General features: G+C 52.5%; 59 protein-coding genes (2 of these 59 cut by a window edge). 32 read left to right on the top strand and 27 right to left on the bottom strand.

What is annotated here, in order from left to right:
- Positions 1–279, top strand: the 3' portion of a protein-coding gene (locus tag EK22_RS22605) for a hypothetical protein (RefSeq protein WP_020159852.1). 24 nt of this gene lie to the left of the window's left edge; the window shows 279 of its 303 coding nt (coding positions 25–303); its start codon lies beyond the left edge, outside the window; its stop codon occupies positions 277–279.
- 10 nt (positions 280–289) lie between these two features.
- Positions 290–565, top strand: a complete 276-nt coding sequence (locus EK22_RS22600) for a DUF6156 family protein (protein ID WP_020159853.1) — start codon at positions 290–292, stop codon at positions 563–565.
- 143 nt (positions 566–708) lie between these two features.
- Here EK22_RS22600 and EK22_RS22595 read toward each other — a convergent pair whose 3' ends face one another.
- Together EK22_RS22595 and EK22_RS22590 are read right to left on the bottom strand one after the other, a co-directional pair.
- A complete protein-coding gene (locus EK22_RS22595) occupies positions 709–1,599 on the bottom strand; it encodes a dihydrodipicolinate synthase family protein (protein ID WP_020159854.1) in 891 nt (296 codons plus the stop codon).
- A gap of 64 nt (positions 1,600–1,663) precedes the next feature.
- Positions 1,664–2,446 (bottom strand): aldolase, encoded by a 783-nt coding sequence (locus tag EK22_RS22590; protein WP_020159855.1) that lies wholly within the window; start codon positions 2,444–2,446, stop codon positions 1,664–1,666.
- A 202-nt stretch (positions 2,447–2,648) separates the two neighbouring features.
- Here EK22_RS22590 and EK22_RS22585 point away from each other — a divergent pair, with 202 nt between their 5' ends.
- The 4 genes from EK22_RS22585 (at position 2,649) to EK22_RS25070 (ending at position 8,497) form a co-directional block, all read left to right on the top strand.
- Complete coding sequence (locus EK22_RS22585) at positions 2,649–4,250, top strand: tetratricopeptide repeat protein (RefSeq protein WP_020159856.1); 1,602 nt, start codon at positions 2,649–2,651, stop codon at positions 4,248–4,250.
- A 642-nt stretch (positions 4,251–4,892) separates the two neighbouring features.
- The gene (locus EK22_RS22580; protein WP_020159857.1) at positions 4,893–5,255 is read left to right on the top strand and encodes an exosortase system-associated protein, TIGR04073 family; all 363 of its coding nucleotides are present in this window, start codon (positions 4,893–4,895) and stop codon (positions 5,253–5,255) included.
- A 547-nt stretch (positions 5,256–5,802) separates the two neighbouring features.
- Positions 5,803–6,816 (top strand): Gfo/Idh/MocA family protein, encoded by a 1,014-nt coding sequence (locus tag EK22_RS22575; protein WP_020159858.1) that lies wholly within the window; start codon positions 5,803–5,805, stop codon positions 6,814–6,816.
- A 124-nt stretch (positions 6,817–6,940) separates the two neighbouring features.
- Positions 6,941–8,497, top strand: coding sequence for a prolipoprotein diacylglyceryl transferase (locus EK22_RS25070; protein ID WP_020159859.1), 1,557 nt, complete (start codon positions 6,941–6,943; stop codon positions 8,495–8,497).
- A 204-nt stretch (positions 8,498–8,701) separates the two neighbouring features.
- Here EK22_RS25070 and EK22_RS22565 read toward each other — a convergent pair whose 3' ends face one another.
- Positions 8,702–9,136, bottom strand: a complete 435-nt coding sequence (locus tag EK22_RS22565) for a GlcG/HbpS family heme-binding protein (RefSeq protein WP_020159860.1) — start codon at positions 9,134–9,136, stop codon at positions 8,702–8,704.
- A gap of 777 nt (positions 9,137–9,913) precedes the next feature.
- Here EK22_RS22565 and EK22_RS22555 point away from each other — a divergent pair.
- The 3 genes from EK22_RS22555 to EK22_RS24535 all read left to right on the top strand — a co-directional run bounded on the left by EK22_RS22555 (position 9,914) and on the right by EK22_RS24535 (position 12,292).
- Positions 9,914–10,864 (top strand): LOG family protein, encoded by a 951-nt coding sequence (locus EK22_RS22555; protein ID WP_020159862.1) that lies wholly within the window; start codon positions 9,914–9,916, stop codon positions 10,862–10,864.
- A gap of 21 nt (positions 10,865–10,885) precedes the next feature.
- A complete protein-coding gene (locus EK22_RS22550; RefSeq protein WP_232216362.1) occupies positions 10,886–11,581 on the top strand; it encodes a TVP38/TMEM64 family protein in 696 nt (231 codons plus the stop codon).
- A gap of 144 nt (positions 11,582–11,725) precedes the next feature.
- Positions 11,726–12,292: a hypothetical protein gene (locus tag EK22_RS24535; RefSeq protein ID WP_152565202.1), complete on the top strand. Its 567-nt coding sequence runs from the start codon at positions 11,726–11,728 to the stop codon at positions 12,290–12,292.
- A gap of 271 nt (positions 12,293–12,563) precedes the next feature.
- On the opposite strand, the gene EK22_RS22540 is transcribed toward EK22_RS24535, so the two are convergent.
- The 4 genes from EK22_RS22540 to EK22_RS22525 all read right to left on the bottom strand — a co-directional run bounded on the left by EK22_RS22540 (position 12,564) and on the right by EK22_RS22525 (position 15,081).
- Complete coding sequence (locus tag EK22_RS22540) at positions 12,564–13,271, bottom strand: dinitrogenase iron-molybdenum cofactor biosynthesis protein (protein WP_020159866.1); 708 nt, start codon at positions 13,269–13,271, stop codon at positions 12,564–12,566.
- 1 nt (position 13,272) lies between these two features.
- Positions 13,273–13,743: an ankyrin repeat domain-containing protein gene (locus tag EK22_RS22535; RefSeq protein ID WP_020159867.1), complete on the bottom strand. Its 471-nt coding sequence runs from the start codon at positions 13,741–13,743 to the stop codon at positions 13,273–13,275.
- Positions 13,733–14,053: a rhodanese-like domain-containing protein gene (locus tag EK22_RS22530; protein WP_020159868.1), complete on the bottom strand. Its 321-nt coding sequence runs from the start codon at positions 14,051–14,053 to the stop codon at positions 13,733–13,735. Before EK22_RS22530 ends, EK22_RS22535 begins: the two co-directional genes overlap by 11 nt.
- A gap of 452 nt (positions 14,054–14,505) precedes the next feature.
- Positions 14,506–15,081: a hypothetical protein gene (locus EK22_RS22525; protein ID WP_020159869.1), complete on the bottom strand. Its 576-nt coding sequence runs from the start codon at positions 15,079–15,081 to the stop codon at positions 14,506–14,508.
- 402 nt (positions 15,082–15,483) lie between these two features.
- On the opposite strand from EK22_RS22525, the gene EK22_RS22520 reads away from it, so the two are divergent.
- From EK22_RS22520 to EK22_RS22475, 10 genes are all read left to right on the top strand, one after another.
- Positions 15,484–16,299 (top strand): sterol desaturase family protein, encoded by an 816-nt coding sequence (locus tag EK22_RS22520; RefSeq protein WP_020159871.1) that lies wholly within the window; start codon positions 15,484–15,486, stop codon positions 16,297–16,299.
- Between the two features lie 47 nt (positions 16,300–16,346).
- Positions 16,347–16,985, top strand: a complete 639-nt coding sequence (locus EK22_RS22515) for a protein-methionine-sulfoxide reductase heme-binding subunit MsrQ (protein ID WP_020159872.1) — start codon at positions 16,347–16,349, stop codon at positions 16,983–16,985.
- Between the two features lie 99 nt (positions 16,986–17,084).
- A complete protein-coding gene (locus tag EK22_RS22510) occupies positions 17,085–17,525 on the top strand; it encodes a GNAT family N-acetyltransferase (protein WP_020159873.1) in 441 nt (146 codons plus the stop codon).
- Between the two features lie 60 nt (positions 17,526–17,585).
- Positions 17,586–18,368, top strand: a complete 783-nt coding sequence (modA, locus tag EK22_RS22505) for a molybdate ABC transporter substrate-binding protein (protein WP_020159874.1) — start codon at positions 17,586–17,588, stop codon at positions 18,366–18,368.
- A 5-nt stretch (positions 18,369–18,373) separates the two neighbouring features.
- On the top strand, positions 18,374–19,042 hold the full coding sequence (modB, locus tag EK22_RS22500; RefSeq protein ID WP_020159875.1) for a molybdate ABC transporter permease subunit: 669 nt from the start codon (positions 18,374–18,376) through the stop codon (positions 19,040–19,042).
- The gene (locus EK22_RS22495) at positions 19,035–20,180 is read left to right on the top strand and encodes an ABC transporter ATP-binding protein (protein WP_020159876.1); all 1,146 of its coding nucleotides are present in this window, start codon (positions 19,035–19,037) and stop codon (positions 20,178–20,180) included. The genes modB and EK22_RS22495 overlap by 8 nt, the downstream gene beginning before the upstream one ends.
- A gap of 209 nt (positions 20,181–20,389) precedes the next feature.
- On the top strand, positions 20,390–21,439 hold the full coding sequence (locus EK22_RS22490; RefSeq protein WP_152565201.1) for an efflux transporter outer membrane subunit: 1,050 nt from the start codon (positions 20,390–20,392) through the stop codon (positions 21,437–21,439).
- A gap of 186 nt (positions 21,440–21,625) precedes the next feature.
- Positions 21,626–22,027 carry a hypothetical protein gene (locus EK22_RS22485; RefSeq protein ID WP_235209478.1) on the top strand — a complete coding sequence of 134 codons (402 nt, stop codon included), beginning with the start codon at positions 21,626–21,628 and terminating at the stop codon, positions 22,025–22,027.
- A gap of 15 nt (positions 22,028–22,042) precedes the next feature.
- Entirely contained in the window at positions 22,043–22,564 is a 522-nt protein-coding gene (locus EK22_RS22480; RefSeq protein WP_036254634.1) for a YMGG-like glycine zipper-containing protein, read from the top strand.
- Positions 22,565–22,789: 225 nt separating this feature from the next.
- Positions 22,790–24,154 (top strand): mechanosensitive ion channel family protein, encoded by a 1,365-nt coding sequence (locus EK22_RS22475; protein ID WP_036254691.1) that lies wholly within the window; start codon positions 22,790–22,792, stop codon positions 24,152–24,154.
- 98 nt (positions 24,155–24,252) lie between these two features.
- Here EK22_RS22475 and EK22_RS22470 read toward each other — a convergent pair whose 3' ends face one another.
- The 12 genes from EK22_RS22470 to nifE form a co-directional block, all read right to left on the bottom strand.
- The gene (locus EK22_RS22470; RefSeq protein ID WP_036254629.1) at positions 24,253–25,557 is read right to left on the bottom strand and encodes a (Fe-S)-binding protein; all 1,305 of its coding nucleotides are present in this window, start codon (positions 25,555–25,557) and stop codon (positions 24,253–24,255) included.
- Between the two features lie 2 nt (positions 25,558–25,559).
- The gene (locus EK22_RS22465) at positions 25,560–25,997 is read right to left on the bottom strand and encodes a hypothetical protein (protein WP_036254627.1); all 438 of its coding nucleotides are present in this window, start codon (positions 25,995–25,997) and stop codon (positions 25,560–25,562) included.
- Positions 25,994–26,968 (bottom strand): DUF364 domain-containing protein, encoded by a 975-nt coding sequence (locus EK22_RS22460; protein ID WP_036254626.1) that lies wholly within the window; start codon positions 26,966–26,968, stop codon positions 25,994–25,996. The genes EK22_RS22465 and EK22_RS22460 overlap by 4 nt, the downstream gene beginning before the upstream one ends.
- Before the next feature lie 9 nt (positions 26,969–26,977).
- Positions 26,978–27,349: a hypothetical protein gene (locus tag EK22_RS22455; protein WP_036254623.1), complete on the bottom strand. Its 372-nt coding sequence runs from the start codon at positions 27,347–27,349 to the stop codon at positions 26,978–26,980.
- A 3-nt stretch (positions 27,350–27,352) separates the two neighbouring features.
- Positions 27,353–27,838, bottom strand: coding sequence for a hypothetical protein (locus EK22_RS22450; protein WP_036254621.1), 486 nt, complete (start codon positions 27,836–27,838; stop codon positions 27,353–27,355).
- 2 nt (positions 27,839–27,840) lie between these two features.
- A complete protein-coding gene (locus tag EK22_RS22445) occupies positions 27,841–28,164 on the bottom strand; it encodes a (2Fe-2S) ferredoxin domain-containing protein (protein ID WP_036254618.1) in 324 nt (107 codons plus the stop codon).
- 463 nt (positions 28,165–28,627) lie between these two features.
- Positions 28,628–28,942 carry a ferredoxin III, nif-specific gene (gene fdxB / locus EK22_RS22440; protein ID WP_020159889.1) on the bottom strand — a complete coding sequence of 105 codons (315 nt, stop codon included), beginning with the start codon at positions 28,940–28,942 and terminating at the stop codon, positions 28,628–28,630.
- A 16-nt stretch (positions 28,943–28,958) separates the two neighbouring features.
- Positions 28,959–29,174 carry a CCE_0567 family metalloprotein gene (locus tag EK22_RS22435; protein ID WP_020159890.1) on the bottom strand — a complete coding sequence of 72 codons (216 nt, stop codon included), beginning with the start codon at positions 29,172–29,174 and terminating at the stop codon, positions 28,959–28,961.
- A gap of 11 nt (positions 29,175–29,185) precedes the next feature.
- Positions 29,186–29,659, bottom strand: a complete 474-nt coding sequence (locus tag EK22_RS22430) for a NifX-associated nitrogen fixation protein (protein ID WP_020159891.1) — start codon at positions 29,657–29,659, stop codon at positions 29,186–29,188.
- A gap of 44 nt (positions 29,660–29,703) precedes the next feature.
- Positions 29,704–30,135, bottom strand: a complete 432-nt coding sequence (nifX, locus tag EK22_RS22425) for a nitrogen fixation protein NifX (RefSeq protein WP_020159892.1) — start codon at positions 30,133–30,135, stop codon at positions 29,704–29,706.
- A 44-nt stretch (positions 30,136–30,179) separates the two neighbouring features.
- A complete protein-coding gene (nifN, locus tag EK22_RS22420; protein WP_036254690.1) occupies positions 30,180–31,577 on the bottom strand; it encodes a nitrogenase iron-molybdenum cofactor biosynthesis protein NifN in 1,398 nt (465 codons plus the stop codon).
- Positions 31,574–32,968 (bottom strand): nitrogenase iron-molybdenum cofactor biosynthesis protein NifE, encoded by a 1,395-nt coding sequence (gene nifE / locus EK22_RS22415; protein ID WP_020159894.1) that lies wholly within the window; start codon positions 32,966–32,968, stop codon positions 31,574–31,576. The genes nifN and nifE overlap by 4 nt, the downstream gene beginning before the upstream one ends.
- Before the next feature lie 39 nt (positions 32,969–33,007).
- Here nifE and EK22_RS24805 point away from each other — a divergent pair, with 39 nt between their 5' ends.
- From EK22_RS24805 to EK22_RS22385, 7 genes are all read left to right on the top strand, one after another.
- Entirely contained in the window at positions 33,008–33,148 is a 141-nt protein-coding gene (locus tag EK22_RS24805; protein WP_156830506.1) for a hypothetical protein, read from the top strand.
- 201 nt (positions 33,149–33,349) lie between these two features.
- The gene (locus tag EK22_RS22410; protein WP_036254613.1) at positions 33,350–34,036 is read left to right on the top strand and encodes a hypothetical protein; all 687 of its coding nucleotides are present in this window, start codon (positions 33,350–33,352) and stop codon (positions 34,034–34,036) included.
- Positions 34,037–34,128: 92 nt separating this feature from the next.
- Entirely contained in the window at positions 34,129–35,280 is a 1,152-nt protein-coding gene (locus EK22_RS22405) for a RelA/SpoT domain-containing protein (RefSeq protein ID WP_020159896.1), read from the top strand.
- A 241-nt stretch (positions 35,281–35,521) separates the two neighbouring features.
- The gene (locus tag EK22_RS22400) at positions 35,522–36,670 is read left to right on the top strand and encodes a hypothetical protein (RefSeq protein ID WP_020159897.1); all 1,149 of its coding nucleotides are present in this window, start codon (positions 35,522–35,524) and stop codon (positions 36,668–36,670) included.
- A gap of 205 nt (positions 36,671–36,875) precedes the next feature.
- Complete coding sequence (locus EK22_RS22395; protein WP_020159898.1) at positions 36,876–37,637, top strand: hypothetical protein; 762 nt, start codon at positions 36,876–36,878, stop codon at positions 37,635–37,637.
- Between the two features lie 734 nt (positions 37,638–38,371).
- Positions 38,372–39,250 carry a hypothetical protein gene (locus tag EK22_RS22390; RefSeq protein WP_036254611.1) on the top strand — a complete coding sequence of 293 codons (879 nt, stop codon included), beginning with the start codon at positions 38,372–38,374 and terminating at the stop codon, positions 39,248–39,250.
- A 1-nt stretch (position 39,251) separates the two neighbouring features.
- Positions 39,252–39,734, top strand: coding sequence for a hypothetical protein (locus EK22_RS22385; protein ID WP_036254609.1), 483 nt, complete (start codon positions 39,252–39,254; stop codon positions 39,732–39,734).
- Positions 39,735–40,065: 331 nt separating this feature from the next.
- Here EK22_RS22385 and EK22_RS22380 read toward each other — a convergent pair whose 3' ends face one another.
- Positions 40,066–41,094, bottom strand: a complete 1,029-nt coding sequence (locus tag EK22_RS22380; RefSeq protein WP_051962036.1) for a metallophosphoesterase — start codon at positions 41,092–41,094, stop codon at positions 40,066–40,068.
- 386 nt (positions 41,095–41,480) lie between these two features.
- Here EK22_RS22380 and EK22_RS22375 point away from each other — a divergent pair, with 386 nt between their 5' ends.
- A complete protein-coding gene (locus EK22_RS22375; RefSeq protein WP_020159904.1) occupies positions 41,481–42,443 on the top strand; it encodes a hypothetical protein in 963 nt (320 codons plus the stop codon).
- A 451-nt stretch (positions 42,444–42,894) separates the two neighbouring features.
- Here the strand turns inward: EK22_RS22375 and EK22_RS22365 are convergent, their stop codons facing one another.
- The 3 genes from EK22_RS22365 to EK22_RS22355 form a co-directional block, all read right to left on the bottom strand.
- Positions 42,895–44,055 carry a YncE family protein gene (locus tag EK22_RS22365; protein ID WP_020159906.1) on the bottom strand — a complete coding sequence of 387 codons (1,161 nt, stop codon included), beginning with the start codon at positions 44,053–44,055 and terminating at the stop codon, positions 42,895–42,897.
- Positions 44,056–45,146: 1,091 nt separating this feature from the next.
- Positions 45,147–45,896: a hypothetical protein gene (locus EK22_RS22360; RefSeq protein ID WP_036254607.1), complete on the bottom strand. Its 750-nt coding sequence runs from the start codon at positions 45,894–45,896 to the stop codon at positions 45,147–45,149.
- Between the two features lie 259 nt (positions 45,897–46,155).
- Positions 46,156–46,593: a cupin domain-containing protein gene (locus EK22_RS22355; RefSeq protein WP_036254604.1), complete on the bottom strand. Its 438-nt coding sequence runs from the start codon at positions 46,591–46,593 to the stop codon at positions 46,156–46,158.
- A 350-nt stretch (positions 46,594–46,943) separates the two neighbouring features.
- On the opposite strand from EK22_RS22355, the gene EK22_RS22350 reads away from it, so the two are divergent.
- The gene (locus EK22_RS22350) at positions 46,944–47,366 is read left to right on the top strand and encodes a tetratricopeptide repeat protein (protein WP_036254601.1); all 423 of its coding nucleotides are present in this window, start codon (positions 46,944–46,946) and stop codon (positions 47,364–47,366) included.
- 312 nt (positions 47,367–47,678) lie between these two features.
- Positions 47,679–48,047, top strand: a complete 369-nt coding sequence (locus tag EK22_RS22345) for a hypothetical protein (protein WP_036254687.1) — start codon at positions 47,679–47,681, stop codon at positions 48,045–48,047.
- Between the two features lie 125 nt (positions 48,048–48,172).
- On the opposite strand, the gene EK22_RS22340 is transcribed toward EK22_RS22345, so the two are convergent.
- Positions 48,173–48,937, bottom strand: a complete 765-nt coding sequence (locus EK22_RS22340; protein ID WP_020159913.1) for a hypothetical protein — start codon at positions 48,935–48,937, stop codon at positions 48,173–48,175.
- Between the two features lie 383 nt (positions 48,938–49,320).
- Between EK22_RS22340 and EK22_RS22335 the strand changes: the two genes are divergently transcribed.
- On the top strand, positions 49,321–50,403 hold the full coding sequence (locus EK22_RS22335; protein ID WP_027147364.1) for a hypothetical protein: 1,083 nt from the start codon (positions 49,321–49,323) through the stop codon (positions 50,401–50,403).
- A 71-nt stretch (positions 50,404–50,474) separates the two neighbouring features.
- Here the strand turns inward: EK22_RS22335 and EK22_RS22330 are convergent, their stop codons facing one another.
- Positions 50,475–51,794, bottom strand: coding sequence for a hypothetical protein (locus EK22_RS22330; protein WP_036254598.1), 1,320 nt, complete (start codon positions 51,792–51,794; stop codon positions 50,475–50,477).
- Between the two features lie 13 nt (positions 51,795–51,807).
- Positions 51,808–52,467 (bottom strand): PspA/IM30 family protein, encoded by a 660-nt coding sequence (locus EK22_RS22325; protein WP_036254686.1) that lies wholly within the window; start codon positions 52,465–52,467, stop codon positions 51,808–51,810.
- 179 nt (positions 52,468–52,646) lie between these two features.
- Here EK22_RS22325 and EK22_RS22320 point away from each other — a divergent pair, with 179 nt between their 5' ends.
- Positions 52,647–54,107 carry a sigma-54-dependent transcriptional regulator gene (locus tag EK22_RS22320; RefSeq protein WP_051962035.1) on the top strand — a complete coding sequence of 487 codons (1,461 nt, stop codon included), beginning with the start codon at positions 52,647–52,649 and terminating at the stop codon, positions 54,105–54,107.
- An 86-nt stretch (positions 54,108–54,193) separates the two neighbouring features.
- On the opposite strand, the gene EK22_RS22315 is transcribed toward EK22_RS22320, so the two are convergent.
- The gene (locus EK22_RS22315; protein ID WP_036254597.1) at positions 54,194–54,766 is read right to left on the bottom strand and encodes a hypothetical protein; all 573 of its coding nucleotides are present in this window, start codon (positions 54,764–54,766) and stop codon (positions 54,194–54,196) included.
- Positions 54,767–55,120: 354 nt separating this feature from the next.
- Between EK22_RS22315 and EK22_RS22310 the strand changes: the two genes are divergently transcribed.
- On the top strand, positions 55,121–55,723 hold the 5' portion of the coding sequence (locus EK22_RS22310) for a phytanoyl-CoA dioxygenase family protein (RefSeq protein WP_036254595.1). It continues 66 nt past the right edge of the window; the window shows 603 of its 669 coding nt (coding positions 1–603); it begins with the start codon at positions 55,121–55,123; the stop codon falls past the right edge of the window.

The following is a 55,723-nucleotide window of genomic DNA, read 5'->3' as shown; positions in this document are numbered from 1 at the left end:
AAGGATATCACGCTGAAGCTGTTGCTTCTGGAGCTGGTGCGCCTATACGGCGAAAACACCCTGGCATTGAAAACCCGGGAGCAAAATCGTCAGGCGATCGAGCTATGCCTGCCCCATGATCCCGCCGTTTCGGCTTATGTCTATACGTTCGCGCAGAACCGCGGATGCTACGGCATCGATCTTAGATACCCCATCTCCGAGCACAATATCATCGGCGAAAATGAAAACCTGTCGCTGGATCAGGTATTGGAGATTATCACCACCCACTTATTTTCTTGACATCGAGCTCATGAACCAGGAACCGTCACTCATACGCCGCCATTTTGTCAGCTACAGCGGCATCAAACTGCCGTTAAAGCTGGTCAACGAACTGACCGAAGACGGCTTGCATAACCGCAACACCTTTTATCGCGGCTATTTCGATGACCAGGACCGCCTGCTGATATGCCAGAAGATCGTCTACGGCGAAGTCGAATCCGAGCACCGCTACCGGTATGATGACAGCGGTGCATTGCGACACGCGCTGATCATTGAAGATGACGAGGAGCGCGAGCTTGAGTTTTAATTAACGGTAGGGGCATTTATGCCCTGGCGGGTAGGCTGGGTTGGAGCCTTGCGGAAACCCAGCTTAAAGGGCTTCGAAATGCTGGGTTTATCAACCCAACCTGCCAGGCTGTGCTTAAACCATTGGCGGCCTCGGCATAACCATCAGCCATTCAGCTGCTTGAGCATTTCGGCCAGCTCGTTTTGGCCGGCGTTGTCCAGAGGCAGCAGGGGATGGCGCGGAATGCCCGCCTCAAAACCGCATATCTGCAAGCCGGCCTTGATCGTGGTGGGCAGGCCGCCTTTAAGGATGAACTGCAGCACAGGCAGCTGTTTGTAGAAGACCTCGCGCGCCTGTATCAGGTCACCGGCAACGCTAGCCTCGTAGAGCCGCAGCGTCCATTCGGGAATCAGGTTGGGCGCCGCGGTGCACCAGCCGGTTGCGCCGGCGGCAAATGCTTCCAGCGCCAAGGGGTTGCTGCCGTTATAGAACGGAATTTCCCCGTCGGAGAGGTGATAAAGCTTGTGCATGCGCTGAATATCTCCGGAGCTTTCCTTCACCATGGTGACGTTATCGAGTTCCTTGACCATGCGCACGATCAGTTCCGGCGCCATATCAATACCGCTGGTGGCAGGGTTGTTGTAAACCATGACCGGGATACTGATGGCCTCGCAGATGGTCTGGTAATGCTGAAAGATTTCCCGCTCGCTGAGTTTCCAGTAGGAAATAGGCAAGACCATGACCGCGTCGGCGCCCGCCTTCTCGGCGAATTTTGCCCGGCGCACGGCATTCATCGTCGTCAGGTCCGATATCCCGACCACAACCGGCACGCGGTTGGCGACCTGCGCCACCGAGGCTTCCGCCACTTCGTCCCATTCATTATCGTTCAGATAAGCGCTCTCGCCGGTGCTGCCCAGCGGCGCGATCGCATGGGAGCCGTCTTGAATGAGGCGGTCAATCAAGCGCCCCAGGGTTTCAAGATCGACGCCGCCGTCTTCCGCGCGAAACGGTGTAATCGGGTAAGAGATAATGCCTTTGAAAAGAGTGTTTGACATGATAAACGCCTTTCTGGTGAGTGAAATACAGGCCTGAATAAAAGCGCATGGCTTGTTAAAGTCGTCAATCCAGGCAATCGGGATGATTCCGCAATGCGCGGCGGGCGTAGTAGGCAAAGGACGCCTGGTTGCGTTTCGGGGTCGATATCCAGTCATGGGCTTCGCGGCCGAAGGCTTCCGGTATGGGCCTGATTTCCCCGGCGGCCATGGCGATCATCTGCATTTTCGCGGCCCGCTCGAGCAGCACGGCAAGCACGCAGGCTTCTTCAATGGTGCTGCCCGCCACCAGCTGGCCGTGATGGGACAACAAAACCGCCCGCTTGTCGCCTAGCGCTTTTGAGATAATCTCGCCTTCCTCATTGCCAACCGGTATGCCCGGCCAGTCTTTCAAAAAGGCGCAGTCGTCATACAGCGGGCACATATCCATATGCGACACCACTAACGGCGTCTCCAGCATGGACAGGGCGGCAATATACAGCGGATGGGTGTGAATGATGCAGTTGACGTCGGGGCGCGCACGGTACACCCAGGTATGGAAACGGTTGGCGGGATTAGGCATGCCCTCGCCCTCGAGGACATTCAGGTCCTCATCCACAAGCACCAAATTGGATGGGCTGATTTCATCGAAGCCGAAACCGAATTGCTGCGTGTAATAGGTGCCGGGTTTTTCAGCCCGTGCGGTGATTTGTCCCGCCAAACCGGAATCATGTCCGGCGTCGAACAGAATCCGGCACGTGAGCGCCAGTTTCTCGGTCATGCTCCACGGACTTTCGGCCAGTTCACGCTGCATTTGCTCATGCGCCTTGGCGACAAGTTCGGCTTTCGAGGTGGATAATGTTTCGGCCATATCGTGTAACCCTCCGCTTGCAAAGATTGAATTTAGGGGTCTGACTGCCGCAATACCGGGTAGTTCCTTTTCACGTACGGCGCCATGAAGCGCTTCCTTTGCGAGCCATGCGCCACGCATTGACTGCGCTTTGGAGAGCTGACAGTGTTTGCGCATTGCGTTAGAATCCGGTCATTTGTTACTACGATTGAGTTGATTTTCGATGAAAAAGCAACCGAAACAACTGAGCCAGCCGTCTCCCGCCGAATTGCAGACGCTGCATCAGTTCTTCCAGGGCGGGCGTTTGCAGCAGGCCGAAGTGATGGCGCAATCGATGCTCGGCAAGCACGCCAAGGCACCCATCCTGTACAACATACTCGGGCTCTGTCAGCAAGGGCAGGGCAAGCATCGTCAGGCCGTGGGCAGTTTCCGGAAACTGCTGGCGATCGATCCGCGTATTGCCGAAGTCCATTTCAATCTCGGGGTGCTTTACACCCAGCTCGATGAGGCCAAAGAGGCGATCATCAGTTACCGGAAAGCGCTTCAGCTCAAACCGAACCTGACGGTAGCGCACTTCAACCTGGGCACCTTGCTGCAAGCCCGGGGCATGTTGAAGGAAGCCGAGCAACATTATCAAAAAGCGCTGGCCATCGAGCCCGGTTTTTTCGCGGCGCTGGGCAATCTCGGCACGCTCCTGCAACAGCAGGGCCGGCTCGAGGAAGCCGAACAATGCTACCGCAAGGCCCTGGCGCTCAATGCCGATGCGCGCGGGCATTTCAATCTCGGAACAGTGTTGTACGGGCTGGGGCAGCACGAGGAGGCGGTCCGGCAGTTTCGGCAAACCGTCAGTCTGGAACCCCAATTTGCCGATGCCTGGAATTCGCTGGGCGAAACCTTGCGCGACCGCGGCGAGATGGATGAAGCGATCCGTTGTTATAAAAAGGCCATCGAGGTCCAGCCTGACCATGACCGGGCCAAATACAATCTGGGCGAGTACCTGTGTCTTGCCGGTCGGCTCGATGACGCCATTCCGTATTTCGAGGCATCCGACTTCGCCGACAGCAAGGAGCGGGCGCTGCAATGCCTGTACAAAACCGGACAGTTCGAGCTTTTCAAGCAGCGCTTTGAGGCGCTGACCGCCAAGGCCCGGAAGACCACCGTTCTGCTCGGGGCTTTATCGACCCACTACGCGACCAATTTCCGTCAGGAAAACCCCTACCGGTTTTGCGCGGCGCCGATGGACTACGTGCGGCATACGCACATCGATGAACTGACCCGTCCCGGAAATCCGCTGCTTCAGGACCTGCTGCACGACATCCAGCATCTGGCCATCGCCGAAAGAAAGCAGGGGCGACTGTATTACGGCATACAATCCGCCGGCAACTTGCTGCAGCGTTCCGAGCATTCCTTTCAGCAGCTTGCGGCGCTGATTCGCGGGAAGATTCTCGAATACCGGCGGCATTACGCGGGCGCAAGCGATCGACTGATCGTGGACTTTCCCAAGCACATCGAATTTACCAGTTCCTGGTATTTGCGCATGAAACAAGGCGGTTACCTGAGCTCGCACATTCATGAGGAAGGCTGGATCAGCGGTTGCGTCTACCTCAAACTGCCTGACCGGATCGCCGACCATGAGGGCAGTTTTGCCTACAGCACCGACGGCGACGATTATCCGAGGCTGCACGACGACTTTCCGAGCCGGATAGCCGATGTGCAGGTGGGCGATCTGGTGCTGTTTCCTTCCTCGCTGTTCCATCGCACCCTGCCTTTCCAGTCCGACCAGGAGCGGGTCTGCGTGGCGTTTGACGTTAAGCCTGCCGCGTAGCTTGTCGCTGGGCGGCTGCGAAATGCCGGGTTTATCAACCCATGTATGGACTCCTCGATCATTGCAAGCCAGGTATTCAATTTTGTAATGCCGGTAACAGAGATCAAGAGGGACGCCAACTCTTCGGCGTCTTATTTTATTTCCGTTCCTTAACAGAGGCTTTCATGCCTCAGGACGCCTGATGCAGCTATCCGCGTGCTCGCAGGGGTTGGCGCTCTGCGGAAACCCGGCCTGGAAGTAGGGTACGCATAGCGTACGAGAGTGTGAAAGAATTAGTGAAAAACGTCATAAAAAGCCTTATTCACCACGAAGATCACGAAGGACACGAAGAAAAATTAAGTTAATCAATAGCTTAAAACTTCGTGCTCTTCGTGTCCTTCGTGGTTAAATCCTTTAAATTGAATACTTTCACAGTCTCGTACCTTTTTCAAGGTTCAGCCAAATTGTCCACCAAATTAAAAGATGCGGTGTTTTTTCCTGCGGGGCTGTGAACCGTTCAATTTGAGCCCGGTTCGAGTTCTGAAACCCGGAATCCTGCGGCTTCAAATATCAACAGCGCCCAGGTTTTGACGGGCCAAATCCGTTGCTCTATACTGTAATAGCGATTCGATACAATATTAATAATAATTTTAGGAGTGATTTATGCACAAATTCAAATCGATCGGGTTGGCTTTGGTTTTGTCATGCGGCTTATACGCCCCGGCCAGCCAAGCCGATGAAAGTTATTTGCATCAAACGAGCGACAAGTTTTTAACAGGATTTGCCAATATTTTTACCGGGATTGGCGAAGTTCCTAAAAATATTGTCAACACCAGCAAGGATACCAATCCGATCGTCGGCGCAACCGGTGGACTGATAATGGGTACATTGCATACGTTAGGGAGAACCGCATCGGGCGTATTTGACGTAATCACCAGTCCGATCCCGACTAAAAGCATGGTCGAGCCTAAATATGCCTGGTCTGAATTCGATCAATCCACGACTTACGGCGGGACTTTCAAATAACAGCCATTTTCTCTCCCCGACTCGTTCGGGGAGATTTTTTTCTTCTTCCCTTCCCCGTCAGCCCGCGGATTGAGCGGGAGCTTTGCGGAAAGCCCGGTCTGCTCCGAAGCCAATTGCACCCGTGAAAACATTCATTTTTAGACCAAGTTAATAAATAGCCACAGGGGACACAGAGCTCATAGGTTGGGTTGATAAACCCGGCATGTCGAAGCCCTTATGCCGGGTTTTCTGAAAAGCTCCAAAGTAGCTTATACGCTCCGTGCCCTCTGTGTCTTCTGTGGTGCAATCAACTTCTGATATTCAGTGCCGCTGTCTTCTGGAAAGCCACAACAGACAATGCACGCCATAAAAAAGCTTCCGGAATGCACCAACCGGACGGCAAAAAATGCTTCAGTCATGGCTTCGCTTTCTTGCCTGTCCTGCCTGTATAACTAAAGCCCAGACTGAATTCGGGTCTTGACAAACTCTTTTATTCTTAACACCGATGTTGTGAACTGAGCCTGTCTGGATATAATGCATACACAATTGGTAAACAAAGGTGATTCTTATGGGCAACAATTCGAAATTACGTTGGGGCATTCTGGGGGCTGCGCGCGTCAATGAGCGTCTGTTGCCTGCCATCGCGGAGGCGGGGAACTCGGAACTGGTGGCGATTGCCAGCCGGCGTCCCGGCGCGGCCGCGCAGACATTGGCGAAGTATGCACCCGGGCTGCAGGGCATCCATGTGTATGATGACCTGGACGAGTTGCTTCAAGATCCCGATATTCAGGCCGTTTACCTGCCCATGGCGAATCACGAGCATGCGGAATGGGCGTTGCGCGCGATCGAGCAGGGTAAGCATGTGCTGTGCGAGAAACCGATGGCGTTGACGGTGGCCGATATCGAGGCGATCAAGGCGGCGGCGTATCGCCGTTACGTCACCGTCATGGAAGGATTCATGTACCGATTTCATCCCCAGCATGCGCGAGTGCTGGAACTGGTCCATTCGGGCCTTATCGGCGAGATCCGTTCGGTGCGTGCCAGCTATTCGTTCATGATGCGGCCCGCACGCATGTACCGGCTGGCGGAAAGTGTCGAGCGCGGCGGCGGAGCCATGTGGGATATCGGCTGCTATGCCATTCATTCCGCGCGCCTGTTTTTCGATCAGGCGCCGCTGGCGGTAACGGCCATGGCCAAGTATGTCGAAAGCGGCGCCGATATAACCACCAGCGGCATCATGGATTTCGGCGATGGCAAGTTCGCGCATTTCGATTTCAGTTTTGAGCGGGCGCGCCGGTGCGAATACGAGGTGACCGGTACAAAAGGCGGCATTAAATGCCATACGGTCTGGCAGTTGCCCGGCGATGTGCCGGTGATTTCCTGGTGGACCGAAGACGGGCGGCAATGCGAGGAACGCTTGCCGGTCGCCAACCATTTTCGGCTGGAAATCGAACACTTCGGCGACTGCGTGCTGAATGGCAAGCCGCCGCTGTTGTCGCTCGATGATGCCAAAATCAATTGCAAGACTATTGTCGCAGCCTTGCAGTCCGCCGCTCAGGGACAGCGGGTAACATTAACTTAAAGTACTTTTTGCTGAAGAACAAACGATATGGCCTGTCTGTAAATGAAGCAACCAACGGCCCTGATGGGCTGATTGGAAGTTGTCGGTCAGACGGGGTTCTATTAATCAGAGAGGGGAGGTTACTATGGAAGCGTTACTTATACTGGCCGCGTTGGCAATTATTCTTATGTTCTGGGTGGTCAAGCGCTACTTGATCAGACGGAAAGCGTTTAAAAACAGGACGGCAAAGCCAGGCCTGCGGAAAACCGAAAGCGCGCCCGCGGCCGCGGAAAACCGGTCTGGCGATTCCGGAACCGTCCGACCGGTCATTGACAGACGTCAGGCGGGTATCGAGGACCGGCGTCAGCATGCCGTCCAGGAACAAACGGCGGCACCGGCCTCTGTTGCGGTTAGAGAGGAGACGCCGGCGGCGCTGAAAGAAGAGGCTAAAATAGCCGAAGCCCCGATGCAAAAACCGGAGCCGGTTGCGGTTAAAGAGGAGGCGCCGGTGGCTGTCGAGAAAGCCAAAGCGCCGACACCGGAACCGGCTCCGTCGGTCGGGCGCGAGGAACTGCCGGCCGACTGGTTGCCGGAGGATTCCGTGCTTAGACGGCACTATCTGACACAGCTGCAGGCCGAGCGCGAAGCGCTGACCAATCCTTACCCCACCGATTCGACGCTGCGCCGGCATTATGATGCCATGGTGAAAATCCAGGTGGACGGGCCGTCGCTACAGGCCCGCGAGGCAGAGATGCCGACGCGGGAAGAGAGCCGGCGGCAGAATGCGGCCAGCGGCCAGGCGGCCATTCACAGTCTGGAAAATGAAATCGCATCCGAGCGTGAGTCATCTTCGGTAGCAACTTATGATGAGATTCAGGCCGAGGCCGAAACCGAAACAGTGAATGAAGCGTGGCTGCCCGAGGATTCCGTGCTCAGACGGCATTATCTGACACAGCTGCAGGCCGAGCGCGAAGCCCTGACCAACCCTTATCCCACTGATTCGACGCTACGCCGGCACTATGATGCCATGGTGAAAATCCAGGTGGACGAGCCATCGCTACAGGTCAGCGAGGCAGAGGTGCCGACGCGGGAAGAGAGCCGGCGGCAGAATGCGGCCAGCGGCCAGGCGGCCATTCACAGTCTGGAAAATGAAATCGCATCCGAGCGTGAGTCATCTTCGGTAGCAACTTATGATGAGATTCAGGCCGAGGCCGAAACCGAAACAGTGAATGAAGCGTGGCTGCCCGAGGATTCCGTGCTCAGGCGGCACTATCTGACACAGCTGCAGGCCGATCGCGAAGCCCTGACCAACCCTTATCCCACCGATTCCATGTTGCGCCGGCATTATGAAACCATGATAAGAATGCAACTGGATTGGCCATCGGCTCAGGAAAGTCGGGAACAGGCGCCTGTGCCGCAAGAACGCGCGGTCGAGGTGGCGGCCAGCAAGCCGTCCGTCGTTCAAAGCAGTCAACCTGAAGCCAAGGCAGAGCCCGCCATGCGTAATGAAGCCTTCGTTCGGGTGGAAAGCAAGACCGGCATACCGGAGGACTCGATTCTCAGGCGCCATTTCCTGTCTAATCTTCAGACCCAGATTGAGTCCGAGCTGCCGGATAGCCCGACTGATTCAGTGCTGAAACGCCATCACGATACCTTGGTCTGTACCAAATTGGCGGAACGGCTGGAGCGGATGCAAGGTTAGCTGAATAGGACGGTTATCTGTTTTATGCTGGCATCGCTCGCGAACGATACCCTAAAGGGCACAAGTGCGCCTCCTGTCGTCGGCACATCCTATGCTTAGACAGGGACATGATTGACGACTCAATCCTAAGCGGCAGGGTATGCGCTGCATACCTTGCCGCTTATACAATCAACCCTGCAATCCGCTTTACTGTTAATCCTGAACTCAAGTCCGCCAGGGATGTGCCGGCAGATCGGTAACGCCGATGACCTCAACACCGGCCTTGGCAACCTGATGGTCATTTTCCACCGTACTGCCGCTGACGCCGAGCGCGCCGATCAGATTGCCCTCTTCATCCACGATGGGAATGCCGCCGGGAAACGTGATCAGGCCATTGTTCGAATGCTCAATGCCGTAAAGCTTGCCGCCCGGTTGTGACAGCTCGCCGATCTGTCCGGTATTCATACCGAAGAAGCAAGCCGTCTTGGCTTTTTTGATAGCGATGTCCACGCTACCGACCCAGGCATTATTCATTCTCACGAACGCCTTGAGATCGGCGCCGGAGTCCACTACCGCGATACACATCTGCGTGTTGATTCTTTTGGCTTCTTCAATGGCTGCGGCGATCGCCTTTTCAGCCTGTTCATAGGTTACGTGCATGTTTTGATCCTCCGGTATTTTCCAGCAAAGTTAGCACGATAAAAGAAAGCAGGACAAGACGGGCAAATACTTACAGCGTTATTCATTAGTTGGAAACATTGCCTTCAGGCATGCGTCGCCATGAAAACAAGCCATTCACTGACCGGCAGGGCGCCAGAGGTATCCATAAATTCGGTAGGGTACGCAGTGCGTACCTTCTGGGATGGCATTCACCGGAACCGTTGGAAAAGGTACCCAATGCGTACGAGACTGTGAAAGTATTCAATTTAAAGGATTTAACCACGAAGGACACGAAGAGCACGAAGTTTTAAGTTTTTGATTAAGTTAATTTTTTCTTCGTGTCCTTCGTGATCTTCGTGGTGAATAAGGCTTTTTATGACGTTTTTTACTAATTCTTTCACAGCCTCGTACCCTACTGTATTTTTTCAGGCCTGAACAGGCGATGTAACGCTATATATTACAGTAGTCCCGCGCGTTTTATCCGGAATGAAACAGTCAGAAATGACACTAAGACTTAGTATTCAGGATCTGATGTTACGCACAGGCCGTGCGGTTTTAATAGCGGTAGGCCGGGTTGATAAAGCCAGCGTTCAAAGCCGCCTGGGCCGGGTTCCCGCTGAAGCGCCAACCCGTCCTGCACGTACTCATTAACCGAATGTACGCATAACATCGGTCAGGATTTTGTTCAGCTAACTAAATTGATTGTTATCCAGGCCGTGATGGGTTGAGAATGGCTTGAAACATTTAATCGTAATAAAAATGGAAGAGGCGAGTCCTATGGCTAATCACGTAAAATCCGAATCACCTGATTTAAAGCCGGGCACCAGCCCGAGACTGGAGCCTTTGCCCTGGGAGACGCCGAAACCCGCCGAGGAGGACCCGGAAGCTCCGCAACGGCTGAAGAAAATTCTCGCCAGTCCCAGTTATCGGCAAGCCGATCAGGATCTCGATTTTCTCTATCAGGACGATCTGCGTTTTTTCCGCTTGCAGGTCGATTTTTTAAAAGCCGAACGTCTGCTGGTGGAGAACCGGATCAAGCACAGCATCGTCGTGTTCGGCGGCACCCGGATCAAGGAACCGGGCGGTGCGAAGCGGAAAGTCGAAGCCTTGCAGGCGGTACTGGAAAATAGGCCGGACGATCCGGAGTTAAAAAGAAAACTGGCGATCGCCGAACGCATCTATGCCAAAAGCGGTTTTTATAATGTCGCCCGCGAGTTCGGCCGTTTAGTCGGCCAATCCGGCGAAGGCCCGACCGATTGCCAGTGCGTGATCATGACCGGCGGTGGCCCGGGCATGATGGAGGCCGCCAATCGCGGCGCTTACGACGTCGACGCCAAATCGGTGGGCCTGAACATTAATCTGCCCCACGAGCAATTTCCGAATCCCTATATCACGCCCGATCTTTGTTTCCGGTTTCATTATTTCGCCATGCGCAAATTGCATTTTTTATTGCGGGCCAAGGCATTGGTAGTGTTTCCGGGCGGCTATGGCACATTTGACGAATTGTTTGAAACGCTGACGTTGATGCAAACCCGCAAAATTCAGCAGGTGCCGGTGATTCTGGTCAGCGAGGCGTATTGGAAGCAGGCTTTCAATATCGATTTTTTAGTCGATGAAGGCGTGATCGATATCGAGGATCGGGACCTGTTCTGGTATGCGGAAACCGCCGAGGAAATCTGGCAGGGCATTCTCGATTGGCATAAGGTCAACGGCAAGCCGCTGTTTTGATAACTGCTTATGGGGAAAGATATGAACGAATTGACCCGAAAATTATTGCTTTTAGTGCCAATTGTCGGAATTTTACTGGTGATCGGACATCAACTGGAATTGCATCTTCCGGATCTCGAGCATTGGGTTAAAAATCTGGGGCCTTGGGCGCCGCTGGGCTTTATCGGTTTATTCGTAGTACTGACGCCTTTTTTTGTCTCTGTCGACGCACTTTGTTTTGCCGCGGGCCTGCTATTTTCCATCGGTGCCGGTACGTTTTACATTGTCATTGCCACTTATCTTGCGGCAGCACTCATATTTGTACTGGGGCGTTATTTATTCAGGCAGAAAGTGGTCAGTTTTATTGCCAGGCATAAAAAAATTGCCGCTCTGAATTCAGCCTTGGCCGATCAGCCTTTCAAATTAATGTTTCTATTGCGCTTGACGCCGCTGCCGTTTGCGTTGCTCAGTTATGCCTTTGCTATTGCCCCGGTCCGATTTTGGCCTTATCTGACGGCAACCAGCGGCATATTCATTTACAACCTGGCCTTGGTCTATATCGGTTACACAACCAAGCATCTGGCCGGGTGGGCCAGCGGCGCCTCGGCACAACCGACGGTGCCGTATCCGTTACTGGCGGCCGGGTTGTTGCTTACACTGGGAATCATGTTTTATATCTCGAAATTAGCCGGCAAAGCGCTTAAGGATTTGCATATCGATAACGATAGGGAAAAGTGACGCGATAAGCTTGCTTCGACCTGCATAGCGGAATTGACATGGATCGTCTAAAACGGCGCTATTTCCCCGGCAGGCGAACTTTTTCCCGGTGTGCTGGGTATAAACTCCAGGTCGAGTGAAAATTTCAATCATAAGGAGATAATCATGAAGATAAAGTCATCCAGTCCAGCCGGATTGACCCCATCGGTTATTTTGATTTTGGCCTGTGCGATTACGCTTCTTTCAACTTCATGTTCCGTTTCAAAGCCTAAACAAGAAGCCAAGTCGGAAGCCGTGCCGGAACAACAGATTTGTACTCAGCTGCAAGAATTGATAGACGCGCATCCTGATAAGTTTGCCAGGTACAGGAAAAACAAAAGCGTCACTCGAAGAATGATCCTTTGGGATGCAACGATATTGTTTCCTGGCGCTAATAACTGTCAGGTCTGGGAATGGGCTGCCGGTTTAAGCAATTATTATTGCGAATGGAAATCACATAACGGCATGAAGGGAGCGCAAGCCGATTTTCATAAAGGGGAAGGCATCCTGGAACGGTGCTTGGGAACGCAATGGACAGCCCAGACCAATACGACCGCTTCCGGGGGAGAACATACCCGATTCAGCAAAGAGGGGTCCAAGACGATTGTCTCAATTCGTTATTTCAAAGATCAAAACTGGCAGACCATCTTGTATATCGGCGATAAAAGCAATCTGAATACTCCGGTTCAATGAACTGTTGCAATGGGCTATCTGGCTTCGACCATAATCATCAGTACTCTGACAATTTTGTTTTGATGAGTCACTGATGTTACGCGGGCAATTGATTTAGGAACACGCACAAAAATAACTTCCTCAAGTGCGCGGATGAATTTCTGGTGTAGGTGCGAATTCATTCGGACTGTGCGAATAAATTCGCACCTACACCGCGATTCAGGTACCGCAATGTTCGCAGTAAAACAAAACATAAAACGATTCGTGCGTAACAGCAGTAAATCATTACCTCCTAGCTCGCATGGCTAAACCGTACCCGCTCTTCGGCGGAGCGCCCGAGCACTTTGGCAAACCAGGGCGGCGGCGCGTCGAATACTTTCTGGAATTCCTTCAGTTTATCAAGCGCTTCAACAACTTCGGGCTCCTTGATCGGGTAGATATCGGCGCGGATGACTTTCGCGGCCGCGGGGCCGCCTATCGACTGCACGAACAGGACATGGCAATCCTTGATCAGGTTGGCGCGGAACAGGTTTTTGTCCTCGGCGCTGTCGGCTTCGATGGTTGAGCGGATATCGACCAGTTTGCACTCGGTGCGCGACAACTGGTAAACCAGGAAACGGATACAGGAGCCGAAATGTCCGTTGAGCAGCGCGCCGCTGTTCGAGCCGATGGCGACCCGGATCGATTCGGGCATGTCGCCTTCTTTATAGGGCTGGATTTCCGGCAGATTTTCATCTTCCGCTTCATCGCCCCACAGATAGCGCACCGCCAGCTTGATGTTTTCAAGGCCGATGCCGATATCCTCGCCGTCTTCCTCGCCATCAAGACTGCCGATGCCGGTCTTGAGATTGGTGACAGTGATCGATTTCAGTTTTTCATCACTCAGCGGCGAGCCGGCGCGCTCATGCAGGATGTCCAGCAATCTCGGCACGCCGATGCCGGGCAGGACGCGCGTCGCCAGGGCGATGCGCAAGGCTAGTTCACGGGGTAAGGATTCCATATCAAGCTCCTGATAAATGTGGGTGTAGGGGGCGAGAGGGGGTGCGTAATAATTTCAGTATTTTTCTTGTCGAGGCCAGATCCAGGGCGCTGAAATCGTCGTGGGTTTTCAGATCGGGATTGGCGCCGGCCGCCAGCAAGCGTTCAACCGCCTGTTCCCGGCCGCTGGAAGCGGCGAATATCAAGGCGGTGGCTCCCGAGGCGGCGTTTTGGTAATCGATATCGATACCGGCGGCGATCAAGGCGTCGATACTGGCGAGATCCTGCGCGTAACAAGCGGCCCACAGCGCATTATTGCCGTATTGATCGGTGACGCTTAAATCGGCGCCATGTGCGATCAGGAACCCGACGATATCGTCGCGGCCTTGCTGGCAGGCTAAAATCAGCGGATACATGCCGGTATTGTTGGGAGAAGAGGGATGGCTGACGGAAAAATAATGGTTCTGTAGCCAGTCCGCGATCTCAGGCTGCATCGCTGGCGCCCTTGTGGTTTTCTTTCCAGCCGGAATAGCCGCCTTCCAGGCTGTAGACATCCTTAAAGCCAAAGTCGGCGAAGAATTCCGCAAGATGCTCGCTGGCATGGCCGTAATAGCAATAAATCAACAGGCTGCGCTGTTTGTCGCCGCGTTTGATCAGCGACTCTTTCAAACCCTCGTGCACATGCAGCGCATCTTCCAGATGGCCGGCCTTGTAGTCTTTCAGGTCCCGGCAGTCCAGAATCATCGGGCGGGCGTCTTTGATCAGTTTCTCAGAATCGGTAACGGAGATTTTTTTATATTTCATCGGCGTGTCATGACGTTAAAGTCACCCTCATAAAAATACGGCTGTTTGTAGTAAAGCTGACAATCGCTCGGTTTTGTCGCTCAAAAATGGATTTGGAAAAGTTTTTGTTTATCACTTTCAATCAATTAGCCAATGTCAGCAGGTTCTGTCCAGAAGATAAGCAAAACATTTGCCAATTTTCTCGCGGCGAGCCTATGGGGACGTGCTGTTTTGTCAGGCAAAAAAAAGCGTCTTATCTATAAAGATAAGACGCCGAGCTCAGCTTCATGGGCAAATTGAGAAGGACGATGAAAGTGGTTACACATTAAAGATGCACTAATGGTGCCAAGTTACTAATTCCCATAATTTCAATAACTTGTTAAATATTTCTTTAAATCGCGGTTATAACGAAATGTATAAATTGCACCAAGATTGCCTCGCTGAACGACCATTTTGGTGCGACCCAAAGCGGTTTAAATCGCGCCGACAGCCGCTTCTTTAATCACGACAATGGTATTTTTTTCGGCTTCTTCAAAAGACACGACCTCCGTCTTCGGCTTATAGGTTTTTGCCTCCCTGTAAGCCGTGGCCACCTTGTCTTCGGCGGACTGGCCTTTTAAATCATTTTTTTCTATATACAGTTCTTCAAGCAGTTCATTCCACACCAGGCCTTGCTTGTAAGGAAGCAGTTTAAACGTCACGCCTTCCATGACCACTTGCATGCCTTTGCCGATATTTTCAACATAAATCAGGGCGATGCAGTCTTCGGCGAAGTCGGCCTTATATTTTTCAACGAATAAAGGCAGTAATTTCAATTCCGCCAGCAAACCGCTGATGAATTTGATCTTGTCGTTTTCAATCACGAGGGCAGAGTGAATCAAAAGAGCTTCGGGCGGGTTGCGGTCGTTTGTATTTGTACTGCCTTCACGCAATTTACCTTCCTTCAAAACCAGATCGCCACGGTAAGCGTAAACACCGGTATCGCTGGTCTGGCCGTTCACCAGTGTGACAGTCAATAATCCTTGCGCTTGGTAAGTGTCGAGTAGCATTGTGTTTTTCTCCTGAACATTTGATTAAATAATGAGATTGGGGCTGTCTGTTGTTTGGGCAGCATCCTGGTTTCCCGCTTTATTTTGAGATTAGCAAAATGCTTGCCAAAAGTTATCTATTTACTAGCGACTATAAAAAAACAGGCGATGAAGGCTGGCTGATTCAGGAGCGGTGAGCGACAGCGGGGCTTTTTTCAGAAAATGTTCTTTGAACAAATTTACGCGAAAACTGTTCAAAGAACTAACAGTTGCGGTCTTTGAGGCAATACAAACAATAAAAATGTAGGAAATGCTACAAAACGTCAACTGCCGATATGTTGTCCAGACCGTTGACGGTTTTGGCAAATTGGTTTTTGTATCTTTTGGGGTGGAGATACGATCGTTAAAGTTGAGGTGTCAACCATGTGGTTAATATTCCTGACACTGATTTTATTCGCTGTTCTTATCAAAACAGAAAAGAACATGCCTTACCTTAAAGACCCTCCCGATAAAATGCGGGAGTCCTACAAGACTAACTTCAAACTGTTCGCATTTAATGAAATAACCCTGGCGCTTTTATCTATCGAATCGCTGTATTTGCTGGTCGACAGGTTTTCAGGGCACGGGCTGCTGAGCGACATGCCCGACGGGCCGTTCAAATATCTGCTGGCGTTTGTACTGATGGATTTAACGCTCTATCTATGGCATCGCTCGGAGCATGCCTTCAAGCTTCTCTGGGGCTTTCACCAGGTCCATCACAGTGATGCCTGCTTGAATGTCTCCACCTCGGTACGTTTTCATACCCTGTCCCTGATCTTGGTCATCATCGTCAAGACCCTGTTTTTTATTACCATGGGGCTCAGCGCGGTAACCATTCTGTTTTATGAAGGCATCGTGGCTTTGTTCGTCACTTTCCAGCATGCCAATATCACTTTCCCTTACGAACAGCGGATCGCGAGAATATTTGTCGTGCCGCGTTTACACAGGCTGCACCATTCGCGCTCGTTAAACCAGCGCGACAAAAATTTCGGCGTCGTCTTTTCGTTTTGGGACAGGCTTTTTGCCACCTATCAGGATGCCCGCCCCGCGGAAATCGGGCTGGCGGCTATACAACATCCCAGTTGTACGCAGTTGCTGAAAATGGGCTTTGTAAGCGCCCTGGATTCCATGGCTTATTTTTTTCGCACGACCAGGAGAACCTACAGTGTCATCAATGAATTTTTGCACTTTAACAATTAGGGAATATGATGAATAATTGGCGAGGCCAATTGACAAGTCCGGTGTTAATGACTAGAAAAATATGTCCGACATTTAAATTTAAATACGCCCTGTTTATTTGTGCGCTGCTACCGTTTTTGCTCATGGTGGCGGATATCATAACCGACGACTTGGGGGCCAACCCCGTAGAAGAATTATTAGACCGAAGCGGTGTGTGGGCCCTGCGTTTTTTACTGATCACCTTGTCGGTCAGCCCTGCCCGAATGCTGTTTCGGAAACTGCCGGTCATGAAATACCGGCGCATGCTTGGCCTGTTTACCTTCTTTTACAGTACCGTCCATTTATTGGTTTTTCTGGTTTTTGATCACTCCCTCAACGGCGCCTATATCCTTGAAGCCATTGTCAGAAGTCCTGCCGTTGATATCGGCCTGATGGTCTATCTGATCCTGATTCCCCTGACCGTGACCTCGACCAACCAGATGATGCGCCTGATGGGCAAGCGCTGGGCGAAGCTGCATAATCTCGTGCATACCGCCGCCTTGTTGAGCATCTTGCATTTCGTCTTCAGTGAAAAAGTCGATATATCCATTCCGCTGTTTTACGGCGCCTTTCTGCTTTTCCTGCAAATCATTCGCATCATATACAACAAGCGCAAGCAGAACGCTTTGCTCAAACGCCTGAATTTGCAGCACGATAGCGAAATTTGAGGCGAACGTGCACGCGGCTATCTTCGACGAGATCGAGACCTGCCTTTTAAGGGCGTCTTGCCGTAAAATAAAAAACCAGTCATTTTTCATATTGCCATCATGATCACTATAAGAACCGCCGAACCTTCCGACGTCGCGCAACTGGCGGCGCTTCTGGAAGAGCTGTTTGCCATCGAAGCCGATTTTGCCTTTGACCGGGACAAGCAGATTCAAGGGCTCAAGCAATTGCTGGCCAGCGAGAAGGACGCTCTTTTCGTCGCCGAGTCGGACCGGCGCGTGGTGGGCATGTGCAGTTTGCAAACCCTGATTTCCACGGCCGAAGGCGGACCGGTGGGGCTGGTAGAGGATCTGATCGTGACAGAGGCGTTCCGTCATCAGGGCATCGGCCAGGAACTGCTGGCCGCGACCGTCGACTGGGCGGAGCGGCGGGGGCTCAAGCGTCTGCAGTTGCTGGCCGATAAAAACAATGGACCGGCTCTGCAATTCTATGCAAAACAGGCCTGGCAACCCACGCAGCTGATTTGTCTGAGAAAGGCCTAGCGCAATACTGGTATAGTTAATGCTCTATCCGGTTTTTTAACTTGCGTTTGAGAACACACCATGAAATCGAAATTGATGTCCTCCATTGTCCTGAGCCTGTTCCTGTTGTTGTCGATTGGCGCGCGTCCGGCGCAGGCGGCTGAGGTGCCGGTTATCGCGGCCGCGTCGGATCTGCAATTCGCGCTCGAGGATATCGCGCGGCGATTCACTCAGGACACCGGGCGCAACGTCAAACTGAGCTTCGGCTCGTCCGGCAACTTTTTCCGCCAGATCAGCCAGGGCGGGCCTTTCGAACTGTTCATGTCCGCTGACGAGCAGTATGCGCTGACCTTGGCCGAGCAGGGGCGGGCTATCGATCAGGGCGTGCTGTACGCGCTGGGACGGCTGGTTTTGTTCGCGCCGGAAGGCTCGCCGCTAGCGCCCGATGCCGACCTGAAGGGCGTAAAAGAAGCGCTGGAAAAAGGCCAGCTCAAGAAATTCGCCATCGCCAATCCCGAGCACGCGCCTTATGGCCGCGCGGCGCAGCAGGTGCTGCAAACGCTGGGCCTGTGGGACGACCTGCGGGCGCATCTGGTGCTGGGTGAAAACGTGTCGCAGGCGGCCCAGTTTGCAGCATCGGGCGCGGCCGAGAGCGGTATTTTCGCCTACGCACTGGCGCTTTCGCCGAAACTGAAAGCGCAGGGGCGCTTCGTGCTGCTGCCCGAAACGTTGCACCAGCCATTGCGCCAGCGCATGGTGCTGCTGAAGCCGGCGGGCGAAACCGCCAAAGCCTTTTATGCCTATCTGCAGCAGCCGGCCGCGCGCACCATTTTTGAGCAGTACGGCTTTATCCTGCCCCAATAACACCGATGGATTGGCAAGCCCTGTTACTATCAGTAAAACTGAGCGCCTATACCGTGCTGTTTTTGCTGCCGACCGGCATCTGGACCGGCCGCCGGCTGGCCTACAGCCAGTTTTACGGCAAGAGCATGGTGCAGGCCTTGCTGGCCATGCCGCTGGTCCTGCCGCCGACCGTGCTGGGCTATTATCTGCTGATGTCGCTGGGCGATGCTTCCTGGGCGGGGCAGCTGCTGAAAAGCCTCATCGGGCACGCGCCGGTCTTCAGCTTTGAAGGACTGGTCATCGCCTCTATCATTTTCAACCTGCCCTTCGCGATCCAGCCCATGCAGCGGGCTTTTGAAGCGATACCGCGCGATGTCAGGGAGGCGGCGTCCTGCTGCGGCATGCGCCCCGCCAAGGTCCTGCTGCGCATCGAGCTGCCGCTGGCCTGGCCCGGTATCGTCTCGGCCATGGTCATGACCTTCGCGCACACGCTGGGCGAGTTCGGCGTGGTGCTGATGGTGGGCGGCAACATCCCGGGCGAGACCAAAACCATCGCCATCGCCATTTACGACCGGGTGCAGGCGTTCGACAACGAGGCCGCGGCGGTCATGTCGGCGTTCCTGCTGTTTTTTTCCATGATCATGATCGCCTTGACCTATCTGATTACCGCCCGTACCCGAACCTTCCATGGCTGACACGCAAGGCCTGCGGGTCCGGCTGACACAGGATCAGCCCATACCGCTCGATATCGACCTGTACTGCCGGCCCGGCGAGGTGCTGGCGCTGGTCGGGCCATCCGGCAGTGGCAAGACCACCGTGCTGCGCGCCATTGCCGGGCTCCATCATCCCGAGCACGGCTCGGTCGGCTGCCAGGACGAAGTCTGGATGGACAGCGCCAGGGATATCTATCTTGACGCGCATCAGCGCAAAGTGGGCCTGGTTTTTCAGCATTACGCGCTGTTTCCGCATTTTACCGCCCTCGGCAATGTGCTGGAGGCGTTGACGCACCTGCCCAAGCCTCAGCGCCATGAACGGGCCCGGGCCTTATTAAGGCGCGTGCATCTGGGTGGGTTGGACGACCGCTATCCGCGTGAGTTGTCCGGCGGCCAGCAGCAGCGCGTCGCCGTCGCCAGGGCGCTGGCCAGGGAGCCCAAAGTGCTGCTGCTCGATGAGCCGTTCTCGGCCGTCGATCAGGTCACGCGGCGGCGTTTATACCGTGAACTCAATGAACTGCGCCGCTCCCTGTCCATGCCCATCGTTCTGGTCACGCACGATCTGGAAGAGGCGACCTTGCTGGCCGACCGCTTATGCCTGCTGCACAGGGGCGTGACCCTGCAGGCCGGGACGCCCCTGGAAGTGGCCGCGCGCCCGGTCAGCGCGCTGGTTTGCCGGCTGATGGACCAGCAGAACCTGTTTACCGGCCAAGTCATGAGCCACGATCCGCAAAACCGGATCACCCGGCTGCGCTGGCGAGGCCTGATCCTGGAAGCGCGTTACCAGCCCGAATACGCCGTGCAACAGCGCGTATGCTGGATGATCCAGTCGGCCAACGTGCTGCTGCACCGGCGCGGCCGCCATTCCAACGGCGACCGCGAGAACCCGCTGTCGGGCACTATCGTCGAATACATGGTGCTGGGCGAGCATGTCAGCGTCCTGGTCCAGGTGGACAGGCAGCTCAGGATCAATCTCGCCATGACCGTGCCCTTGCATGTGGCCAGGCGCAACGCGCTGGCCTATGGCGAGCAAGTGACCGTTTCGCTGCTGGCCGACGGCATTCACCTGATGCCGTTTGAAAAACTGCGCGGGGACAGGGCGGGCGAGGATCTGGTGTGACCAGGCGGTTGCTGGCGACAGTAGAACCAAACTATCTTGTATTTACCTGATCTTGCATCGGTTTGACACCAACTTGCCGAAGGTTCCGGCATAATAGAACCATTGCCGCATTGGACTTTCAGGCCGATACCATGCAAAACATCACCAAAATCCGCCGCCATTTTCTGACGCCGGCGCCTATGCCCTGCTTAAAATAAACTGACAGGATCATGTTGAAGTCAGGAAAAACCGCATTATGGTTGAGCTTGTCGCTGCTGCCGGGCTGCATGGTCGGTCCGGATTACCGGCCGCCGCAAACCGATTTGCCGGCCGCCTGGAGCCAGTCCTTGACCGGCGCTGCAGCAGCCGACACGGCGGATATCAGCAGTTGGTGGCGGACCTTCAATGATCCCGTCCTGTCCGAGCTAATCGAAAAAGCCCAACTCGGCAACCGGGAGCTGCGGCAAGCCGAGGGCAGGGTGCGCGAGGCGCGGGCGCGCCGGCAGCTGGCGCAGGCCAATCTGTGGCCGACTTCCTCGCTCGGCGCCTCGGCCAGCAAAAGCGGCAGCAGCAAGGAAGCCGGCTTCAGAGCGGGGGCGACCGGCATCGGCATGACCTACGAAATGTACAGCTACAGCCTGGGTGCCAGCTGGGAACTGGACCTTTTTGGCAAACAGCGCCGGGCCATCGAGTCCGCCGATGCGTCGGAACAGGCGGCGCGGGAAGATTTGCGCGATGTCCTGGTGAGCCTGTACGCGGAAGCGGCATTGAATTACGTCGATCTGCGCAGTCTGCAGAAGCGCCTGCGCATCACCGAAGCCAATCTGGCCGCGCAAAGCGAAACTTACGACATTGCCCGCTGGCGCCAGATGGCCGGCCTAACCACCCAGCTGGATGTCGACCAGGCCAAATTGGCCATGGAAAACACCCGCGCCGAGCTGCCCAATCTGGGCAGTTCCCTGGCGCAGGCCAAACACAATCTCGCCCTGCTGCTGGGCCTGCAGCCGGCCGCCCTCGACGCGCTGCTGGATCAAACCGCGCCTATCCCCGCGGCAATCGGCGGCATTGCCACCGGCATCCCCGCCGATGTGTTGCGACAGCGGCCCGACGTGCGGCGCGCCGAGCGCCAACTGGCGGCGCAGACCGCTCAGATCGGCGTCGCCCCGTGGCCTTTGCCTTTTCGGCCTCGGTCGGCGTTATCTTCGGCTACATGCCGGCCCGCAAGGCGGCGCGCATGGACCCGATCGAGGCGCTGCGGCATGAATAGTCGTTCAGGTTAGGGTACCTAAGTTGCAATGTAGGTGCGAATTTACTTGTGCCCTTCAGGGTATTCGCACTATTCGCACGCTATGAATACTCTACTAATTTTACTCGTCAGAACAAGACTGACTATAGAGCCGGGAACATGCTATAACAAACATACTTGCCGACGGCGGAATTAAAGCAGAGACATTGAGGTATTGAAGATGTTAACAATCAACAGGTTTTCAGCCATGCTGGCCGTTTCTGTCATGGCGCTTGGCATAGGGCTTGAAGCGCAAGCCCATCCCAGGGACGGGTACTACTTCGGCCGTTATCACCGTCATCCGGGGTTCAGCTTTTATTTTGGCGTGCCGTTATATCCCAGACCGTATTCTTATCCCTATTACTATCCTTATTCCCCTTATTATCCTTATTATCCGCCTGAAATCATCCGGGTTCCGGTCAGTCCGCCGGTCTATATCGAGCGCGCCAAGCCGCAGCCGGCACAGCCGCTTCCGCCAGGGTACTGGTATTATTGCAGCGATCCGGAAGGCTATTACCCTTACGTCAAGGAATGCCCGTCCGGCTGGCGGCAGGTCGATCCGGTGCCGCCGTCGCCCAGATAGCAGGAGAGAGCCATCATGAAATATCAGAAAAGTTTATCAGGACTCATCATCGTGACGGGGCTGGCCGGCTGCGCGTACATGCCGACCGGGCCCAGTGTCATGGTATTGCCCGGCACCGGGATGTCGTTCCAGCAATTTCGCCAGGATGATACGCTTTGCCGGCAATATGCGTATGGGCAGGTGGGCGGCAGAACCGCTAATCAGGCCGCGGTGGACAGCCAGGTCGGCAGCACCATTGTCGGCTCGGCGCTCGGAGCCGCTGCCGGAGCGGCAATAGGCGGCGGCGAGGGCGCGGCAATAGGCGCGGGAACCGGTATGGTAGCCGGCGGTCTGGTAGGGACGGAAGAAGGCCGAAGAGCCGGCTATGCTACCCAGCGAGACTACGATAATGCTTATATCCAGTGTATGTACGCCAACGGGCATCGTGTGCCGGTATCCGGACAATTCATCTACGAAGACCAGGCCACGGAGCCCGGGCCGTCCATCCGGATTCCTCCGCCTCCGGAGGGCACGCCGCCGCCTCCACCCAGCAGATGAAAAAGGAAGCAAGAGGCATGCATTTGCCATGTCTCTTGTTCAGCCGGTTTCAGAATATGGCACCTCAGCAGATTAATGCGTAAGGGACTTGCCCTCTGCGTATCGTATTAATCTAAGGATCTTTATATTCTAAATTTTAAAAGTCGCTTTCGGCCGATAGCGACGGGAAAAGTTATTCAAGCCCCTAAAAATGACATTCCCTTTATGAAAATAATGATTAACTCAATGGTAAAAACACTATCAAGGTTGTCAAGGGTCGGTTGGCTGCTTGTTCTGCTATCCGTAACTCACTTGGTTCAAGCACAGGATGTATCGGATTTGTTAACGAGCGATACTGCGCCCAAGAGTACCTCTGAGCCAGATAAGGTTATCGACGTCGACCATTCAAAACAAAACGATAGAAAAATCGAAAAACGGTTGCGGCAGATTTTTTCAGAAATGGATGATTTAAAAGACGTAAAAGCATCTGTCAGTAATGGTGTAGTCACTTTGCAAGGAATGGTGGATTCCAAAGCAGCGGAAAATAAAGCCGTGGATTTCGCCAAACAAATAGAAAATGTTGTCGAAGTTGAGAATCGGCTAATCGTCAGCCACAGCCTCGAAAAGCGTCTACAAAAAACCATGGTTAAAATGACAGCGCTTGGAGAGCAATTAATCGCCGGACTTCCCTTGTTTTTGCTGGCCTTACTGGTGATTTTCCTATTCTGGATCTTGGGCGGATGGATCTCGAAACGCCAAGGTTTCTTTCGTCACATCAGTATTAACTTTTTCATTTCCGATTTATTGGGCAAACTCACCCATCTGATTTTCATCGTTGTCGGCATTGTCTTCGCCCTCAACTTACTGGATGCAACGGCGCTACTGGGCACCATTCTGGGCGCCGCTGGCATTTTCGGGTTAGCGGTTGGTTTTGCCGTGCGGGATACCGTGGAAAACTTTATTGCCAGTATCTTGCTGAGCATCCGAAATCCGTTTGAAGTTAATGAGTTTGTCGATATTGACGGTCAGCAAGGCAATGTCGCGCGCCTGACCTCGCGCGCCACTATTTTGATTTCGCCGGACGGCAATCATATCCGCATTCCCAACTCGATGGTCTACAAGGCCGTGATCACGAACTTCACCCGCAATCCTGAAAGGCGGTTCCAGTTCGATCTCGGTATAGCGACGGATCAGGATCTTTCTAAAGCCCAAAGCCTGGCACTGGCTACACTTAAAAAAGTTCCGGGCATTCTGAGTGAGCCTAAGCCTCAAGCCATTATCCATGAGTTGGGCGATTCAAATGTAGTCATACGCATTTTTAATTGGGTTAATCAACGGGATTATGATTTATTAAAAGTGCGCAGTGAAGCAATAAAATCGGTGAAAAAAGCCTTTGATGAGGCAAAAATCATTATGCCGAATCCGGTTTACGACCTCAGGCTTTCTCATGAAAAAACCGAACCGGCCATACCAGCAAGCGCCCATGACATTGATCTGCAATCCGATGAAGTTAAAGACATAACAGCTGATCATACTGCCGAAAAACAGGTGGCGAAGGAAAATGTAAAGGACAGCACTGAAAATCTTCTGGGTCCGAATGCGCCTGAGTAAACGGGACCGCTAATTGGCAGGGATCATTTCCTATCCCTGCAGTCGTTTGTGGCCTTCATGTTTATGCTTTAATGCCTTTAGTCAAAGCCCCACATCCTTCAACCAACTTCCTGAATCAATCGCGCGACTAGCCCGACCGGATGCATGACCGCCACCGGCGGCGCTAACTGGCCGGCGCCGGCCGCCAGATGCAGGGCGCAGCCGATGTTGGAGGTGACCAGCAGGTCCGCGCCGCTGATGTGCAGGTGCTCGATTTTTTCGGCGCCGAGAGGACCGGCTATGTGCGGGTGGGTTAGCATGTGCGTGCCGCCGGCGCCGCAGCAGACGGCGTTGTCGGCCAGCGGCGCCAGATCGATGTCCGGGATGCGCGCCAGCAGATCGTAAACGGCCTGCTGATTTTTCAGCTGGTTGCGCTGGCTGCAGGGTTCGTGCACGGCGACGGTTTTGGGATAGGCCTGAAGCGGCGTTTTATCGGGCCAGTGCCGATTGACAAAGTCGGTGATGTCGAACAGCTGGTTATTGAAAAAATCGAGCTCTTCGTCATCGAAATCGTCGATGCTCAATTGTTCGTATTCGCTCAGCATCAGGCCGCAGGCGCTGGCTGTGTAGACGATGGCATCGACATCCAGCGAATTGAACACGCCGATATTGCGCCAGGCCATCCGGGCCGCCGTTTCGGCGTGTCCCCGGTGCTGGTGTATGGCGCCGCAGCAGTTCTGCTGCTCGGGAACGATCACGTCGAAGCCGATCCGGTTCAGCACGCGTATGGCGGCCAGCGCCGTGGCCTTGTCGAAACTTTCGGCGATACAGCCGGTAAACAAGGCCACGCTGCCGCGTCGCTCGGCAGGGGTCAGATAAAACGGCTCCAGCGGCGCGGCATCGATGGCCGGCAGCAGGGATTCATAGGCTTGCAGTTTTAAAGCCGATAACAGCCCGGATTTGCGCAGCAGGGCTTGCAGGCCCGAGCGCTGATAAAAACCGAGCAGCCGGCTGATCACGCGCAGCCGGGGTTTGTGCTCGATCAGCGCCAGCGACAGTTTTTCAAGACGTTCGGTCCAGCGCGCGGGCTTGACCGTGTCGGCGAGCTTTTGCCGGCTCTGGTCCAGCAGTTGTCCGTAAGCCATCTTGCTGGGGCAGACGGTCTCGCAGGCCCGGCACTGCAGGCAGTTGTTCAGGTGCTTCAGGTCTTCATCGGAAGGCACGGCGGACTGGTTGAGGATCTTGTCGATGGTGCGTATGCGGCGGCGCGGCGATTCTTCGTCGATACGGTCGATTCTGAAGGTCGGGCAGTGGCTGACACACTGGCCGCAGCGCATGCAATCGCCAGCCTCGGGAATGTACAAGCCATCCTGCTGATATACGGCGTCAGTGCCGAATCCGTCATCCTCGAAAAATTCCAGCATGTTTACGACTCCATGATGAAGGCATAGGCCCGGCGCAGCAGTTCCATTTCGGTCGGCGACTGGCCTCTTAACTGGGTCAGGGTCCTGAACTGGCAGCCTTTGCTTTCCACCAGTTGATGCGGCGGATCCAGCAGGTCGAAGCGGGCCAGGTAAACGGTAATGATGCCGCCCGGCGTCTCGATCCGTTCGCGGTAGCCGGCCTCGGCTTTCAGCAGCTGGGTCGGCAGATCCAGGGCGGTGCCGACCGCCTGCACGACGGCGGCCGGATGCGTGCTGACCACATCATGCTCCAGTTCTTCCGGTTCCAGTGCCGAAGACAGCAAGGGCAAAGGCGAGGGCGCGCAGACGCAACCGTTGGTATGCTGCACGAATAGGGTCAGGGCGCTGATGGCACCGTTGTAATACAGGATAACGCGGTTGTTTTCGAAAGCTTCGGTCATGATGGCTGCGAGTGGTGGATGTCCCAGAGGTTTTTATAACTGCTGTCCATGCGCGAGAGGCGGGTGGTGATCTGAGAGAGCCGGGTAAACGCGGGATAGCGTCCGGGTCTGCTGGCGCCGTACCATGCCTCCATCGCCTGGGTCAGCTGTTCTTTTTCGGCGTAGCACTGGGCGATCTGGGTTTTCAGCCAGGCCATGCTGTTGACGGGATTCAGTTCCACGATCCGGTAATGGGCGCCGTTCTCGAAAATGCGCACGCCGCCGCCTTCGGCCGCGGTCCGGTAAAGGCTGTCCGTATTCGTCACTTCGATGCCGGCCAGATAGTCGATGCCGAAGTCGTGGAATTCCGGCAGCCACGGCACGGTCGGCCCCATCAATACCGTGACGGCATCGCGAGCCAGTTCGGCCAGGCGCGGAAAGGTCTTGTTGATCAGTGAGCTGGCCGTGATGAAGACCCAGTCGGCATCCGGCAGCAGAAACTCGCAGGCCGGGTCAGGATAATCGCCGTGCATGGCCTGCCGCTCGATAATGTGCAAATCGATTTGTTCGGCATAGCGCTCGATGCCCGGATAACGGCCGATCACCACGACTTTCTTGCCCTGCAGTTGCGGCAGAAAATGTTCGAACACGGCCAGGTTGCCCAGCCCCGGAGCCGGCTGCAGGGTCAGGCCGGCCGGCAGTTCGCGCGCGTTCAGGCTGCAATTGATCGCGGCCATGCCGACAGTGGCTTTGTAGGGTTCCCAGTCGGTAATCCAGCCTGCCAGCTCGGCCAGCGTTTTGCCGGCCAGCGTGCCGGGCCAGGCCAGGGTCCGGGTCGGCAGGCCGGGGCTCATGGCCAGGCCTAAAACGCTATCGCCGTCCCGTTGCGCCTTGCAGGCCGTCCACACCAGGCCGACGGTCAATTCGGTGATGCGCGCGTTGTCGGCGGCATAATCGAGCAGCAGTTCGTAAATTCGATTCGCTTGGGCCATGGGCTTGGCTTATTCCGGCATAGGCAGCAATTTGGCTTCGGCCGTGATCCTGTCCGCGCTGCCCCAGGCCGTGATGCCTTCGACGAACCATTTAGGTTTGGTCGGATGCGGCCTGACCACATCGTATTCGGCATAAAAGGTGCCGTCGCTGTTGAATTGCAGGCTGCCGATACGCTGCTGGCGCTGGTCGTGCCAATAACCGGCCAGGTTATGGTCGCCGGTGAACGGGTCCTTGATCAGCTCAAAGCGCGCCTGATCGAAATACGGGTAGTGCTCGATGCTGCCGGCCGTGAAACCGAGCCGGTCGATTTCATCGCCGATCCGATCGCATATCGAGGCGCCCAGCTCGCGTTTTATCCGGATGTGCTCGTCCAGTTCCATCGCTTACGCCTCCAGGCCGGCGGCCAGGTCCATGACCACCGAGCCGCCGGACAGGTCCTTCGGGTCCAATTGTTGCAATTGCGACAAAATAAGCTGGCCTTCAACCAGAAGGCCCTGGCGCAATTTGATGAACGCCAGCGCCTTAAGTGTGTACAGGTAAAACAGCGAAATTTCGTTCGCGTACAGATTCCATTTTTTCGGCTCCCTGGCCAGCCTGCGATAATCACTGGGAAAGCCGCCCTGCCTGGCCGATTCCTCAAGTCCCGACAGGGCGATGCGTTCAGCTTCAGGCAGGCGCTTCTGGTAGAAGTAAAACTTGTACAGGGCGAAATACGTTTGCAGGCAATGCCGGTCCATGGTCTGCGCCCGGATGAACAGCGTTTCCGCGCGTTTCTGGTCGACCGAACTGGCTATGACTGCCGATTGCAGCAATTGATTGACCTCGGGCGGCATGTTCGGACTGAAGGTGATGCGTTCCCCCACGTCCATGGCTACCAGACCTCGGCGGGCGCAATCAGGTTGGTGACAGGCTCGCCGCCCAGCAGATGCTGATCGATGATGGTTTTGACATCGGCCGGTTTGACTCTGCCGTACATGACGCCTTCGGGGTAAACCAATACGCTCGGTCCCATCATACAGGGGCCCATGCAGCCGGTGTTGGTCAGCGCGATCTTTTCGAACAGGTTGCGGTTTTGTATCTCGTTCATGAATTCGTTCATGACTTCCGCGCAGCCGCTGCTGGCGCAGGAACCGCGAGGATGGCCCTGAGGCCGGTTTTGGGTACAGACGAATACGTGTTTATCGGGTCTGGGCATGGTGGATTCCTTTTTGTCGTTAATGTGTCGCTGCGCGACAGTTTGTCTAATCGGGTTTTATGAAAAACATCCTTGTTTTTTCGCCTTAACAGGCGATTTTGTCCTGCGCTCCTTAGCTCTTGCCCCTTTCCTCGTTCCCGCGCACCCTGAAGGGCATAAGTGAGAATGCCTACCGGACCTAGCATACGACGTGCCGCTCTCAAGGCTCGGTATCGGTTCCCACGGAGGAGAGGCTGTGAAAGTATTAGTGAAAAACGTCATAAAAAGCCTTATTCACCACGAAGATCACGAAGGACACGAAGAAAAAATCAAGTTAATCAATATCTTAAAACTTCGTGCTCTTCGTGTCCTTCGTGGTTAAATCCTTTAAATTGAATACTTTCACAGTCTCAGGACCGTGGGAACCAGGAATTCGCACCTACAGGTTCCAAAGGGACGCGGTGCGTACACTACACAATTGGCGTCAGGCCGCTTTTTTGTGGTCGTGGGTAAAGCAGCTCTTCGGGCAGACTTTCGAGCAGGCTTCGCAGCCAATGCAGTCATTGGCGTCTTTAATGCTCATGACCATGGTGATTTCGTCCTCGTCCTCATCGCCATAAGCGTCGTCGAAATCATCGGCATCGAGCACGTCGGCTTTTTCCACCAGATCAAAGACATCGCGCGGGCAGACTTTAAAGCAGCGGCCGCAGCCGATGCAGGTCGTCTGGTCGATGTCGTTAACATAAGACGGAGTCCATTCCGCGCCACCAAAAGTTACGCCGGTTACAAATTCTGACATGCTTGATCACCCCCGGTCAGGCCGCATCGGTTTGCGCGGCGTTAAGTTTTTGGTTGGCCTCATCCCAGGCCTTACAGGCGTCGTAAGTGGCCTGGGCTATGCCCATCAGCTCCTGATAGGCATCCGGCAGGCGGTCTTCGATCAGGTCATGCAGTTCCATGGCCTGTTCGCTGGCCAGCCGTTTGGTCTTCTTGACCTCTTTTTCCAGTTTTCTCAGTTCTTCGGGACTCACGGCAACACCTCCTAATCAGTCGCGGCAGCGCGGTATTTTTCGATTAATTCCAAGGCCTTGTCGATGGTCTTGTCACTTTGCTCGCACATCGCCTCCAGGCTCGGAAAGCCCCAGCGATGCACGTCGCGTAGGATTTTATCGACCACGATCAGCTTGCCTATCATGATGAATGCCCGGCCGAAGCCTTCATGGCTCAGATTGACCACGGGCACGGCCATGAGGCCGCTTTTCTGCTCGATCAGCGTCGCCAGCGAGTTGTAATAGGCCTTGATGCGCGCGACGGTGATGCCGTCCGGATCACCGACAACGGGAATGTCGCGCTTGCGCTCCTTGGTCAGTACGATAGGGTCGATGATTTTCGCATTCGACCAGCCGTCGTAGGTGTCGTAGGTATCAATGGCGCGCAGTTGTTTGATCAGATCCTTAACAAGCTCGGAATCCAGGTTTACGTCGTCCTCTTGGACGACCAGTTCAGCAGTGGTCATGGTGTACTCCGTTAATTGAAATTAAACGTGATGAAGAGAATGGTTTACTCATCCCAGCCCTCGCTTTCCATCTGGTCGAAACGATTAGGATCGGGGCCTTTGTGTTTGTTGATCGCCTTGGCCAGCCAACTTGAAGGGCCTGCCTTTAATTCATTCTGCAGATCGGCGATCAGATCCTTGATCTTGCTGCCTTCATGCACCTTGACTGGCTGTATGCCGTTGCTCATCAATTGGTTGACGGCCGACGCGCCGATGGCCTGGCAATATACCGCCGCGCAGCCGTCCAAAAGTTGAATCTTTACCGACAACTTGTCCTCGTTGCCGTCTTGGGCCAGTTCGCCGAATTGCGCCGCTTCCATGAGTTCCGAGTTTTCCATGTCGACGGCGTAAACCGCAAACGATCTGGCGGAGCCGAAATGCTGGTTGACGTTTTCCATGTCGGTAGTGGCAAAAGCTATTTTCAATGCGGTATCCATAAATCTGCTCTCATCTGTACTTTGCACGACGTGCAGCCTTCTTCTTAATGACATGGCTGCGGGTATTCAGTTAATTCGTGGGCCGGTTTTTGCGCGTAAACCGAGCGATAAACCGGGATTTCCTCATGCGCGTGATTGATGACCAGGTTGGCCAGATCAAACAGCGTCTGACGGGAACCCCGGTAGCCTATCCAGGTTTTCTGGTAGCCGCCGATGATGTCATAGAGCGGGAAGCCGGCTCTCAGGATCGGCGCGCCGAGCCGTTCGGCGCTGTCGACGGCGTGCGAGTTGCCGATCACCAGTTGCGCGTTCTGGGCTTTGCCGATCAGTTCCATGTCTTCCAGGTCGCCGATCTTGATGCTGGCGACCGGTATGCGCGACAACTGCGGGGTATTGCAGGACGTGACCGCGGCCACGACTTCGGCGCCCATTTCCTGGACCTGGGCGGCAAATGCGTGCAGCAGATCGGCATCGGCCGCGATGGCGATGCGCAATTGGCCGAGCATGAAATGGGTATCGAGCATGGCGTCTTGCAACTGTGCGCGCTGCCGCTCGATGCGTTCGGGCACGTCCATGCCGCTGATTTCGTTCAGTGCCGAGATCAGCTTATCGTTGGCATGCAGGCCATAGAGATGGTCGAACGCATGAGTCGGCACGCCGGTTTTCTGTTCCAGCAGTTCGGCCGCTTTTTTCAGCGACGCGCCGATCACCACCGTCGCCAGCGCATCGCCCAGGGTCGCCATTTCCGACAGCAGCGTGCCGCCGATCGTGACCGGGCTGAAATCATCCTCGGTCAGGCAGCCGTCCAGCGAATCGGACAGGTCCGGCACGAATACCGGCCGCAGTTGAAACTGCTCGAAAATATCGCGTAATGCTTCCAGATCGCCCGGCGTCAGCATGTAGCTGACCAGCACGTTCACCTGGCGCCGGCGCCGGCCCGGCTGGGTGCCGGCGTCCTTGGCATCGGGCACCAGCGCGCGGATGATTTCGGTCAGCGTCGCCGCATAACCGGTTTCGACGCTGCCGGTAAAATCGGGGGTATTGACCGCGACCACGGCCACGTCGTCGAACTCGGGATTGGCTTCCCTGAATTCGCGGACATTGCGATGCACATCGGCGCCCTGCGTTTCCGCGAGCCCCGTGGTCAGAATCGTGATCAGGGCAGGGCGGGATTTTTCCGCGATGGTCTTGATGCCTTCGACGACGTTCTCGTCGGCGCCCAGCACCGAACTGCTCTGGTCCATGGCCGTGCTTTGCAGCGGAATCGGTTCCCGGAAATGGCGCACGAAGAACACCTTGGCGAACGCCGTGCAGCCTTGCGAACCGTGCAGCATCGGCATGGCGCGGTTAAAGCCCAGCGTCGCCAGCGAGCCGCCCACGGGCTGGCTGGCTTTCAGCGGGCTGACCGACAGCGCCTTGTTGCGTTTCAGGATCTCGGTCATGCCGCCTCCTTCGCCTTCTTCCACGGCGCCGGCGCCCTGACGGAAGGCCAGACGGGGCTTTCCATGGTCAGCGCCAGTTGCCGCACCAGTTCCAGCATGCCCTGATAGCCTTCGTAGCCAAATTCGCGTTCCTGGTTGATGTCGAGGAACGGGATTTTCGCCTTCAGCGCCGTATACATGTTGCGGCCGCCGGCAATCAGGATGTCGGCCTTGTAATCGTGTACGATCTTGATCAGGGCTTTCGGGCTGCCGTCCTCGATCATCAGCGTATCCTCGCCCATCAATTCGCGAATCCGCGCCTTGTCTTCCTCGGTCGATTTCTTGGTGCCGGTCGCGACCACCACCATGCCCAGATCCTGCAGCGCCGAAATCACCGACCAGCTTTTCACGCCGCCGGTAAACAGCAGCACGCGCTTGCCTTTCAGGCGCTCCTTCCACGGCGCCAGCTCGGCGCGGATGCGCGCTTCCTCGCGCTCGATGAGCCGTTCCGTGCGTTCGGTCAGGTCGGGGTCGCCGATGGCCTTGGCGAAATCGCGCAGGGCCTGGCTGGTGTCGGTAATGCCGTAAAAGCTGCCTTCGAACCAGGGCGTGCCGTATTTTTCATTCAGTTTGCGCGCGACGTTGAGCATCGCTTTCGAGCACACCATCATATTGACTTCGGCCTTGTGCATGGTCTGCACTTCGCGAAAGCGCGCATCGCCGGACAGCGTGCACAGAATGCGCAGGCCCAACTCATCGAACAGCGGCAGCACATGCCAGAATTCGCCGGCGATGTTGTATTCGCCGACCAGATTCACATCGTGGATTTTGATATCGGTGCGTTGCGCCGACAACGGCAGCGGGTCGGGATCGCGCGTGCCGACCACATACTTGAACATGGCGTCGCCGGCGATGCGGTTGCCGAGATTCTTGGTGCCGTAAAAGCCGGCGCTGTCGATAGGCACGACAGGCACGCCCCAGCGCTCCTCGGCCGACCGGCACACCGCACCGATATCGTCGCCGATCAGCGCCGGCACGCAGGTGTTGTAAATAAACACGGCCGGCGGCTGGTAGGTTTCGACGGCCTGCTTGATCGCATGGAACAGCCGCTTTTCGGCGCGGCCCATGACGATATCCTGCTCGGTCAGATCCGTGGTCATGCCGATGCGGTACAGGCTCGCGCCGGAAGAGCGCGTGCCGCGGTTGTCCCAGGAACTGCCCGCGCAGGCGATAGGCCCGTGCACGATATGCGCGACATCGGCGATCGGCAACAGCGCAATCTGCGCCCCGTCAAACGCGCATCCGCCCGCCGAAGCGCCGGGCTTGGGCTTGGCGCAACCGGACTTCTCCTTCTTGTTATGCTCGCAGGAGGGTTCGTCCAGAAGTTCAGCAATGTCTTTGGTTGATTTCATGGCTCTGACCGGTAGTTTTGTTTTACTTAGGACAGAGCAATGATTGTGCCAGTTTTTATTTCATTGAATTTATTGGGGTTTATGGGGGAGGGAATTGTAGGAAATGCTACAAAGTTGGGGATTGTTGTCGGTTGGTCTAAAAGTTATTTAGAAATTACTGATGTTGAGTTTGTGCTATAGATTCGATTTATGCTGGCTTATGACAATAACCATTAGACGCAACCAAATTGAATACTGCCTGAAGGTGCTGTATTTCTTAGTTGCTGATCCAATCCCTCAGATATTGAGGTAGAGTTGTTATCTGGTTTTAAAAATCATTTGAATGCTGATTAAGAGTAAGAGTGTAAAATCTACAGACGTAGATAATTAATTGTTAAGCATATGAACGAAGTAGATCTGTCACCACTCAATGGTATCTTAATTGATGGTCTTGAGTTCTGCGCCAAGATATATGCAATTTTTGAGCATATTCGAAACGAAACAGACGGTATCAACCGTCTACGCCTTCGAAATACTTCAATAGAAAAGAAACTCCTTGAAGAACTGCTACCCATCTGCCGCTATATTCAAACTTATTATCGTGTGGGCAGGTATATTTCAGTTCGATGGATTGATGGGAATCAGTCGTTTGATGCTGAACTCCATCAGAAAGGTTATTACATCAATAAAGGTTACTACCCAGCCCTTGCTCATTTGGAAGTAACTACGGCCATGCATGAGAATGAACATTGGATCTGGAAACTTTTGTCACAAGGGAAAGGTGCTTTTGCACCGGAGGGCATACAGAAGCTCAAGCGAAAGCCCGTACAATCAGAGCCAGTCGTCTTTACTAATACTGAGCACGTGGAACGTTTCGTGCCGATAATTATCGGTCAAATAACCAAGAAAGCAGAGATACCTTATCCAGCAGACACCTCTTTGATTATTCAGTGCAGCTTAAATAGTCTCTATACGGGGGATGACTGGGACTTACTGGCCCTGGAAGTAAAACGCCAGATGCCAAATCACAAGTTCCGCGAGGTACTCATGTTTGATGGAACTACTGAAAGAACGGCTGTCATTATGTAGCGCAGTAGGCTGGGTTTCCGCTAAGGCTCCAACCCAGCCTACTGGACTTATATATCAATCAGTTATCTTTTTTGTCGTTTACAGAGGAATTTATGAATAAAAAATATACAGGAAAACAAGTCATTAAAGCTGGTGAAATGTTCCTTGAGGACGACATTATTAACAGTGCTGATGAATTCGATCGAGCAATGGATATTCTGTCATACTGGCGTTTTAGTCATGAAGTGCCTCTTGGAAAAGCATTAGAAATTCTTCGGGAAATAACGTTAAAAATAGATAAAACGGCCATATTTGCAAAACGATTGAAGAGATATGTTTCTATTGTTCTTAAGCTAAAACGATTTAAGCAAATGAAACTTAAGAATATGCAAGATATTGGAGGATGTAGGGCTATCGTTTCAACTCCCAAAAAGCTATATAAAGTAGCAAGAGAGCTAAAACAAAGGCCTGAATTTAAGAATTCACAAGGAAAGATCCGGCATAAAGATTATATAGTAAATCCAAAAGAAGATGGTTACAGAGGGTATCATATAGTTGGTCAATTTAAAGATGAGCATGGGGACAAGAAAGATATAGAAGTCCAGCTAAGGACAAATATTCAGCATGATTGGGCTACTGCCTTGGAAATTGTAGACCTATTTACAGGTCAAGCATTGAAATCTAATCGAGGAGATGAAAATTGGAAACGTTTTTTCTCAAGTGTTAGCACACAGTTTGCTGTGATGGAAAGTATTCATTTGTTTAATGCGCTTGAGGATAAAGAAAAATATAAATTATATGTAAAACAATTGAATGAAAATCCAAAAGCTATTGAATCTTTTGATGGTACTCGGAAATATTCTGAAAAATTAGGGGTAGTCGAAGTATTTGAAGCTTTTACTCATTCACTCAAAATAGTTGATGGGCATCTCGAAAAAAATTCAGAAGCTGGTTACGTCTTAGTTGAGGTCGACACAACAAAAAAGGAAGTTAAAACAATTTTTTTTAAAGATAGTGCAAACAAAAATGCTGAGAAGATGTACATCGAAGCAGAAAAACGAGCAACTGAAAAAAATGGCATTGTTGTAGCGCTTGTTTCTACTACAGCGGTTGGCGGTATTAAAGAGGCCTACCCGAACTACTTTGCTGATTCAACAGATTTTTTGAAATATTTGTTATTCATAACAAATGCTCCTGCCCAAAAAATAAACAAAATGCTTTCTCAGCCAGGTAGCACTGTAGCCAAGCGCGGTAGGTTGGGTTGATAATGGCCGTATGATGGATGAATTGTAAGGTGGATTTGCCTTGGCAATCCACCACAAACGGAGCCTTAAAACCGAAATGTTCCGTAATGCTATCTGGCCTGTTTGAAATGGCGGTTTGCTGCGCGAAACCACCTTGCCTAGCTAAAGCTCCAACCCAGCTTACCGCGTTGAGATTGAGAGAGTATAAAATATCCCGAAATGAAAAAACCTTTGTTAGCCGCCACACTTTCAGATTCTGCCAATGGATATTGAAATAATCAGACGAATTTGCCTTGCTAGGCACCTGTACGAGCTTAGCCGTGAAAGTCTTAAATCAGCCAATGACCTCTATCTCTTTTCTGGAGTGAACCTATTGCAAGATGCCATTGAAGCATTTCTTGTTGCGACAGCGGATTCTGTTGGGGCTTCTCTCGATGAAAAAACAAACTTCGATAAGTATTTTGTGTTAATCAATGAGAAGATAGCGCCAAAGGAATTACCCTTTAAGAATAGATTACTTCGATTGAATAAGATTCGAGTAAACTCAAAGCATCATGGAATCCAACCTGCGAGAGATGAATGTCAGAGGCTTTCTATTGCCGTCCGGGAATTCTTTGACGAAGTCAGTTCATCGATTCTGGGAGTGAACTTTTCTACTGTCAGTGCTATTGATCTTATGCATACTGGCGAGACAAAAGATCTACTTTTAGCAGCCAAGGTGGCATTCGATAATAAAGATTACGCGGCTTGCGCAATTGATTGTCGGAAAGCGATTTATTTAGAGCTAGAGAATTCGTATGACATAGCGAGTTTCAAGGATGATGTAAAACCGCGAGGACTGTTGGGGCGGTTCAGTAAGGCGCCATTCTTTGCTAGAAGCAAGGATTATATCGAGCAGAAGGTCTTAGAGCCTACGGATTATATCGTCTATGACCATATCGATTTGAACCAGGAGTTGTTGAAGTACTCTATTGACAGTACCGCTTTTTGGAATGTCTGGCGACTCACTCCTGAAGTTTATCGGACCATGGACAAAGAATGGGTATTGAAGCACGACTTTGGTAAGCTCGATAAAGAAATACTGACCGATACTATCGAATACATCTTCAATACCACAGTGGATATCCTGCTAGCCGTTCACGCTAAGAAGGAATCTATTAAAACTTCGTCGAACCAAAAATATTATCTTGAACTTGCTAAAGATGAAGTGCCTGTTTATGAGAAGGCAGACAGAAAGTCGAAGATCGTCTGCCGTACGCCGAAGGACCTTATGAAGGTGGACTGTGATTTCTATATTACAGGACTGCAGGGAGATGGTCCGTATTGGCACGTGTATAACTTCGGAGACTCAGGTTTCTTTATCGGGTTTATTCACAATGAGGACGTTCAGCGCGGTAGGCTGGGTTGCTAAACCCAGCATTCGAAGTCGCCCATGCCAAGTTTCCGCTAGAGCTCCAACCCAGCCTACCGCGCTGAAGTTCAAAAATCTCAAAAAAGCCGTTGAATCTCGTGATTGGAAAGAAGCCGCAAAACATTGTCACCGGATTGGTCCTTCAAAGGAACGCAATGATTGGACTCGCGATCTGTTCCTATCTACATCTAATTAAGGTTTTTGTATGATATTTCGTAAGCTGCACCCGTTGAGGGCGCTCGCCGCCTTCCTTCTTTTCTATGTTTGCTCATTCGACATCCTTTCAGCCCCCAAGCTTTTTGTAGCCAAGGAACTGCAGCTAAAAGACTCTATTCCAAGCGAGGAGGAGTTTAGTCGCTCTTTTGAAGACCCTTTGCCTGCTATGGTGTCAGATGCTGAAGGTAAGCGTTTGATAGAATTAGCCAATTGCCGGGATTATCTCGCGGTGAGAGACCGCATAACCGGTAGTGATAACGAGGCTGACTATCGGGTTCTTCTTCTGCAAACAGCTCCATGTTTAGCAATGGCTTTGCTTAAATTATCCGGTACCGCCTCACAAACTGCATTGCCGGAAGACTTTTTACAGTATACCGATACGAGTGCTTATCCGGCTTCGATCTGGCCGACTGTATCGGATGACGAACATCAACGTCTTGAGCAGACCCAGGCAACGCTTCAGACTGTTTCGGAAAAGAAATCCCTGAAACAGTTAAATGACGAAACTTTGCAATTGGAGGCAACTGATTTTGGTTTACGTCTTACGCTGCTCGCACGTGCTGATTTTGATCATGATGGCTGGGAAGACGCTGCTTTTCGTTGGGAAGGTTATGCTCTTAATGGTAGTTACAGTAATGCACGCCTTGTTGTTCTAACGCGTACCCGTAAAGATGGTCGTTTTAGGGAACTTGCCATTGAGAGTCTGTTAAAACAAGGCCAAGCAACCTTGCCGGTAATAAAAGGCCAATAGAACGACTGGACAGGTTTCCCGAGCGATCGATTTTGCTGCAGCTATATAGAGGATGAATATAGGGTGGGTTTGGCTTGGCAATCCATTTTAATGAGGGAGTTTCTATGTCGAATTTAAGAAATGAGGAGCACGGGAACGATAATTGCGCTTAAACATTTTCTTTTGGATTTCGTAGTGAACATTAATAATGTTCAAGCCCGAATAATGGCATAGCACGGTAGGCTGGATTGATAAACTCTGCATGGCCGTATGATGGATGACTTGTAAGGTGGATTTGCCTTGGCAATCCACCATAAATGGAGCCTTAAAACCGAAATGTACCGCAATACTGCCAGGCCTGTTTGAAATGGCGGTTTGCTGCGTGAAACCACCCTATCTGGCTAAAGCTCCAACCCAGTCTGCTGCACTGAAATTGAGCTGTTAAAATAATTTTTTCAAGCCTTATTGGGTAAACAAAATAACAGGCAAATGTGTATAAAAAGTAGTTTCCGAATGGCATTACACAAAAAACATGAAATGGCTCACGGTTTTGTATTGCCTGTTTTCACAATATTGTCCTGGCTGCCGACTGGTCGTTATAATTGTCGACTTATGATAAATGTTAATCAATACCGATTCTCCGACTGAGACTTTCACTCTCATTAATTTACGCTCATGCTGGACGTACACAACCGCTTGAGCAGTAGCTCAAATAGTACAACTTCTCGTCACAAATTTAACCAAGGAGGCATTTCATGCTAACGGATCAGGAAAAGAAAGCGCTAAAACTACAAATACAATCTAACCAACACGAAGTATTTGTGATTTCCATAGAGGAAATGGATGCCATTATTAAATCATCACCCAGGGGTAAAATGCCGAATGTCCAGCAGGCATGGCAACAGATCAAAGGGAAGGTGGAGTTTGGCGTAAGCTATTATGCATCGGCCGACGATTTTATAACACTAAGCAAACTTGTCGGTGATTTGGGAGGATTCACAACTCAAGCTTACATAAAAACCTATGGAGGTAAACCCCACATTATTTTGAAGGGATATCCAGGATTGAGAAAGATACTTACAGGCACAAAGTACGGTATTAAACATCCCAAGGTAATCACTATGGGGCTTGGCAGAGCGGGAGCCATTAACGCTGCGAGGTCTGGCGGCATTATTTCCGTCGTTTTAATTTCCAGTTATCGGGTAGCCGATTATTTTCTGACCGACCAAGCCACGCTTAGTCGGTTAATTGGCTCTCTCGCGACTGACGTGGTAAAGATAGGCATAGCAACTGGTGCGTCAATAGCAGCTGCTTATGGGGTTGTTGCGCTGGGGATCACTGTAGCAATAGGACCAATTTTGGCTGTAGTTATTGTTGGCATTGCTTCATCTTATGAGCTAGGCAAAATTGATACGCGTTACGGCATAACAGATCGCGTAATCCAAGCCTTGGATGAGCTAGATGAAAATGCAAACGCATATATAGCAAGATCCAGGCAAAATATAAGGAATACTGTTAATGAAACTGCGGAATCAATTATCGATTATGCAATAGATTCAGTCAGACAAATAATCATAAATGCAGCACAACATCAACTTGATAAGTTCTTATCAACAAGGCCGAGGATTTATTAAAATGGAAAGTTCACATCAACCCTCAACTTTATCAAGGTTCTTTAGTTTTTTTGTGTTCAGTTTGCTCACGATTTCGATCTTAACACAGTTTGGTTGGGGCGTTTTCCAGCTTTATGCACAGATAGCAGAAAATGGTCCAGTCATTGTTTTTGACAAAGGTGTTTTTTACTTGTTGGGGGCAGGTGTTACATTAGGCGCTCTTACCTTAGGCGGTTTATATCAAGGAATACTGAGGCTTCCCCTTACAAAAAAAGTCACAAAAATTTTGACTAATGTTCTAATTGGCGGTGTTGTTGTCATGTTTGTGTTGCCCCATATCGTTCATTATCCTGTTGAGAGCTATCTGGAAGGACGAGGCTATAGCATCTGTGAGCAAGCATCCTACCGGTGGTTTACGTACCGAGAAATTGCTTACGTATCAAATTCCGAAGTTTGTGCAGAGCTAATCAGGCGTAAAAAAAATCGGATAACTGGAGGTGTTTAGCTTCCAGCGCGACAGGCTGGGTTGCTAAACTCGACATTTGAAGCCGCCCAAGCCGGGGTTCCGCTAAAGCTCCAACCCAGCACTACCATGCTGATCTGATAGACATAAAAAAGGTTAGTTAGGGAAAAAGCGAAAGGCAAAAAAGGCCCTAATTAAAGGGCCAGCGAGTGAGGTTGGGCTTAATGAATGATGCATGCTTAGCGTATCTTTGAGATTGCTCTAAAAGAGATCATTATGTTACAGCCAGTTTGTTGCGGTTTGATGAACGAAAAGGAAAAAACGCCAGTTAAAAAGCCCCCGGCAATGCCGGGGGCTTAGTTGTGATCAATACTTAAGGCAGCGGATGCTGTTCCAGATTTTTGTCGACGATTTCTTGATGTACAGAGAATACTTCCGGCGAATTTGGATCGACCACGACCCGTAACCAATGCACGTCATCGGCACCGAATGTTTCCACACGGGTGGCGTTCTCGATACGGCGGTTACTGATGCCGCCCTTCATAGGCTTGTCGATACGGACATAATGAGAGTCGCCATGGGCGAATATGACCGGCTTTTTGAACTCGACACTTTCCTGTTCCAGATCAGCCAGAATTTCCTCGAAACCTTTCCGTTCGTTGCTGCCCTTAGCCAACTCGAAACCGGGGTTAGCCTGAAACAGCAACAGTACGCCACGCACATCCTCAGCCTTAGCTTTGGCGAAAGTTTCCTTGATCCAGGCGCGGGTTGCATCAATTCGTCGCGCGACTTCTGAGTCATCGGCTGGTGTGCGGCCAGAAAAATTGGCTAATGCATTATTGCTGCCTACGATATGCACAGCCGCAAACATCACATGCTGTTCCATCCAGCGCGTATTCTCCACGAACTCGTAATAATTTGGATCATCGGCCTGGGTCTCGACTGTCATGGTTTTCTGGCCAAGCGTCTCGCCGGGCACTGGATAAAACAGTTCACGCAGCCTGTTCAAGCGTTCCAGCGGTTGGTACGAACCGTTATTGGGGCGGTGGCAATCGGTCCACTCGTTATCGCCCGGTGTCAGAATGAAAGGGATTTTAAAACTCTGAAAGCGTTGCAGCCTGTCTTCGAATATCTCGTCCGAGCACAAAGTCGAACCGTTCTTGATGTCGCCAGCATGCAAGACCCATTTCAACTGCTTGTTGGCATTGATCTCTGCGATCACATTGTCGACCTTCCAGTAATCCGCTTCCTTATATGGCACATCGCCGATCAAGGCGAACTCGAACTTGCCGTAACCTCGGGCGGCGTTATGTTCCGGTGCGGCAATAGCTGTTTGTCCGAATACTGCACAGCAAGCGGCAACGGATAGTTTCAGGAAGAAACAATGCTTGAGTTTTGACATTTTACCCTCTTAAGATCAATGAGATGATGAAAAAGAAGGGCAAAGTATGGCGTTCACTGATTACGAAATCGTGAACGTTTGGTTAACGATTGATGATAACTTCGTTGCAAAAATGTTTTTCAGATGAGTTTTGCGAGCACGGCAGGCTGAGTTGCTAAACCCGGCATTTCGGGACCGCCCATTTTTAAGCATTTTTCCTGTTATTTCATCCAGACAAGTTAATCCTGAAAGCTATTGTTATAATATGAGCTTGAGAAAGAGCACGACCCATCGGGTCAGACTGATAAATCCGGCATTCAAAGCCGCCTATGATGGATTTTTGTCAGGTTCCAACTCAGTCTATATGTTAATGTAATTGACCAAAAAATATTAAAGGGATTGAAAATATGCAGACCGTAGCCAGTTGGTCTTTTGAGAGACGCCTTGAAGTAACTTTGACCAGAACACTCCCCAAATTAGGCCCTGAAGCTCGCGCCCAACTTCAAGCAGTAATAAATCCGACATCGCTCGCCATCATCTCCGGTGTTCTGATCGCATGGGTGGTATCTCACGCTGTGGGAATCGGCGAGATAATTGACATAATTATTTTAGTGGTAGGGATAGTTGCGATTGGATTCGCCGTCTTCACAGGATTGGATTATCTTTATGATTTCGCAGTGGGCGTTTATCGAGCCAAAACTATACATGATCTCGATAAGGCAGCTGATGACTTGGCAAAGGCGATCAGTATCCTTGGTATTCAGACAGTGCTGGCAGTACTGTTTCGAGGAGCAAAATCCCCGCGCACTGGAAATGGAGGCCGCATTCCGCGAGAACTACTTGGCGATGCTCCGCCGAAAACACCAGGTATTCGGTACAAACCAACCGTAAAAGAAAGTCCTGTACTCCCTGCAGGAGAAGGCGAAACTAGTTTTTGGGGTAATATCATTGTTACAACTCATGGCTCTGCCAGTGAGCGTGCGGCGGCTCTCCTACACGAACGTGTCCACCAGTTCCTTACTCCTAAACTCTACATTCTGCGTGAATACAGGGTAAGTAATCGCGCCGCTTCCTATATGCGCTCATCCCTCTATCGCTACATTGAAGAAGCACTGGCTGAAACAGTGGCGCAAGTTGGAGTCTATGGTTTCCGACAGTTTTTCACCGGAATACGATTTCCGGTTCAGAGTGGTTATATGTTTTTAACCAAGGGTGGGGGCTATCATCCAAACTTCACCGGAAGTGGTGCTATTACTGAAGCAGCCGGCCTGCTTTTTAACGGAACGGTATCAGGAATTGCGTTTGAACTACGATTTCAACCTGCGAATGTTCCTGTTCGGGAAATTCCAGCCGAAAATAGCATGAGGTGAGTAACATGTTTCACATATTTGATAGGTGGCTGAGCAAGAAAAAAGAGAAGCCAAAGACCCGGTTATCTGAACACGAGGTAATCGCTATTGCACGGAAAGCAGCTTCTGGGCAACCGAGTTGTGAAAACCTCTGTCTTATAACGTTAGAGGAAAATGCAGGTGCTTTGATATGGATAGTAAGTTCAGCCACAATTGGAAGCTCACTACACGTATGGATAGATGACGCTAGCGGTGAAGTGCTCGAAATAAAACGACTTGGGGTTCGCTAAAACCTGGCAGGCTGGATTTGGCGGGTAGGTTGGGTTGCTAAACCCGGCATTCGGAGCCACTCATGCCGGGTTTCCGCCAGACTCCAACTCAACCTACCTAAGTTGCATAAGCTGATTCCCATGAATAATCATGGATATACGGGCGGCGGTTAACTTTTCCCATCTATGGCACCTCCTGTCCTTTAATGGACATGCTTATGCCAGCTCGGCATGGCGATGATGCAGTTCGGCGTCAGTCCGGCCTTTTTCAGGACGTCAACCGTTGCGACGACTTTATTTTGGGTCAAGTCGATGACGCTGACGGAGCCATCGTCCATTTCCGGAAGATTGATGAAGCTGTTCTGGACGAAGGCGTAGCGATTATCAGGCGATATGACGAAGTGGTGAGCGCCTCCCGCGGTCGGAATGGTCGCAAGAAGCTTTGGCTCGTAAGGCTCGGCGATGTCGAAGATATTGAAAGCGCCCGGCTTGGCCGTCGTGACGAAAAGGCGATCGCCTTTGTCATTGAAGCCCATTTCCAACGGCAGACTTTGGCCGGTGCCGACAAAATCGAATACCTCATGAAAACCGAAATCCCTGGATTGAGGGCGCCAGGTCGCGGTCCAGAGCGTGCCGCCGTACATATTGTCAATGTAGGCCATCGGGGGATTTTGATCCGGCGCAAAGAGAATTTCAACGGGCGCTTCACCCGAGGGAGAGGGTTTGGTCGAGAGTTTGTGTGTCGAGAGAATTTTCAGCGTCGACGCCTCGATGATCGTGACGGTCTCACCGGCGTCGTTAGGGTTGCTCGGGTTTACCGTGCTGGTGACGAACATCCGGTCCAGATCATTGTTCAGCATGATGCCGTGCGGATACTTGATGAATTTATCGGGAGAGTCGCCGCTATCGATGGTTCCTATGGGTTGATCTGTCTGGGCGTCGCCCACAATAATGTTGCTGGAGCCCATGCAGCTCAGGAACCAGCGCTTCTTGTCGGCTGAGAAGGTGATGTCTTCTCCGACCTTGCAGTTCGGAACCGGCACGATCGTTTTCGAGTCGGGAAATTTCGCCATGTCGTAGATATAGAGCTCGGAGTGTCCGAGCGAGGTGACATAAGCCTTGCTCGTATCTCTGTTGTAATAGATATGATGCGCCACGAAATCCGGAGGCAGCGGGGTATCTTTGATGATTTTGTTAAAGTTCGGCGAGTTCGGGTCGACGTCTATTACGGCAATACCTTCGCGCCGGTTAGGCTGACCAATCTTGCTCTCGTAGTTGAGCAGAGCCAGCAATTCCGCGTTGGCGGTGATCGGGACACTTAGCGTCATTGCGCACAGGCCAAATATTTTGAATGCATGTTTCATAAAGGACTCCAGTGTTTTGTCAGGTTAGGAACGCGCATAAAATAACTTCCTCAAATGTGCGGATGAATTTCCGGTGTAGGTGCGGATTTGGTACTTGTGCCCTTCAGGGTATCCGCGCAGTGCGAATACCCTGAAGGGCACAAGTGAATTCGCACCTACAATTTACTCGTCATAATTAAATTGACTAGCTACTAAAGGCTGAACACCTCAAACTCAAGAAACTTGACGCCGCCCTGAGATTTAGAAAAGCCACCAAATTGACGGTTACTTGGCTTAGTGTCAAAGGCCTATAGATTTCTGCTGATGCTATCCTTTGCCGGAGCGGGCCGCAAAAAATATTTTCAATCTACAGTTGAAAATTAGCTGATCTGCCACTATATCTTTTTATGTAATATTGCAGATTACTTTCATTATTGCTCTCCTTTCGACCTAACCTATCGAGCCCCTTAACAGGGGCTTTTTTTTGTCTTTCACAGTAATGACAACTTTAGTGGCGGGTGGGTTTGATAAATCCGGCATTTCGAAGCGGCCTGCATGACGTATTCCCATGAAGAGTCTTGGATGTCCAGGGAGGCGGCCTTGTTTTCGATGTGCATGCCGTGCCTGAATCTTTGCTGGAATGAGGTTTAGGATCGGTCCTTGGCTGCCTGGACATGGCAGTGTTTTACGGGATTGTACTGGACCTGGTACAGATGCTGACGGTAATCGCACTCATTGCGAATGCAGACGCTTTGGCAGTATGACGATGGCGAAGGGAGGGGCGCGTTGCGCGCTTGCCGGAAAACACTGCACAGGTGACCAAATATGACGGATCAGGTGATCATTGCTTGGCGCCAGGCGATTCACGGTAAAGAAATAGCGCGCACCGGAACCGGACGCGTTTATAGATTCGCATCGGCAAAGCTTGGATGAATCGCCGTGGTTATGCCATATCAAATAGTTCAGAGTGCAGGCTGAGTTGCTAAATCCGGCATTTTGAAGTTACTCATGCCGGGTTTCCGCTAAAGCTCCAACCCAGCCTACATTCTTTTTCTCTGTTTGGCCGTTCAGTCTTTTTTTTACGATCGATTTGATGAGCCAGAGCGCTTCATTCAATCATTTTGCAGAAGTTCCGGAAATGGTACGAAGGATTCACTGTGGTGCTGACCGCAGGCAACAAATCTGTACTTTTGCTGGTTGATGGTTTTCTCGAGTGGTTCCAGGCCGGTTCTGCGTTTGCATTGTGTGCCTTTCGAAGTTGTCGATTGACATTGCGAGGCATTTTCAGCCAGATTGATTATTTTGCCTGATGTTTTGGCGGCAGGCGGGGATTGTTTTTCAGCCGCCTGTTTAGGTGGGGCTTTCTTCACTTCGGCAACCGGTTTCCTCGCTGTTTTCTCGGCGGCCGGCTGGACCGCTTCCGGCTGAGGACTGTCGGATGCCGTTATTTGTTGTTTGGCCAGGTATTTCTCTACGCGCGTCATGCTCACGGTATCGGCCTGTTGTGCTGTTTCTGTGTTGCCAGGGGCGGCGGCAACTTCCTCTTCCAGCTTGGCCAGATATCTCTCAACACTTGTCATTTGGGCCTGTGCCGCTGCCTCCGCTTCGGCTTGTTCCTGTTCTTCCTGTTGTATCTTCGCCAGGTATTTGGCGACTCCGGTCAGTTTTGCGGTTTCCGAAACATCGGCCTGTTCTTCCGGATAGTTATTCGCCAGGTACCTTGCAACACCCGTCATTTTCGCTTGCTCTTGCTCAGCCTTCGATGGCTCATCTCTGTATGCGGATGGGCTGTAATGACCTTGGGCATCTGGCAATTTCAGCCCCACCAGGTCGAATAATTGATTTATAAAACTCTTTGCCATGTAAAAGCTCCTCGCCATTTCTTATTTATTGTATTGATTATCACATAAACATATTTCAAATCCTTGTATTTGGATGAGAAATAAGTGCCGTGGGGCTAAGCATAGCTTAATCGGGACATCAAGGTAAACGTTATTGATTTACGTTTGAGGAGACAACGCCTGAGAATGTACGCGAAATTACTCGAATATGGCAGGCTGAATGGGCTAACCCGACATTCGGGAACTGCAAATGCCGGGGGGGCGCAAGTTCCAATCCAGCCTATGCGCGATTGTTCATTTCGTATAAGTCGACAAAATCCTGCATGCCCAAGGCCCCAATGATGTTTTCTTCTTCATCAAGGATTTCATACATCACCCCCTCGGTGCCCCGGATGCTGAACAGAACAACCGCGCCTTCATCGCCGCCGCATTCCCTGTGAGGCATTGGCTCGGGCGGGCTGACAGTATAACTGCCGACGGCGCGGGCGGCTTTTAATTCGCCATTGGCATGATAGAGCCGGTGTTCGCCGTGAATAACAAAAGTGTGGTTTAACGCGCAGTGCCGATGCAGGACGATCGGGTTGTGAGGTTCAAATCTGAAAATCACGTCTATAATTTTATTAGCTTTATCGATGTTCAGAATCGAGTAACGAAAATTCTCGAATGCGCCGAGTTGCTGCCAGGCGATGTTTTTATCAGTAAAAAGGTAATTGTTCATAACGGTTTTCCTTGGCATGAAATGAAATCTTCAACCTGATCAACGGTTCCGGCTGGCCGATGTGCATGGATAAGCTTTGCCGCTGGCGCGCAGGTCGTGAAGGCGAATTTAAATGCTACGGAAAGAGCGCCGGGCTAAAAAGTGAGAATTGCCTTAAGAAAGTAGGCATTTTGCCCGATGTTGAAATTTTCATTTTTGCTTGATTATTATCCTGGTCAACACGAAGCGCCAGGTTTCACAACGCTCTGGCGCTGTCTATACGAGCTGACATCAGAGCTAAACGTTATTTATTGCTGGGTTAGAGTATGAGTGTAAAATACCTGAACTCCATAATCACTGATTAGACGGCCATGAGAACGATACCAGAACCTTTATACTCTGAAGTCTTCGAACTCACTTTCGAGATCAACCTGGCGATCGAGACAGGCAATACAGCAGTCCAGGCTGAAGCATTGGAAAGCCTTCGGGAACTGTATAAGAATAGATTGAAAGTCGGAGCGCCTGACCCGTTCTTGACGGAAACCTTGGCGGACTGCACGACGGAGCCAAGCGAGGCGGCAGAGTTATATCGCCTGGCGATCGAGCAAGCCGCTTCGTTTCCCGGCGAACCGATTCATACCAAACAGATCGGACTGGCAAGAGCCCTGTTCGAACTGGGTGAAAGCGAAAGCGCGCAAAGACTACTCGCCGAAGCCAGAGCCAATGCCTCGGAAAATCGTGATAAAAATGCCTTGCAAGAGATCGAGTGGCTTCTTAAACGCGTGACTGCTTAGCAAATTATTTGATGGTTATTTGGGCGTATCGCCGCGATGCGGATTTGCACCTTACGGCTTAATTGCTTCAGCAGCTTAGGATTTGGCCGTAAATAATTTCCCGGTTTGCGGAGGGCTGTAGGGCGACTCTACAATCAGTTTTAAATCCAAGCGACACCTGTGGGAGCGATGCCCTCATCGCGACTTGCGGCGTCTTTAGTCGCGATGAGGGCATCGCTCCCACGGGGGCTCATAAAAAACGACATCGGGATGTTATTTCTAGCCGAATCCTTATTAGCTTACATAACCGTTGATCAGGTCATAAGAAAAACCATGCCGTTCACACCGTTTCACATGGGGCCAGGCGCTGCAATAAAGGCGATGACTGGCAAGTATTTCAGCCTGATGGTATTCGGTTTCGCCCAGGTAGCCATGGATGTCGAGCCGCTGGTGCGGATTCTGCGGGGAGATAGCGTCTTGCATGGATTTTCGCACACCTATGTCGGCGCGTTACTCATCGGTACTTTTTCCCATGTTTTTCTGGACAGTATCATGCATTCGGATATGCAGCCGTTTTCTCCTTTCAGCGCATCGAACGGCCTTCTCCACATCATGCCGGTGGGCTGGTTATACCTGCTATGTGTTTTGCTTGGCGTATCTGGCCTCATGATAATGTTGGCTGCCGGCATGAGGAACAAATAGGTTATTGAATAAAGGATTGCCAAATGCAGGCAATCGACCACAAAAGCGAGGTTCATTCGCCGCTCTGGCGGTCAATGGTGCGATGCTTGAACTTGCAAGGCGTTCTTCGTGAGCAATACGGCGCATCAATTGCGGACTATTGGATTTTTTGCGCCAAAAACCGCCTTTCCAGCCTTGGCTGAGATATGCTGGTACTTGGCGTAAGCAAGGCCGGCGGAGCTGCGCAGCTCCGCCTCACTTGCCTTGTTGGCAAAGCCGCGCGCAATTGCTTCCAATACATAGGCTTCCGGCGCCATGAAGCTAAAAGTGGTGACCACCGGCTGTGAGCCGGCGGCAAGCAAATGCCCTTTGAAAAACTCATTGCTCATGCAGGACAGGACGGCCGCTTGTTTACCGTGTTCGGCATGCCTTGGAAAGTGTTCTATGATTGGTTCGTTTTGTGCGTCCATCAAGCCATCATGACCGATGAACACCACCATTTCACGCTTTGCCTCATTGGGCGGATTGGCGGCTTGTTGCATAAAGTCGAGCATCGCCTGGTCAATCCGTTTGCCGCGATAGGCATCGGCGGTAATGGTGAGTTTGTCCTTCCAGGAAAACCGGCAGCGTTCCAGAATAGTGTCGCTGATATCCTCTTCGCACGCTAACTTACGCCAACCTGCCGACTTACTCAAAAAGGTTTTCACGCCATAAGCGGCGCCCCAATAGAGGTTGTTGCGCGGATCGTCGCCATTGCCGATTTTTGCGGGAACAGGCACGATGCCTTGAGAAGCATTGTCGACCAGGGCCACAATGACATGAATGTGGGCGTCTGGCACGGCGTTGGCATAGGACGGCAATACCGAGGAAAACAGCAGGCTGAATAAAGCGATCGAACGTGAAGTAATCATGTATGGAAACTCACTGAATGGCATCCAAATTCATTTGGATATATTTTTGTCTCAGGCACAGGGGATGAATCAACGCTGCGCGGCAGGGTGCGAGACAGAGAAAATAGTCATTTTTTAACATTAGAGGAACAACATATTGCTTTTAAGGTGTCCATAAGTTGTGAAACGACAGCGAGCATTTGCCGGTGCAGCCTCAAACCCGACTGGCAATAATATACATGACCTTGTTCTCATCGATAATTTATTTTTTAATCGGGTCAAAGTGTGGAAATTGGCGTCGGATGAGGGGAACGGCACGCGGTGCGTTTCCGGCCACGGCAGATAAGAGATGGGTTTAATTTTTCGGCGCGACTCGGATGCGGAATCTTTTCAGGAATAAAATTATGCGGACCCGATTACTGGCTTCATTGTTAATATGGATTTGTGCTGTCAATGCTTATAGTGATGAAGACCATTTAGCGTCATGCCGATCCTTTTATAACGGATCGAAAAGCTTGAACGTGCGCCAGCCGCCGAGGCGAGTGCTGCTTGTGCCTTTGCTGAGCAGGGACCCGCGCGCGAATGAGAATCCAAGATGGTCCGAGCAGTCCGCCCGGATTGTGAAAGCCTTTTATCGCAACCGGTTTAACGCGGCCGTTACGCAACTGCATGATATCTGGAGTTGGAGCGATTATTACCGGCAGGCCGAGCAAATGGCACGGCAGTCGCCTCCTTTCGACCGGGTGGTCTTTATCGGTCACGGCGGTTTTGACGGCCCGGTGCTCAAAAGCGCCATGTACTGGCAAGACTTTAAGATAGCGGGGGACGAAGGCCGTTTCATTAAGTTTTCCGAGGCGCAGCCGGGACTTAAGAAGGTGGTGTCCGTTACTTACAATACCGAAAAAAACCGCGAATTCAGCGACTTCATGGTGTCACGCTGGCCGGAGTTCGCACCGATGAAATCGAACGATATTCAGCGTCTGTTAAAAGGATTGGAAAAACAGATACAGCCGCTGGACCGGTCCTGCTATGCGCTCTACTGCTCGCCCGATCAATTGGCAGCGGTGGCGGAGAATCAGCGCGAAGCCCGGCTCAATCTCTGCGAACTCATTTGCCGGGAACCCCTGTTCGAGCTGAAGGCGTCTACCGAAGTATCGCAGGAAAGATTCTTTCATTTCATAAAATCCTTGAGTTCGCTGGCTGCGACAGACGGCCTGATTTTTTTTGGCACCTGCAATCCGGGCAGTGCGGCCCCGGACAAAGAACCTGATCCCTATGAAACCGAGTTTTTGATCAACTCAGATCTGGCCAATGGACCGCACATGAGCTATGTGCATCTGGTCAGCGCCGCCACTGGCCGCGCCACCGCCGGCCCGATAGGGCAGAGTAGCGCCGAGGATATTGTAAATCGGCTCATCATGCTTGAGACTCATCGTCCACAATACTATTTATGCATCGTCGACCCCGCGACGAAAATGTCGAATTAAATCCCCGTTCCTAAGCCCGCCAAACCGGCAAGGCCGCGCCGGTTTGGTGCTGCTTTGCCGGTGACCACGGCTCAATCCCAGCCTTTCAACTCGTTGAAATAGTAACGGGATTTGGCCATGATCTGTTTCTCCCTGTTTTCAATATAGGATGCCAGCAGGATCACCAGCAGGCCCAGAGCGATCGAGCTGATCCACGGCGCTGTCGCGTACAGGTCGACCGCGTACTGCGCATAGAACAGCATGCCGCCGCCCACGCAGAGATTGCCGCTGACAAACGGCACTTTTTCGCGATGCCTGATGCCCGCGACGGTCAGAAAGATGCCGGCGGCGACGGCGGCAACAGACGCCAGCGCCTGTTGATCCAGCAGGGCGCCGTAAGCCAAAAGAACCGCCATGACGGAGCTGGCGAAGCGGTACAGCCGGGCATGAAACTCGACCCGGCCGGACAAGACGAACAGAATCGCCGCCACGGGCAGCAGGGCGCTGAGCCGGCTGCCGGAAAGTGCCTCAAACCGGTCAAGCACGATCAGCCAGATGGCGATGGCGGCAACAGTTCCCAGCCACTGGCAGACATAAACGATATAAGCTGATTGCGTGTAGCGCCTGATGTCATAAATACAGAATACCAGGACAATGGCCGAGATCGCGATCGCCAGCAGGTAAGAGTCGGGATGCAGCAGGCTGCGGCCGATGATGATCCATAACGGCAGGCTGACCAGCGTTCTGGCCGCCAGTCCTTCCGGCAGGCGCATGCGGCTGTCGCGGTGCAGGCGCTGTTCAGTTCGCCGCAGGAACACGAACAGGCCCGCAATCATGAGCGCCGTCAGGCCGGCATCGCGGATCGGCAGCATCAGCAGGAGATTGCCAGCCACCGATGCCCAGAGCAACGTCTTAAGCTGTCTGCGCGCCAGAATGGCGTAGCCGGCGTAACTCACCAGCACCAGCAACCCGGCGGTAATGATGAAATCCAGCGCGATCACCGCCGGACTGACGTCGGTGAACTGCAGCCAGCGGTATTGCGGCTGCAGCGCCGCCTGGCCGTGCCAATAGGCGTAAATCATGGCGCTGACCTGGGAGACCTGAACCGGCAGGAACGCCGTGCCCAGCCCGAAAAATATCCGGGCGCCCTTGGTTTCCTTGAACAGCCTGGCGCAAACCAGGCCGCCCGCGCACAGCAGCAAGGTCAGTCCCAGGCCGATCCAATAGCGGTAGGCCGGCAGTAGGTCCTCATGGCCCTGCAGCATGAAACTGATGGCCGACAGCACAATCAGGATGGCGCCGGTCCAGCGCAGGTAGGCGGTGATTTTCGCCGTCAGGCTGGCGGCGGCCGGTTTTTCGTCCGGTTGCGCGGACGTCTGGAGATCGAATTCGCTGTAGTCATGGGTAGGCATGGTCGTCTCCCGGCTATGGTTTGTCTGCGGACCGGTCTAGCCCGGTCAGTTCGTCCAGCATCATTTTCAGGGCCAGTTCGTCTTCCTCTTGCTCGAAGGCGCCGGCAAAGCGGTCGGTTTCGATCTGGTCCGGCATGTCGAACTCGGAACTGACGACGAAATCCTCCCAGCGCTCGAAGATGCTCCGCGCCTCCTGCAGCGGCGTGCCCCGTCTGTTCAGCAATGTTTCCTGGACGCTGGTCCGGTTCTGCCGGGCGGAGAGGATTTCCTTTTTGTTTTTCAGTATCTGCAACTGTTCCTGAATCGCATTCAGGTCATCGCGGATTTTCGTTTCTTGCGCCGAACTGTCCTGATATTGCTGTTCCAACGCGGCGATCTGCCGTTGCGTATCACGCAGGCGCTTGACGCATTGCAAGGCTTTTTGCTCATCGTCCTGCCTGGCCTTTATGGCGCGTTCCGACCACAGCCGGGCCTGTTCCTGCTGTACCAGAAGCTGTTTTTGATAGTGTTCCGTCATTTTGCCGACCCGATGCAGATGCAGCCGGGTTTTGCTGGCCAGCGCCCGCAAATCCTCAATCGCGGCACCGGCCACGGCTTCATGGTTTTCGAATTCATCGGCGACATGGTCGATCTGGCTTTTAATGCAGACAAACAGGCGTTTAAAACTGTTCATGGTGATCATCCTCTGTTAAGTGTAGATTCAGCATCACTATGGCAAAAGCCGGGCCAGTTGTTGTTTTTCCATGAAATCAAAAAGATAGCTGGATTCGTTGCTTACCATTAGCTAGAAATGTACATTCATTGCATGCAAACTGTACTAAAATTGCTCAAAAAATCAGCAGGCGGAAACCCATGAAAAAACTGTTACCGGAACAACGCGATTTCTTCAGGCAAATCGCCGATCTGGCCTTCGTCAATCCGTTCAGCCAGGAAAGGGAACTGGCGGATTGGCGGCTTTTGAACCGTGCGCCGGGCGGACTGGATCTGTCCCAACGCGCTGAAGAAATTCAGCCGCTGCTGCGCGAACGCCTGCAACAGCTGCAGCCGTTGTCCGATTTCCGCATCACCGTCTATCAGGGCAAGGTCAGGGACATCATGGAATACGCCTGGCTGTTTTATCAGTTCCATGAATTCCAGGACCGCTTCAACCAGTTCATCGTCGATCAGGAGCGGGCGGGCGACGAGCCGTTGGAACTGCCGTTTGCCGCTGAGCTGATCGGTTGTTTTCAGCGGGCCGACTTCGGCGATGTGGCCTGCGCGAAGTACATTGCGCTGTTTTATCAGCTGCAGCGCGGTTTTTATTTCATCAATTCGTCGGTCTCGGGCGACTGTCCGTCCATCGTCGAACTGCGCATGCGTCTGTGGAACAACATCTTCACCTTCAATCCGCACTGGTATCTGGACTATCTGCTGGGCCGCATGGAGGAATTTTCCACGCTGCTGCTGGGCGCGACCGGCAGCGGCAAAAGCCTGGTCGCCCGCGCCATCGGCTGTTCCGGGTTTATTCCTTTCGACCTCAAACGGCGGCGTTTTCAGGAAAGTTTCACCCGCTCGTTCCAGGCGATCAATCTGGCGCAGTTTCCGGCCTCGCTGCTGGAATCGGAGCTGTTCGGCCACAAGAAGGGCGCGTTTACCGGCGCCATTGAAAACCATCCGGGCGTGTTCGCGCGCTGCAGCGCCAACGGGGCGGTGTTTATCGATGAGATCGGCGATATCGATATCCCGACCCAGGTCAAGCTGCTGAACGTCATACAGGACCGCGCCTTCAGCCCGGTCGGCAGCCATGAGAAACTGCGTTTTTCCGGGCGCGTGATCAGCGCCACCAACCGCGACATCGAGCAACTGCGCCGGGAAGGGCAGTTCAGGGACGATCTGTATTACCGCCTATGTTCGGACGTGATCGTCGTGCCCGGCCTTCAGCAGCGCTTGCGGGAAAATCCGGCGGAGCTGACGCCCCTGATCGCCGGCTTGCTGAAGCGGGTCATCGACAATCCCGACCGCCAGCTGGTCGCGCGCATGGAAACACGGATCCGCGCCATGGTGCCGGAACAGTATGCCTGGCCCGGCAATGTCAGGGAGCTGGAGCAGTGCATCCGGCGCATCTGCCTGACCGGCAGTTACAGCATGGCGGAAAAGAATCAATTAGCGGAAGGCCAGGCATTCGGCCTGCCCGAAAGCGGCGCCGAACCCAGCGCTCAGGAACTGCTGCGGCACTATTGCCGGTTTCTGTATGAAAAGCACGGCAGCTACGAAGCCGTCGCGAGAATTACCCGGCTCGACCGGCGTACGGCCAGGAAATATGTTGTTGGTTGAACAGCGCGGCAGGCGAGGTCGATCAATCCGGCATTTCGGAATTGCCTGTGCCGGGTTTCAGCAAGGCTTCAACCCATCCAGCATGACTACCAGGTCGTTTTCCAGCCAATACCGTAAGAATGATCTCCGCTGCCTGGAGAGCGGTTGACAGAGCCGGAGAAATTACCGTATTGGCTGCCAACACCCACCTTGAGTGAACTGTTTCCGGTTTTCGGCGAGTGGGTAACGGAACCCGAATATTGGCCATGGCCTACACCCAGGCCATATGAACTAAGGCCCGAGCGAGAATGGTTGAGAGATCCGGAGAATTCACTGTATTCGCTGCAGACACCGACCCTTAGTGAGCTATTTCCCGTACTCAGTGAATGTTTAATTGAACCCAGATATTGGTTTTGTTGCGCATCCATCAATACCGTTCCATCTTTGTAAACATTCAATTTACGTGATGAATTTTCAGTTTTCGATTCAATCCAGGCGCCGGTCAATGGGAGCGTATTGCTTACCGGGCCCTTGATGATAGTGACTCCGGTAACAACTTTATTGCCATTTTCCTTGGTTGTGACAATAGGGACATCAACCTGCGCGAGGACGGCATAAGTTGCCAGAATCAATGCAATTGACGCAGATAGAATGATGACGGCTTTTGGCAATTTTTTCATATACAGCAGAAACTTTATTGATTGGGGCCGCGCAAGCTTGTTGGGGGAATGCGAGCCCAATCAAGTGGTAAACGTTATGCGGCAATCCATGCCTTCGGGGCTGAAAATCCTCGCTTCGTTAACGTTTTCAGGACTTTCAGCGATTGAAGAACGATTCATTCGCAACCATCCGGCGCCCTTGAACTGATCAATATTCCTTCAAAAATAACTTATAGTCTGTTGGGTATAATAGCGCGGCAATCAGGATTGATAAACCCGGCATGTCGAAATTGCTTATCCCGGGATTCCGTGAAACTCAAGCTCTGCAGGCATGACTGCAGTAAAAAAGACCAATAATTAAGGTCGGGAAAATATATGAAATTTGATGAATCAGGCTTTGAAGTACGCGAGAATCTGGTTGCGCCGGCTATTGTGCAAACACTTCTCGCCGCGCTGATCCAGCAAAAGCTCGAGCCGCTGCGTGGCGGGATTCGCAGAATCGAGCAGCGGGTTCCACAGGTGGCGTCATTGGCAAAATCCGCTGATCTGTTGTCTGTTGCCGGGCAATATTTGTCTGGCCGGCCCGAGATGGTAAGAGCTATCTACTTTGATAAATCTCCGGATCACAACTGGTTTGTTACCTGGCACCAGGATAGAACTGTTGCCGTGTCCGACCGTTTCGAGGCTGATGGCTGGGGGCCATGGTCAATGAAATCCGGCGCATGGCATGTTCAGCCGCCTATTGATGTGCTACAGCAAATGGTCACCTTGCGTATTCATCTGGACGATGCAACCGTATCAAACGGATGTCTTAAAATCATTCCCGGCTCGCACACTCAAGGGATTCTCAGCAACGATAAAATTCAGGAGAAAGTACGTCAGGAGCAAGCGATATATTGCGAGGTGGCTGCAGGTGGCGCGGTAATCATGCGGCCACACATATTGCATGCGTCGAGTAAATCTGTTGTTTCGATACCG

Origin of the sequence: Methylobacter sp. BBA5.1, from assembly GCF_000746145.1 — a bacterium.
GTDB lineage: Bacteria > Pseudomonadota > Gammaproteobacteria > Methylococcales > Methylomonadaceae > Methylobacter > Methylobacter marinus.
This window is presented reverse-complemented; position numbering and strand designations above follow the sequence as displayed.

Bases quoted from the DNA above. Each gene is read 5' to 3' on its own strand.
- EK22_RS22340 (WP_020159913.1), bottom strand. From the start codon at position 48,937: ATGATTACTTCACGTTCGATCGCTTTATTCAGCCTGCTGTTTTCCTCG.
- EK22_RS22590 (WP_020159855.1), bottom strand. From the start codon at position 2,446: ATGGCCGAAACATTATCCACCTCGAAAGCCGAACTTGTCGCCAAGGCG.
- EK22_RS22400 (WP_020159897.1), top strand. From the start codon at position 35,522: ATGGATATTGAAATAATCAGACGAATTTGCCTTGCTAGGCACCTGTAC.
- EK22_RS22575 (WP_020159858.1), top strand. From the start codon at position 5,803: ATGGGCAACAATTCGAAATTACGTTGGGGCATTCTGGGGGCTGCGCGC.
- EK22_RS22350 (WP_036254601.1), top strand. From the start codon at position 46,944: ATGAGAACGATACCAGAACCTTTATACTCTGAAGTCTTCGAACTCACT.
- EK22_RS22315 (WP_036254597.1), bottom strand. From the start codon at position 54,766: ATGAAAAAATTGCCAAAAGCCGTCATCATTCTATCTGCGTCAATTGCA.
- EK22_RS22445 (WP_036254618.1), bottom strand. From the start codon at position 28,164: ATGCCCAGACCCGATAAACACGTATTCGTCTGTACCCAAAACCGGCCT.
- EK22_RS22320 (WP_051962035.1), top strand. From the start codon at position 52,647: ATGAAAAAACTGTTACCGGAACAACGCGATTTCTTCAGGCAAATCGCC.
- EK22_RS22565 (WP_020159860.1), bottom strand. From the start codon at position 9,136: ATGCACGTAACCTATGAACAGGCTGAAAAGGCGATCGCCGCAGCCATT.
- EK22_RS22325 (WP_036254686.1), bottom strand. From the start codon at position 52,467: ATGAACAGTTTTAAACGCCTGTTTGTCTGCATTAAAAGCCAGATCGAC.
- EK22_RS22580 (WP_020159857.1), top strand. From the start codon at position 4,893: ATGCACAAATTCAAATCGATCGGGTTGGCTTTGGTTTTGTCATGCGGC.
- EK22_RS22485 (WP_235209478.1), top strand. From the start codon at position 21,626: ATGTTAACAATCAACAGGTTTTCAGCCATGCTGGCCGTTTCTGTCATG.
- EK22_RS22600 (WP_020159853.1), top strand. From the start codon at position 290: ATGAACCAGGAACCGTCACTCATACGCCGCCATTTTGTCAGCTACAGC.
- EK22_RS22555 (WP_020159862.1), top strand. From the start codon at position 9,914: ATGGCTAATCACGTAAAATCCGAATCACCTGATTTAAAGCCGGGCACC.
- EK22_RS22430 (WP_020159891.1), bottom strand. From the start codon at position 29,659: ATGACCACTGCTGAACTGGTCGTCCAAGAGGACGACGTAAACCTGGAT.
- EK22_RS22375 (WP_020159904.1), top strand. From the start codon at position 41,481: ATGCAGACCGTAGCCAGTTGGTCTTTTGAGAGACGCCTTGAAGTAACT.
- EK22_RS22470 (WP_036254629.1), bottom strand. From the start codon at position 25,557: ATGCTGGAATTTTTCGAGGATGACGGATTCGGCACTGACGCCGTATAT.
- EK22_RS22540 (WP_020159866.1), bottom strand. From the start codon at position 13,271: ATGGAATCCTTACCCCGTGAACTAGCCTTGCGCATCGCCCTGGCGACG.
- fdxB (WP_020159889.1), bottom strand. From the start codon at position 28,942: ATGTCAGAATTTGTAACCGGCGTAACTTTTGGTGGCGCGGAATGGACT.
- EK22_RS22395 (WP_020159898.1), top strand. From the start codon at position 36,876: ATGATATTTCGTAAGCTGCACCCGTTGAGGGCGCTCGCCGCCTTCCTT.
- EK22_RS22355 (WP_036254604.1), bottom strand. From the start codon at position 46,593: ATGAACAATTACCTTTTTACTGATAAAAACATCGCCTGGCAGCAACTC.
- EK22_RS22365 (WP_020159906.1), bottom strand. From the start codon at position 44,055: ATGAAACATGCATTCAAAATATTTGGCCTGTGCGCAATGACGCTAAGT.
- modA (WP_020159874.1), top strand. From the start codon at position 17,586: ATGAAATCGAAATTGATGTCCTCCATTGTCCTGAGCCTGTTCCTGTTG.
- EK22_RS22510 (WP_020159873.1), top strand. From the start codon at position 17,085: ATGATCACTATAAGAACCGCCGAACCTTCCGACGTCGCGCAACTGGCG.
- EK22_RS22410 (WP_036254613.1), top strand. From the start codon at position 33,350: ATGAACGAAGTAGATCTGTCACCACTCAATGGTATCTTAATTGATGGT.
- EK22_RS22380 (WP_051962036.1), bottom strand. From the start codon at position 41,094: ATGTCAAAACTCAAGCATTGTTTCTTCCTGAAACTATCCGTTGCCGCT.
- EK22_RS22465 (WP_036254627.1), bottom strand. From the start codon at position 25,997: ATGACCGAAGCTTTCGAAAACAACCGCGTTATCCTGTATTACAACGGT.
- nifN (WP_036254690.1), bottom strand. From the start codon at position 31,577: ATGACCGAGATCCTGAAACGCAACAAGGCGCTGTCGGTCAGCCCGCTG.
- EK22_RS22520 (WP_020159871.1), top strand. From the start codon at position 15,484: ATGTGGTTAATATTCCTGACACTGATTTTATTCGCTGTTCTTATCAAA.
- EK22_RS22550 (WP_232216362.1), top strand. From the start codon at position 10,886: ATGAACGAATTGACCCGAAAATTATTGCTTTTAGTGCCAATTGTCGGA.
- EK22_RS22515 (WP_020159872.1), top strand. From the start codon at position 16,347: ATGACTAGAAAAATATGTCCGACATTTAAATTTAAATACGCCCTGTTT.
- EK22_RS22385 (WP_036254609.1), top strand. From the start codon at position 39,252: ATGGAAAGTTCACATCAACCCTCAACTTTATCAAGGTTCTTTAGTTTT.
- modB (WP_020159875.1), top strand. From the start codon at position 18,374: ATGGATTGGCAAGCCCTGTTACTATCAGTAAAACTGAGCGCCTATACC.
- EK22_RS22390 (WP_036254611.1), top strand. From the start codon at position 38,372: ATGCTAACGGATCAGGAAAAGAAAGCGCTAAAACTACAAATACAATCT.
- EK22_RS22455 (WP_036254623.1), bottom strand. From the start codon at position 27,349: ATGGAACTGGACGAGCACATCCGGATAAAACGCGAGCTGGGCGCCTCG.
- EK22_RS22480 (WP_036254634.1), top strand. From the start codon at position 22,043: ATGAAATATCAGAAAAGTTTATCAGGACTCATCATCGTGACGGGGCTG.
- nifX (WP_020159892.1), bottom strand. From the start codon at position 30,135: ATGGATACCGCATTGAAAATAGCTTTTGCCACTACCGACATGGAAAAC.
- EK22_RS22595 (WP_020159854.1), bottom strand. From the start codon at position 1,599: ATGTCAAACACTCTTTTCAAAGGCATTATCTCTTACCCGATTACACCG.
- EK22_RS22345 (WP_036254687.1), top strand. From the start codon at position 47,679: ATGCCGTTCACACCGTTTCACATGGGGCCAGGCGCTGCAATAAAGGCG.
- EK22_RS22490 (WP_152565201.1), top strand. From the start codon at position 20,390: ATGTTGAAGTCAGGAAAAACCGCATTATGGTTGAGCTTGTCGCTGCTG.
- EK22_RS24805 (WP_156830506.1), top strand. From the start codon at position 33,008: ATGATTGTGCCAGTTTTTATTTCATTGAATTTATTGGGGTTTATGGGG.
- nifE (WP_020159894.1), bottom strand. From the start codon at position 32,968: ATGAAATCAACCAAAGACATTGCTGAACTTCTGGACGAACCCTCCTGC.
- EK22_RS22585 (WP_020159856.1), top strand. From the start codon at position 2,649: ATGAAAAAGCAACCGAAACAACTGAGCCAGCCGTCTCCCGCCGAATTG.
- EK22_RS22495 (WP_020159876.1), top strand. From the start codon at position 19,035: ATGGCTGACACGCAAGGCCTGCGGGTCCGGCTGACACAGGATCAGCCC.
- EK22_RS22460 (WP_036254626.1), bottom strand. From the start codon at position 26,968: ATGGCCCAAGCGAATCGAATTTACGAACTGCTGCTCGATTATGCCGCC.
- EK22_RS22335 (WP_027147364.1), top strand. From the start codon at position 49,321: ATGCGGACCCGATTACTGGCTTCATTGTTAATATGGATTTGTGCTGTC.
- EK22_RS22475 (WP_036254691.1), top strand. From the start codon at position 22,790: ATGGTAAAAACACTATCAAGGTTGTCAAGGGTCGGTTGGCTGCTTGTT.
- EK22_RS22530 (WP_020159868.1), bottom strand. From the start codon at position 14,053: ATGAAATATAAAAAAATCTCCGTTACCGATTCTGAGAAACTGATCAAA.
- EK22_RS22525 (WP_020159869.1), bottom strand. From the start codon at position 15,081: ATGCTACTCGACACTTACCAAGCGCAAGGATTATTGACTGTCACACTG.
- EK22_RS22450 (WP_036254621.1), bottom strand. From the start codon at position 27,838: ATGGACGTGGGGGAACGCATCACCTTCAGTCCGAACATGCCGCCCGAG.
- EK22_RS25070 (WP_020159859.1), top strand. From the start codon at position 6,941: ATGGAAGCGTTACTTATACTGGCCGCGTTGGCAATTATTCTTATGTTC.
- EK22_RS24535 (WP_152565202.1), top strand. From the start codon at position 11,726: ATGAAGATAAAGTCATCCAGTCCAGCCGGATTGACCCCATCGGTTATT.
- EK22_RS22535 (WP_020159867.1), bottom strand. From the start codon at position 13,743: ATGCAGCCTGAGATCGCGGACTGGCTACAGAACCATTATTTTTCCGTC.
- EK22_RS22330 (WP_036254598.1), bottom strand. From the start codon at position 51,794: ATGCCTACCCATGACTACAGCGAATTCGATCTCCAGACGTCCGCGCAA.
- EK22_RS22360 (WP_036254607.1), bottom strand. From the start codon at position 45,896: ATGGCAAAGAGTTTTATAAATCAATTATTCGACCTGGTGGGGCTGAAA.
- EK22_RS22405 (WP_020159896.1), top strand. From the start codon at position 34,129: ATGAATAAAAAATATACAGGAAAACAAGTCATTAAAGCTGGTGAAATG.